This is a genomic window from Methylobacterium amylolyticum (assembly GCF_030700245.1).
In the GTDB taxonomy this organism is placed as follows: Bacteria; Pseudomonadota; Alphaproteobacteria; order Rhizobiales; family Beijerinckiaceae; genus Methylobacterium.
The window spans coordinates 1-55,074 of sequence record NZ_JAUYZI010000018.1 but is presented as its reverse complement, the minus strand read 5'-3'; the positions used below and the strand labels follow the sequence as shown (position 1 = coordinate 55,074).

The window sequence follows — 55,074 nt, the reverse complement described above, 5'->3', positions numbered from 1 at the left end:
CATCCATCGCCGGCACGGCGTCGGGATCGTTGACCCCGAGCCGCGCCCACACCTCCGTCGCGTCCCGGCAATCCCCGAATTCTTCCAGTCGATTCCGGAGGCGCGCGTGCTCCGCCTCCAGCGTGGCGAGGTCGAAGGCCGGGGCGCGGCCGATCAGGGCGCGGGCGGCCTCCCGGAAGGCGGAGACGGAATCGGCGCAGAACGCGTCGGCGCCCCCGGTGAGGCGCCGGTGCTTGCCGCCCATCGTGCGCCACACCAGCGCCCGGTCGCGGGAATCGAACTCCTCCGCGCCCTTGTTGGTCTCGATCACCTCCGGCCCCGAGACCGAGATGCGCCCGCCCTCCGACACGGCGAGCCGCGAGCAGGTCCCGGCGATGAGGCCGCCGCCCCCGTAGGCCCCGGCCCGGCCGCCGATCAGCCCGATCACCGGAACCCCGTCCGCCCGGACCTCCGCGATCGCCCGCATCGTCTCGGCGATGGCGGTCTCGCCGGCATTGGCCTCCTGGAGGCGCACGCCGCCGGTGTCGAACAGGATCAGCACGGCGGCGGGCTTTATCTCGCGCGCCGCGCGCAGCAGGCCGACGAGCTTCGCCCCGTGCACCTCGCCGAAGGCCCCGCCCATGAAGCGGCCTTCCTGCGCGGCCACGAGCACCGGCCGTCCGTCGAGCCGGCCGCGCCCGACGACGACCCCGTCGTCGAAGGCCCGCGGCAGGTCGAACAGCGGCAGGTGCGGGCTCATCCGCCGCTCCTCCGGCCCGAGGAACTCCGCGAAGCTGCCCGTATCGAGGAGGGCATCGACGCGCTGGCGCGCGCTCGCCTCGTACCAGCTCAAGGCATCGCGATCGATCGCCACGCTCACCCCTCCATCAGCCGGGCGCCCTGCAAGAGGCGCAGCGAGACGGTGTCCGGCCGGGCGCCGCCGTCGTTGATCGAGATCCGGATCCCGCCGGGCTCGGCGCGGGCGACGAAGTCGGCCACCACAGCCTCCCAGACCGGGCCGTAGCCGGTGATCGGCGTCTCGATCGCCACCTCGCAGGCGTCGGGCGGCAGCACCCGCTCCAGCAGCACTTCGAGGTTGCCCGAGGCGACCACGCCGGTGATCGCCTGGGGCTTGGCGCCGGGAAGCGGCTTTTTGGTCGTGTGCCGGAACGTCAGAGATTCCATCCGCGGACTCCTCACGGGCGTCGCTCCTCCCCTTGCGGGGAGGAGTTGGAGGTGGGGGTGGTGCAGAAGGCACCGGATCGCTCGATCCTGAACCACCCCCACCCCTGACCCCTCCCCGCAAGGGGGAGGGGAACGATTCCTCACCAGTTCCGGAACCGGGCCGGCGGTTCGTAGAGGCCGCCCGACCAGTGGACGAGATCCTTGATCGAGCGCGCGGCGAGCAGGGAGCGGTCGGCGTCCAGCGGCTCGATGCCGAGATCCTCCGGGCGGCGGATCACGCCCCGGGCGCGCAGGGCCTCGACCTTCGCCCGGTCGCGGCCGCGGCCGACCTCGGTGTAGCCCGCCACCCCGCGGATCGCCTGCTCGCGCTCGTCCGCGTCGCGGCAGAGCAGGAGGTTGGCGATGCCCTCCTCGGTGACGATGTGGGTGACGTCGTCGGCGTAGATCATCACCGGCGCCAGTTCGAGCCCGATCTTCCGCGCCAGTTCCAGCGCGTCGAGGCGCTCGACGAAGGTCGGCACCAGCTTGTCGCCGAAGGTCTCGACGAGCTGCACGACGAGCTTGCGCCCGCGCATCAGCGCCGGGTCGCCGACGACCTGCCCCTCGCGGCCCGCCTTCATCCACGGATCGGAGGGGTGGCGCCGGCCGTGCGGGTCCGAGCCCATGTTCGGCGCGCCGCCGAACCCCGCCACCCGCGACTGCGTCACGGTGGAGGAGTGCCCCATCAGGTCGATCTGGAGGGTCGCGCCGATGAACATGTCGCAGGCGTAGAGCCCGGCCGTCTGGCAGAAGGCCCGGTTCGAGCGCAGGCTGCCGTCCGAGCCGGTGAAGAAGATGTCTGGCCGCGCCCGGATGTAGCGGTCCATGCCGACTTCCGAGCCGAAGCAGTGGATCTGCTCCACCCAGCCCGACTCGATCGCCGGGATCAGGGTCGGGTGCGGGTTGAGCGCCCAGTGCGTGGCGATCTTCCCCTTCAGGCCCAGCCGCTCGCCGTAAGTCGGCAGCAGCAACTCGATCGCCGCCGTGCCGAAGCCGATGCCGTGGTTGAGCCGGCGGATGCCGTACTCGGCGTAGATCCCCTTGATCGCCATCATCGCGATCAGGATCTGCGTCTCGGTCATCGCGCCGGGATCGCGGGTGAACAGCGGCTCGACGTAGAACGGCTTGTCCGCCGCCACAACGAAGTCGATCCGGTCGCCGGGGATGTCGACCCGGGGCACCCGGTCCACGATTTCGTTCACTTGCGCGATCACGACGCCGTTCTTGAAGTGCGTCGCCTCGACGACGGTCGGCGTGTCCTCGGTGTTGGGGCCGGTGTAGAGGTTGCCGTCCCGGTCGGCGCAGACGCCGGCGATCAGCGCCACGTTCGGCGTCAGGTCCATGAAGTAGCGGGCGAACAGCTCCAGGTAGGTGTGCACCGCCCCGAGCTGGATCTGGCCGCCGTAGAGCATCCGGGCGATCCGCGCCCCCTGCGGGCCGGAATACGAGTAGTCCAGCCGCCGGGCGATGCCGGTCTCGAACACGTCGAGGTGCTCGGGCAGGACGATGCCGGACTGGACCATGTGCAGGTCGTGGACCCGGCCGGGGTCGCACGCGGAGAGCGCCCGGGCGAGGCAATCCGCCTGCTTCTGGTTGTCCCCCTCCAGGCAGACCCGGTCGCCCGGCCGCAGCACCGCCTCCAGCAGATCGACCGCGGCCTGCGCCGCCACGACCTTGCCGCGTCCGGCGAGATGGGCGCGGCCCGCGTCGAGGCGCGCGTCGCGGGCCTGCCTGTCCCCGCGCCAATCGGCCATCCGGGCCTCCTCCGTATGCGAGCACGGCCTCATAACCGCTCGATCGCATTCTCAGAACCGCCTGTTCGACCAATCTGTATACGGAACGGCCGACCTGTCAAAGACCTCGCGCCCGCGCGCAGAACCCGCGGTCCAGCCCGCGAGCCGGCCGCACCTCCGCTGCCAAACGCCCGATCCGCGGCCCGGTTCACGGCGGCGCCGGGCCGCGACTTGACGGTGCCGCCGGCCTGCGGCTGAGCATGCGGCGCCCGGTCGGGCACGGGGGACCAGGGTCATGGACAACCAGAGCGCGCCGGAGATCGGGGGGCGCGAGCTCCTCTCGGACCGGATCCGCGACGCCCTGACCGACGCCATCGCCTCCGGCGACCTCGCCGCCGGCACGGCGCTCGACGAGCAGCACCTCGCCGAGCGCTACGGCGCCTCGCGCACGCCGGTGCGGGAGGCGCTGCGCCAGCTCGCGACCGCCGGGCTCGTCGAGATCCGCCCGCGCCGGGGCGTGGTCGTCGCGCGGCTGACGCCGGAGCGGATCGCCGACATGTTCGAGGTCACCGCCGAGATCGAGGCCCTGTGCGCGCGGCTCGCCACCCACCGGATGACCCCGCTGGAGCGCGGCCGGCTGATGGACCTGCACGAAGCCTCCGCCGCCGCGGTGGAGACCGGTGACCTCGACGCCTACGACCGGCTCAACCGCGCCTTCCACGAGGCTCTCTACGCAGGCACCCACAACGCCTTCATGGCCGAGCAGGCGCTGGCGCTCCGCGAGCGGCTGGCCGCCTTCCGCCGGACCCAGCTCCGCCACGGCGACCGCATCCGCCGCTCCCGGGAGGAGCACGGCGAGATCCTGGCCGCGGTCGCGGAGGGGGACGGCGAGGCGGCAGCGAGGCGCATGCGCGCCCACATGCTGCGCGCCGCCGCGGCGCTCGGCCGCTACATCGCCGAGACCGGCGCGGGCTGAATCTCGGGCGCGGGCCGAGCCTCAGGGGCGGCCCGGCTCGCCCAGCGCGTCGGCGAGGCGGCCCATCCGCTCGGCCGCCCGCGCGATCCCGTCGGCCGCGCGCGCCGCCTCGTCCGCCCGGGCACGCTCGGCCGCGTCGGCGGCGCTCCTCAGGGCGGCGACCTCCCCTTCCAGACCGGAGAGCCGCCCGCGCAGCTCGGCCAGCTCGTCGGCCAGCGTCAGCGCCGCCATCACCTGCAGGCGCATGTCGCCGATCTCGCCGAAATCGGCGCGCATCCGGCCGATGCGCCCCCCGAGATCCGCGGCGAGCCCGGTCAGGTGCGCCTCCTCTCCGGGACCGCAGGCCATGCGGTACTGGCGGCCGTCGATGGTGACGTTGATCGTGGGCATCCGTCAAAGCCTCGCTCAGGGCCGCCCGAGCACGCCCTCGACCGCCTCGATCGCCCGGTCAAGGCGCTGCCCGACCGCGCCGTTCGTGGCCTCGACCTCGGCGAGCCGGGCGCTCGCCGCGTCGAGGGCGGCGGCGAGCCGGGCGCGGTCCGCGTCGAGGATCGCGAGTTCCGCGTCGCGGTCGTCCGGCTCGGCCTCGGCCTCCAGCCGGCGGTTGACCGCCGCCTCGACGCGGGCGAGCGCCGCGTCGAGGCGGGCCAGCGCGACGTCGGTCGGGCTCGTGCCGGTCGGATTCGTGTCGGGCGGGGACGTGTCGGTCCTGGGTGTCATGGTCCTGGGTGTCATGGGCTCGTCGCGTGTCCGGGCACAGGTTTCGGCCGATGTCGCCCGGATTTCCAGCCCGAAATGCACGTCCTCCGCGCGGGCCGGCCGCCTCCGCGCCGTCCTGCACAGCCGTGCACAGGATGTCGGCAGGGGACGGCGATTGTCACGGCCGCGCGTTTGACAGGTCGGGGGGCCATGCTAGACAGCCCCGCGCTCCCGGAAGGGGCCGCCCAGCATGCCGCTTGACCGGTCCGCGACGTTCCCGTGGCCCGCGCCCGCGCCGTCCGATCCGACGGGACGCGGCGTCGGAGGCCGGGCCGGCGCGGATCCGGTTCATCGCCGGTTCAAACCCGCCCGCACAGATCCGCCCGCCACGGAGGGTGCGGCCCAGGGCTGCCGAGGCCGCGCCGAGGACCGTCCCAGGGGCTCGGCGCGCGGCGCCCCGCTAACGTAAGGAGTCACGCCGTGACGGTGAAGGTTGCCATCAACGGGTTCGGGCGCATCGGCCGCAACGTGCTGCGCGCCATCCACGAGGCCGGCCGCAAGGACATCGAGGTCGTCGCCATCAACGATCTCGGGCCGGTGGAGACCAACGCCCACCTGCTCCGCTACGACTCGGTCCACGGCCGCTATCCCGGCGAGGTCGCGGTCGACGGCGAGTTCATCGTGGTCGACGGCAAGCGCATCAAGGTCACCGCCGTGCGCAACCCGGCCGAGCTGCCGCACCGCGACCTCGGCGTCGACATCGCCTTCGAGTGCACCGGCATCTTCACGTCGAAGGACAAGGCCAAGGCCCACCTCGACGCCGGCGCCAAGCGCGTCCTCGTCTCCGCCCCCGCCGACGGCGCCGACCTGACGGTGGTCTACGGCGTGAACCACGACAAGCTGTCGGCCGACCACCTCGTCGTGTCGAACGCCTCCTGCACCACGAACTGCCTCGCGCCGGTCGCCAAGGTGCTGCACGAGGCCGTGGGCATCGAGCGCGGCTTCATGACCACGATCCACTCCTACACCAACGACCAGCCGTCGCTGGACCAGATGCACAAGGACCTCTACCGGGCCCGCGCCGCGTCCCTGTCGATGATCCCGACCACGACCGGCGCGGCCAAGGCGGTCGGCCTCGTCCTGCCGGAGCTGAAGGGCAAGCTCGACGGCACCTCGATCCGCGTGCCGACTCCGAACGTCTCGGCGGTCGACCTCGTCTTCACCGCCAAGCGCGAGACCTCCGTCGAGGAGATCAACGCGGCGATCAAGGCGGCCGCCGCCGGCCCGCTCAAGGGCGTGCTCGGCGTGACCGACCGGCCGAACGTGTCGATCGACTTCAACCACGACCCCCATTCCTCGACCTTCCACCTCGACCAGACCAAGGTCATGGACGGCACCTTCGTGCGCATCCTGTCCTGGTACGACAACGAGTGGGGCTTCTCGAACCGCATGGCCGACACCGCCGTGGCGATGGCCAAGTTCTTCTGATCGAGGACTTCCTCCGATCAGGGACCTCTTCTGATCGGTGACGAACGCCCGCCGCCTTCGGGCGGCGGGTCTGCGCGACGAGGGGCGGCACAATTCCTTGCACGGGATCAGTGGAATGATCGACGCTTCGCAGGGCTCGTCGAGCGGACAGGGCTTCATCCCGCCGACGCCCGCCCCCTCCCCGGCCGAGCCGCCCCGTCCCGCCGCGCAGGTCCCGGCCCGGGCGCCCGAGCCGGTCTCGCCCTTCTCGGCCAACCAGGTCTTCGACCAGCTCGCCCGGATCGAGGACAAGGCCTCGCGCATCGAGGACAAGTACGCCCGCTCCGAGGCGCTGCTCTCGCGCGTCGAGGACAAGATGGACGGCGCCGCCACGCGCATGAACGAGGCCGCGCGCCAGTCCGACCTCGCTGCCCTGCGCTCCGAGACGCGGGCGCTGTCCGAGCGCGTCCGCCGGGTGCCCGGCACCGGTGCCCTGGTGCTGACCGCGGTGATCACCGCCGTGCTGACCGTGGTGCTGATGGTGGCCGTGCAGCGCCTGAACCTCGACACCCTGCTGCCGGCGCGTCCGGCCGGCACCACGTCCGCCCAGTAATCGACCTGTCCCGACGCGAGCCCAGATGAGCGCCTTCCGCACCCTCGACGACGCCGGCTCGCTCCGGGGCAAGCGCGTGCTGATGCGCGTCGATCTCAACGTGCCGATGGAGGGCGGCCGCGTCACCGACGCCACCCGCATCGCGCGGGTGGCACCGACGATCCGCGAGGTCGCGGAGCAGGGCGGCAGGGTCGTGCTGCTCGCCCATTTCGGCCGGCCGAAGGGCAAGCGCGAGGCGAAGGACTCCCTGGAGCCGGTGGTGCCCGCCCTGTCCGAGGCGCTGGGGCGCCCGGTCGCCTTCGCCGCCGACTGCGTCGGCGCGGACGCCGAGCGGGCGGTCGCCGCGCTGGCCGACGGCGACGTGCTGCTCCTCGAGAACACCCGCTACCACGCGGGCGAGGAGAAGAACGACCCGGCCTTCGCCGACGCGCTCGCCGCCAACGGCGACGTCTACGTGAACGAGGCCTTCTCCGCCGCCCACCGGGCCCACGCCTCCACCGAGGGGCTGGCCCACCGGCTGCCGGCCTTCGCGGGCCGCGAGATGCAGGCCGAACTCGACGCCCTGACCAAGGGGCTGGAGGCGCCGAGCCGCCCGGTGATCGCCATCGTCGGCGGCGCCAAGGTCTCCTCCAAGATCGACCTCCTCGAGAATCTCGTCGCCAAGGTCGACATCCTTGTGATCGGCGGCGGCATGGCCAACACCTTCCTGCACGCCGAAGGCAAGCCGGTCGGCAAGTCGCTGTGCGAGCGCGACCTCGCCGAGACGGCGACCCGCATCCGCGCCGCCGCCGAGAAGGCCGGCTGCCGCATCCTCCTGCCGGTCGACGCGGTCGTCGCCTCGGAGTTCAAGGCGCAGGCCCCGCACGAGACCGTGTCGGTCGACGCGGTCCCCGAGGGCGGCATGATCCTCGACGCCGGGCCGCAATCGGTCGCCGCGATCGAGGCCGCCATCGACGAGGCGAAGACCCTGGTCTGGAACGGCCCGCTCGGCGCCTTCGAACTCGCGCCCTTCGACGCCGCCACGGTGGCCGCTGCCCGTCACGCGGCCGCGCGCACCCGGGCCGGCGCGCTGGTCTCGGTGGCCGGCGGCGGCGACACGGTCGCCGCCCTCAACCACGCGGGCGCGGCCACCGACTTCACCTACGTCTCGACCGCGGGCGGCGCCTTCCTCGAATGGCTGGAGGGCAAGGCGCTCCCGGGCGTCGAGGCGCTGCGGGCCAAGGGCTGAGCGAAGGGCTGAGATCACGCCTCTCCCGGGGGGCAGGACGCACAGGGTCGGGCCGGGGCAGGCCCTTTCGGACGAGGAATTCACCGTGGCACGCATCACCCTGAGGCAGCTTCTCGACCACGCGGCCGAGCACGAGTACGGCGTGCCCGCGTTCAACCTGAACAACATGGAGCAGGGGCTCGCGATCATGGCGGCGGCCGACGCCACCGACTCGCCGGTCATCCTCCAGGCGAGCCGCGGGGCGCGGGCCTACGCCAACGACGTGGTGCTGGCCAAGCTGATCGACGGCCTCGTCGAGATCTACCCGCACATCCCGGTCTGCATGCACCTCGACCACGGGAACAACGAGGCGACCTGCGCCACCGCGATCCAGTACGGCTTCACCTCGGTGATGATGGACGGCTCGCTGAAGGCCGACGGCAAGACCCCGGCCGACTACACTTACAACGTCGAGATCACCCGCAACGTCACCAAGATGGCCCACTGGGCCGGCGTCTCGGTCGAGGGCGAGCTCGGCGTGCTGGGCTCGCTGGAGAGCGGCCAGGGCGAGGCCGAGGACGGCCACGGTGCCGAGGGCACCCTGTCCCACGACCAGCTCCTGACCGACCCGGACGAGGCGGTGAAGTTCGTGGAGGCCACCAAGGTCGATGCCCTGGCGGTGGCGATGGGCACCAGCCACGGCGCCTACAAGTTCACGCGCAAGCCCGACGGCGACGTGCTCGCCATGAACGTGATCGAGGAGATCCACCGCCGGCTGCCGACGACCCACCTCGTCATGCACGGCTCCTCCTCGGTGCCGCAGGACCTGCAGGACATCATCAACCAGTACGGCGGCCAGATGAAGCCGACCTGGGGCGTGCCGGTGGAGGAGATCCAGCGCGGCATCAAGCACGGCGTGCGCAAGATCAACATCGACACCGACAACCGCATGGCCATGACCGGCCAGATCCGCAAGATCCTGACCGAATCCCCCTCCGAGTTCGACCCGCGCAAGTACCTCAAGCCCGCCATGGAGGCGATGACCAAGCTGTGCAAGCAGCGCTTCGAGGAGTTCAACACGGCCGGCCAGGGGGGCAAGATCCGCCCGATCTCGGTGGCCGAGATGGCCAAGCGCTACGCCAGCGGCTCGCTCGACCCGAAGATCGGCGCCAACTGAGGCGCGGATGAGCGCGCAGCGTCTCGCCCTGCTCGGGCCGCACGGCCTCGACGCCGGCGGTGTCGACGCTTTCGCGGCCGGGCTCGGTGCGGCCTGCGCGGCGGGCGACGTGGCGGCCGTGGTGCTGCGCCTCGCCCAGGCCGACGAGCGGGCGCTGACCGGCCTGGTCAAGCGGGTGGCGCCCGTCGCCCAGGAGCACGGCGCCGCGCTGGTCGTCGCCTGCGCAGGGTTTGCCGGCGACCTCGCCGCCGTGGCGACCCGCGGCGGCGCGGACGGCGTGCACGTCGACAAACCGCGCGATCTGGCGCGCGACCTCAAGGACCTGCGCGGCCGCCTGCGCGAGGGGCGCATCCTCGGCGCGGGCGGGCTGGAGACGAAGCACGCCGCGATGGAGGCGGGCGAGGCCGGGATCGACTACCTGATGTTCGGCGGCCTCTACCCGGACGGCGCCGCCCCCGACGCCGAGACGGTGCGGGCGCGGGCGGCGTGGTGGGCGGAGATCTTCGAGACCCCCTGCATCGCGGTGGCGGCCGCGGAGGCCGAGATCGTACCGCTCGCCGAGACGGGGGCGGAGTTCGTCGGACTGGAGAGCGGGATCTGGATGGCGGGGCCGGACGCGGTGGCGCGGGCGCAAGCGGTGCTCGCGGGGGACGCCGCGTGAGGGCGTTGGCCCTGGCGCTCGCGGTCCTGCTCGCGGCCGGTCCGGCGCGGGCCGCGTCGAGCGCCACCGACCCGAAGGCCACAGCGACCCAGTCCCCAAAAAAACCGATGCGGGACCTCCCGAGCCCGTACACGCCGGGCGCGCCGCTCGGGGCAGTGCCGCCGGCCACGGGGCGGGCGCCGGACTTCGCCTACGGGGCCTACCAGCGCGGGCAGTACATCACAGCCTTCCGCGAGGCGACCAAGCGCATCGAGGCCGACCCGAAGGACGCGGCGGCGATGACGCTGCTCGGCGAGTTGTACAACCAGGGCCTCGGTGTGCGGCAGGACCCCGTGAAGGCCGCCGACTGGTTCCGGCTGGCGGCGGCGCAGAACGACGCCGCGGCGATGTCGTCCCTCGGGCTGATGGCCCTCGACGGCCGCGGCGTGGTCAAGGATACGAAGGCCGGCCGGCGCTGGCTGGAGCAGGCCGCCGCGCAGGGCTCGCCCACCGCCGCCTACAATCTCGGCCTGATCCTGGTCGGCACCGGCGCCGCCGCCGACGAGGCGGAGGCGGCCCGGCAGTTCCGCAAGGCGGCGGACGCGGAGGTCGGGCCCGCGCAGCACGACCTCGGCGTGCTCTACCTCCAGGGGCGCGGCCTGCCGAAGGACCCGACCCAGGCGGCCCAGTGGTTCCGGCGCGGGGCCGACAACGGCGATCTCGCGAGCGAGGTCGAGTTCGCGATCCTGGTGTTCAACGGGATCGGCGTGACGAAGGACGAGCGGCTCGCCGCCCGCTACTTCTCGCACGCGGCCTCGCGCGGCAACGCCATCGCCCAGAACCGGCTGGCCCGGCTCTACGCCACCGGCCGCGGCGTGCCGAAGAACCTCGTCGAGGCCGCCGCCTGGAACCTCGCTGCGGCCGGCCAGGGCCTGTCGGACGCGTGGCTCGACCAGGCGCTGGCCGGGCTCTCCGCCGACGATCGGGCCCGCGCCGAGCGGCTCGCCAACGAGCGGATCGAGCAGCGGTAGGGCGCGGCCGGCGCCCTACTCCGCCTTCGACCAGTCCACCCCCGCCTCCAGCTCCGGCAGGAGCACCACGCTCTCCTGCTCGTTCGGGTCGGTGCGGGCGATCACCGCGATCACCGGCTCGGTCGTGCTGCGGTTGTAGGGCAGGTGGGGCACGCTCGGGGCGATGTAGACGAACTCCCCCGCCCCGGCGATCGCGTGGTGCTCCAGGCGCTCGCCCCAGAAGCAGCCGGAGACGCCGGAGAGCACGTGGATGGCGGTCTCGTGCGCCGCGTGCATGTGGGCGTAGGCGCGCTCGCCCGGGGCGATCTCCAGGAGCTGGAGGTGGATCGCCTTCGAGCCCACCGCCTCGGCCGAGATCGCCGGGCTGTAGGTGTGGCCCTGCTTGCCGCGGAACGGCTTGCCCGCCTGCACCACCATCAGCCCCTCGCGGGGACGGTCGGATCCGGTTGCCATCATGCCTCCTGCGGCCGCTCCTCGACGCGGAAGGCCTGATCTACCGGCACCTGCAGGCCGTTGACCAGGGCGTTGGTCTGGTTCGCCATGCCGACCACCGCCAGGAACTCGCCGTGCTGCTCCGGCGTGAGCCCCTTGGCGCGGGCGGCCGCCGTGTGGGAGTGGATGCAGTAGGGGCAGCCGTTGGCGATCGAGACGGCGATGTAGACCAGCTCCTTGGTCAGCGGGTCGAGCGTCCCCGGACCCATCACCGCCTTCAGGGTGGCCCAGGTCCGCTCCAGCAGCGCCGGGTCGTTGGCGAGCCCCCGCCAGAAGTTGTTCACGAAGTCCGAGCCGCGCGTCGCCCGGATGTCGGCGAACACCGCCCGCACCCGCGGGTCGGCCTCGGCCGCCGCGTCGTCCCACAGGGTCACGGTCGCCATGGCGATCACCTCGGAGCTTGCGCCTCAGAGCTTGCGCCTCAGAGCTTGCAGGCGCCGTCGAGCGCCCGGTTCTCGGCCTCGGTGAACAGGCGCGAGCGGATGTGGAAGCGCTTCTCGCGGCCGTTCTCCAGGGAGAACATGCCGCCGCGGCCGGGCACCACGTCGAGGATGATGTGGGTGTGCTTCCAGACGCCGAACTGCGACCGCGAGATGTAGAAGTCGGCCCCGCCGACCTGGCCGAGATGCACGTCGCCGTCGCCGGTCAGGAAGTCGCCGACCGGGTAGCACATCGGCGAGGAGCCGTCGCAGCAGCCGCCCGACTGGTGGAACATGACCGGGCCGTACTCGGCCCGCAACTCCTCGATCAGCGCGAGCGCCGCGGGCGTCGCGGTGACCCGCAGCGGCGTGCCGTCGGCGCCGGCCTGCTCGGCTGTGGTGGCCTCGACCGTCCCTGCCCCGTCCATGCTGGCCTCCCTGCCCTGTCGAAGGTCCGGGTTTCGAAAGGGCGCGCCGTTGCGGGGGGGGGGGGGGCGCCCGCCCACGGCCGGGGCTCCGCCCCGGCACCCTGCCGGAGGGCGCGCCCTCCGGACACCCGATCGGATATGCGTCCCCGGGGGCGGATGTCCACCATCGCGCCCGCAACGAAAAAACCCCGGCCTCGCGGCCGGGGTCAAGGTGGTCTCGGGAGACCCGGCCAGACGCCTCAGAAGAATCCGAGCTTCTTGGCCGAGTAGCTGACCAGCATGTTCTTCGTCTGCTGGTAGTGATCGAGCATCATCTTGTGGGTCTCGCGGCCGATGCCGGACTGCTTGTAGCCGCCGAAGGCCGCGTGGGCCGGGTAGGCGTGGTAGCAGTTCGTCCAGACGCGGCCGGCCTGGATCGCCCGGCCGAAGCGGTAGGCGCGGGTCCCGTCGCGGGTCCAGACGCCGGCGCCCAGGCCGTACAGGGTGTCGTTGGCGATCGAGAGCGCCTCGGCGTCGTCCTTGAAGGTCGTGACCGACAGGACGGGGCCGAAGATCTCCTCCTGGAAGATGCGCATCTTGTTGTGGCCGCGGAACACGGTCGGCTTCATGTAGAAGCCGTCGGCGAACTCGCCGTCCTTGACGTTGCGCTCGCCGCCGGTGAGGCACTCGGCCCCTTCCTGCTTGCCGATGTCGACGTAGCTGAGGATCTTCTCGAGCTGCTCGGACGAGGCCTGGGCGCCGATCATGGTCGCCGGGTCGAGGGGCGAGCCCTGCGTGATCGCCTCGACGCGCTTGACCGCCCGCTCCATGAAGCGGTCGTAGATCGACTCGTGCACCAGCGCGCGGCTGGGGCAGGTGCAGACCTCGCCCTGGTTGAGGGCGAACATGGTCAGGCCTTCGAGCGCCTTGTCGAGGAAGTCGTCATCCTCGTTGGCCACGTCCGCGAAGAAGATGTTCGGCGACTTGCCCCCGAGCTCCAGCGTCACCGGGATCAGGTTCTGCGAGGCGTACTGCATGATCAGCCGGCCCGTCGTCGTCTCGCCGGTGAAGGCGATCTTGGCGATGCGGGGCGAGGAGGCCAATGGCTTGCCGGCTTCGAGGCCGAAGCCGTTGACGACGTTGACGACGCCCGGCGGCAGCAGGTCGGCGATCAGCTCCAGCACGACGAGGATCGAGGCCGGTGTCTGCTCGGCGGGCTTGAGCACCACGCAGTTGCCCGCCGCCAGCGCCGGGGCGAGCTTCCACACCGCCATCAGGATCGGGAAGTTCCACGGGATGATCTGGCCGACGACGCCGAGCGGCTCGTGGAAGTGGTAGGCGACCGTGTCGTGGTCGATCTCGGAGATCGAGCCCTCCTGCGCGCGCACGCAGCTCGCGAAGTAGCGCCAGTGGTCGATGGCGAGCGGGATGTCGGCGTGGGTGGTCTCGCGGATCGGCTTGCCGTTGTCCCAGGTCTCGGCGAGCGCGATCAGGTCGAGGTTCTCCTCCATCCGGTCGGCGATCTTGAGGAGGATGCGGGCGCGCTCGGCCGGGGCGGTGCGGCCCCAGGACTCCTTGGCGGCGTGCGCCGCGTCGAGCGCCCGGTCGATGTCGGAGGCGTCGGAGCGGGCGACCTCGCAGATCACCTTGCCGGTGATCGGCGAGGTGTTCTCGAAGTAGCGGCCGGCGCTGGGGGCGACCCACTGGCCGCCGATGAAGTTCTCGTAGCGGGCCGAGAAGGGCGACTTGACTCGGGCGTCACCGAGGAATTCCGGCTTGTTCATAGGCGTTTTCCTTCCGTGAGGCCCCGAGCCTCGTGAACCGCGGCTCTTTCAGTTTCAGTCGGGCCCGGTCGTTTGGGCGGCCGCGACCGCTTCGGCTCGAGGTGCAGCCAATGGCAGAAGGGCGGGCGAATCAAGGTGGACTTTTGGCCAGTGCCCTCCGGCGGCGATCCTACGCCCGCCGCGCGGCGATGGCGACGGGGGGCGCGGGGTATCCGCGCGGTGGGGCTCAGCCCGCCAGCGCGAGCGGCAGCACGAGGGCTGCGACCGGCAGGGCGGCCAGGGCGGCCGCCCGCAGCCAGACGGGGCGCCAGGACAGGAGCGCCACGACGGCGAGCGCCGCGGCGGTGAGCGCGCCGAGCCACTGCACCGGCCCGAACGCCCAGCCGCCGCAGGCGATCGCGGCGGCGAAGGACAGCCCGATGCCGCACCAGCCGGCCGCGCGCAGGGCCTTGGCCCGCCCGCGGACCGCGGGGGTTTGCAGGGCGGCGCGGTGGTGACGGTCGAGGCTGAGGGCCAGGGCCGCGAGGCCGGAGAAGGCCAGGGCGAGGCTGACGGCGAGGGCGGCGGCGGTCATGCGCGGGCGGTGCCTTCAGGAATGGAAGCCCCCCGCAGCCGCCCCGGCACCCGCAGCGACAGCCGGGCGCCCAGGGCGAGGAGGAGCGCGAGCAGCGCCATCGCGAGGTCGAAGCCCAGGAACCGCGCCTCGCCGACCAGCACCGCGTCGGCGACCGGCACCACCGCGAAGGCCGCCGCCGCGAGCCCGAGCCCGACCGGCCAGCCCCGCGTCCGCGGCAGCAGCGCGCACAGCAGCGCCGTCAGGGCCCAGGCGGCGAAGAAGGTCCGGGTCTCCCACGCCGCCCGTTCCGCCAGCCCGAGGGGCAGGAGGCGGTTGGCGAGGAAGTAGGCGGCGAGCGCGGTGGGCAGCCCGGCGATGGCGCCGAGGTTGAGGATCCGCACGAGGCGCAGGCCGAAGCCCGCGGGATGCGCGACCTTCGGGGTCCGGGCGACCGCCCAGAGCACGAGGCCGGTGGCCACCGTCGCCGCGCCCATCGCGCCGCAGAGCATGAACAGGGCGCGGAGCGCCGGGGCGGCGAAATGCGCCTCGTGCAGGCCGATCATCACCGCGCCGGTGCGGGTGGCCCCGCCGGCGGCGCCGGTGCGCGCGACCTCCGCCCCGCTGCCGACGTCGTAGGCGATCTGCGGGTGCAGGTGGGCGAGCCCGTGCGGCTCCTCGAAGACGGCTGTGACGGTGCCGGCGGCGTCGCCGGGCATCGTCGCCAACAGGGCCTCGGGCGCCTCGCCGCCGTCCCGCACCGCCCGCGCCAGGATCTCGCCGAGGGACGGCGGTGTGCCGGGCCGCCCGGCCGGCATGCGCGTCGCCGGCATCAGACCGGCCTCGGCGTAGTAGCGCAGCACATCGCCCCCGTAGGCGACCTGCGGGCCCCACGGCATCAGCAGCGGCGCCAGCGTGACGAGGCCCGAATAGGTGATCATCAGGTGGAAGGGCAGCGCCAGGACGCCGACGACGTTGTGCGCGTCGAGCCAGCCGCGCTGGGCCGAGCGGTCGCGGCGGAAGGTGAAGAAGTCCGCGAAGATGCGCCGGTGGGTGACGATCCCGGAGATCAGGGCCACCAGCAGCACCATCGCGCAGATCGCGACGATCCAGCGGCCCCAGAGCGGCGGCAGGCTCAGCTCGTAGTGGAAGCGGTAGAGGAAGTCGCCGCCCCGCGTGTCGCGGACCCGGGCGGTCTCCCCGGTCGCCGGGTCGAGGAGCGCGCGGTGGAACGGCCCCTCCAGACTTTTCCACCAGTGGACCTCGGTCGCCGGCATCTCGGGCTTGGGCATCACGACGTACCAGCCGGCGGCGTCCGGCATCTGCCGCGCCAGGAAGGCGCCGGCGGTCGTGGCCGCCTGCACGGGGTCGACCGCCGTCTCGGTCAGCTCCGGCCGCATCCAGCGGGTGATGTCGTCGCGGTAGTAGCTCGCGGTGCCGGTGACGAACACCGCGAACAGCGCCCAGCCGACCACGAGGCCCGACCACGCGTGCAGCCACGCCATCGCCGGCCGGAACGGGCGCGGCGCCGTCACGCGAACCCGCCCGCGAGCCATACGCCGCCGCCGAGCCCGGCCGCGACCACCCCGAGGCCGAGCGCCGCGCGGGCGAGCGTACGCGCGGCGAACACCCAGACCACGGCGGCGGCCATCAGGGCGAAGCTCCCCAGCGTGCCGGCCGAGACCGCCTCGGATCGCGGGAGCGGCAGGGAAAGGGCGAGCAGCGCGGCGGCGAGGGCGGCGACCGCGTATCCGCCGAAGGCCGCCAGCGCGACGCGCCCGGCCACGCCGAGCCGATCGACGAGACCGATCGCCGGCCGTCCGCTCATCGGGGATCTCCGCGCCTGTGCCGAGCCATGCCGCCGGGTAACAGCGCGCCGTGCGGGGGTGCAACCGCTATGTTCCGGAACGATTCCAGCGTGGACGGGCGCGGCCCGGGCCGGTCAGGAGGCCGGACCGGCGTCTCCGGCGGCCTGGGGCGCGCCCTCCCGGTCGGGCATGGCGTAGCCCCGCCGCCACGTGGCGTGCTCGTCCGAACCCTCGAGATAGGGGTTGGCCTCCGGCGGGTCGCCGCGCTCGCGCGCGTGGCGGCCCTCGTCGCTGATGGCGGTGGGCGAGCGGTCGGGGAAGGACATGGTTGGGCTCCTCCCGCGCGGGACTTCTGCACGAACCCGTCGCGTCCGGTGGGAACGGGCGCGGGGGCGCTTCGATCCTTGCACCGCGTGACGGCGGGCGCCGGCCTCGGTGATCAACCCCAGGGGATCAGTCATCGCGGATCGACGAGGAGGAGCGCGAAGATGTCGGCGATCTCGCCGTCGCCCGCCCGTGCAAGGGCCGTCATGGCGAGCTCGGCGCTGTCGCAGGCGTCGGCCGCGTCGGCGCGTCCGAGTTCCGCCTGTGGGTCGTAGTCGGCCGTGTGCCGGCGCTGCTGAAGGTCGACGAAGGCGCTCGCGAAGGTGCGCATCTCCTGCGAGACCCGGGGCCGCCGCAGCAGCTTCGCGTACCGGGGTGCGAGGTGCGGCTTCTCGATCGCGACGCAGACATCCCGCATCCGGCCGTGCGCGAAGCCGCGGTACAGCAGCGCGTAGGCCGCCGTTTCGCCCTCGTCCCGGCCGATGAACCGCTCGGCCGCCGTCCGCAGAGCGGCGTGGAAGAGGGCGTAATAGGCCGTAGAAATCGCCCGCCGGTGGGCTGCATCGCTCGGCGTCGCCCCGGAGGCGAGCGTCCGGGCGACGCCGAGGAGGTCAGCCGGCTCGAGCATGCCCGCGGTCGTTCCAATCGGCTTGGGAAAGGAAACGCACGAAGGGATAGTGCTCGTCGCCGGCCGCGATCAGACCGTCGCGGATCGTCTGCGCCACGCGGATGCGCGTGAGCGCGTCGGGAGGCCCCCCACGATCCTGCGCAAACACGAAGGCGATGAAATAGGCGAGGCGATCCTCCGCATCCGGGGCGAGATCGACCTCGACCGCCGCAGCAGATCGCCCGGCGACGCTCTGCAAGGCTTCACCGCTGAGCCTGCGAATCTCGGCCGCGTGCAGATGGGACATCGTCCAGAAGTGGCGGGTCTGTCGGACGCAGTCAACGGACCCACCCGGACGGTCTCCGCCTCAGGCCCCCGGCACCCCCGCCCGCGCCACGTCGCCCGCGCTGGCGAGGTCCGGCAGCGACCAGCACAGCCCCATCACCCGCTTGGCCTGGGCCTGCGGCAGCACGCCGTCGGCGAGGTCGAGGAACTTCGCTTCGAGCTGCCGGTCGCTCATCGGCGTCTCGACGCTGCCGATCGCGTGCTCGATGCGGCGGTGGACGGTCCGGCCGTCGTTCAGCGTCACCGTCATGTCCACCTGCGCGGGGTCGATGCCGGGGGTGACCACCGGGAAGACCTTTTGGCGCAGGGCGACGACGCGGGGATCGTTCACCGCCCGGTCGCTGAACTGCTTCTCGCCGCCCGCCCCCTCGACGAAGGCCACCGCGGCGGCGTGGTAGATGCTGAACTTGCCCTCCAGCCCGGTCTTCGGCGCGGTCTTGCCGGTGAGTTCCAGGACGAGCGGATGGACCTTGAGGTCGACGCGCCGGATCTCCTCCGGCTTCACGTGATCCGCGTCGCGGATCTGGATCGCGGCGTCGATCGTCGGGTGCATGACGATGCCGCAGGCGAACGGCTTGTAGGTGTTGAGCGCGCTCTCGTAGCGGGTCCCGAGCCCGTCGGTGATCTGCGACCAGTCCTGCTTGGTCGAGATCGTCTGCGCCCAGCCGCGGCGGACCTCGATCATCCGGTCGGAGGAGGTGAAGCCCTTGGCGGCGAGGATCGCCGCGAACAGGCCGTTGGCGGCCGCGCGGCCGGGGTTGAAGCTCTTGTTCATCGAGCCGAACGACTCGCGCAGGCCCACCGGCTGCGAGGCGGCGAGCCCCAGCGCGTAGGCCGTCTGCTCGTCGTTGAGCCCCATCAGCTTGGCCGCGGCCGCCGCCGCGCCGAACGGGCCGCAGGTGCCGGTGATGTGCCAGCCGGCATCGTAGTGGTTCGGGTAGACGGTGTTGCCGATCCGGCACTCGACCTCGATCCCGGTCACCAGGGCGGCGAGGAAGTCCTTGCCCGAGACCGGCTTCATCTCGGCGTAGGCGAGGATCGCCGACGCCACCGGGCCGGCGGGGTGGATGATCGTCTTGAGGTGGGTGTCGTCGAAGTCGAAGATGTGGCTCGACACGCCGTTGAGGAAGGCGGCGTTCATGATGTCGAACCGCTCCGAGCGCCCGAACAGCCCGGCCTGCGGCGGCCCGGAGAACGGCTGGAGCGCCGAGACCGCGATGTCCACCGTCTCGTGGTGCGAGCCGCCGATCGCCACGCCGACCCAGTTGAGGAAGCTGCGCACGCCCTCGCGCCGCACCGCCTCGGGCAGCGCGTCGTAGGACGATTCCTGGATCCACCGGGCGAGGATTTTCGTGACGGGCGGCGGCGGTGTCGTGCTCTTCGCGGCGGGGGCGGCCGTCTCGGCGGCCCGCGCGACCTGGAGCGCGGGCACTGTGACGGCGAGGCCGGCGGCGCCGATCAGCGAGCGGCGGTTCAGGGTCATGGCGTCCTCCCGGGCGGGCCGCCTCTCCGGCCCGCTCCGGTCGATCCCATACCGCGCGGCGGGTTGGGCCGTGAAGACCGGCTGCAGGGCCGGTCTGCTGCAACCTCACACGGTCACCGGCAGCGCCTCCTGCTCGCCCACGCCAAACACCCGCCGGTAGCGCGCGACCTCCTCGGCCGGTCCCTGCGCCTTGGTGGGGTTGTCGGAGAGCTTGACGGTGGGATGGCCGTTCGCCTCCGTCACCTTGCAGACGATCGATACCGGGTCGAGCCGCCCGTCCGGCGTCAGGCCGCGAAAATCGTTGGTCAGCAGCGTGCCCCAGCCGTAGCCGATGCGCATCCGCCCGTGGAAGCGGGCGTGGATGCGCTCGATCTCTGCGATGTCGAGGCCGTCGGAAAAGATCGCGAGCTTGTCGCGCGGGTCGTGCCCCTGCGCCTGCCAGAAGCGGACCGCCTCCTCGCCGCCCTCGATCGGGTCCTTCGAATCGATGCGGATGCCGGTCCAGTCGGCGACCCAGTCGGGGGCGTCGGCCAGGAAGCCGGTGGTGCCGTAGGTGTCGGGCAGGATCACGCGCAGGTTGCCGGCGTAGTCCTCCTGCCAGTCGGAGAGCACGGCGTAGGGGGCAGCCCGCAGCGCCGCGTCGTCGGGGGCCAGCGCCGCGTAGACCATCGGCAGCTCGTGGGCGTTGGTGCCCACCGGCTCGACCTCGCGGCGGGCGGCGATCAGGCAGTTCGAGGTGCCGAGGAAGGCGCGCTCGCCCAGGCCCTCGGCCATCGCCCCCACGCACCAGTCCTGCCACAGGAAGCCGTGGCGGCGGCGGGTGCCAAAATCGGCGATCGACAGGTCCGGCAGCCGCCGCAGCCGCTCGATCTTCTCCCACACCCGGGTCATCGCCCGGGCGTAGAGCACCTGGAGGGCGAGCTTGCCGAGGCCGCGCAGCACGGCGCGCGCCCGCAACTCGTTGAGGATGGCGAGCGCCGGCACCTCCCACATCGTGGTCTCGACCCAGGGGCCGTGGAAGGTCAGCTCGTACTGGCCGTCGCGCACCGAGAGGTCGTACTCGGGCAGCCGGAAGGCCTCGAACCACGCCAGGAATTCCGGGCTCAGGATCCGCCCCTGTCCGCGGAAGACGTTGCCGCGCAACCATGTCGCCTCGCCCTTGCTCAGGCGGAGCGTCCGGGCGTGGTCGAGCTGCTCGCGCAGCAGTCCCACGTCGACCTCGTCGGCGATGCGCACCCGGGCCGTGCGGTTGGTGATGCCGAAGGTCGCCGCGACCGTCGGGTGCCGGCGCAGGATCGTCTGCGCCATCAGCAGCTTGTAGAAATCGGTGTCGAGCAGCGATCGGACGATCGGGTCGATGCGGAAGCTGTGGTCGTAGACCCGCGTCGCGAGGTCGAGCATGGATTCGGGCTCGGCGTCCTGAAGGCTACCGGCAGGGGCGCACGTTTCGGGGCGGCCCGTCAACGGATCCGCGGCGCGGCGGCGGCGGTCCGATCGGGGCGATGGGGGCGGGCCAGGACCGCCGGACCGCGGCGGCTGCCGATCGGGCGGAGCCGCGGATCGGCCCGCGATGCCGCCGACGGGATCCCGATCGGGTGCCGATCGGAATCGGCCAAAACATATCTCGGATAGGGCCCGCAAGGAAGCGGACAGTCTTGCTCGGTCGCAGCGACTTCCGCCAATCGACGTTTATGGACCCAAATTAATGATCCTGTAATTTCACCGGGCGGCGTGGGGGTGGTAAGTGTTTGGGCCATAGCAAGTGAGGACGCTGTGTTGGATGACCCGCGCGACGATACGGAAGCCTCGGCGCGCGCGCTCCTCAGCCTGAGGCGCATCGCCGAGGCCCTCGGCCAGCCGCCCGCCGCCTTCTTCAACGCGGCGGAAGGGACCGATGCCCTCTCGGATCTCGCGGCGACGACCGAACTCCTGCGCCTGTGGAGCACCCTCACCAGCGATGTCGACCGCGCAGCGGTCCTGGGCTTCGTGCGCGACCTCGCCGAGCAGCGGAGGGGTTGAGGCCCGGCGTCCCGCAGGTGCGCGCCCGGTCGGCGAAAAAATGGGGACGACCGCCAAACGCGGCGCGTCGCCCCCAGCCTTCGCGGTCCGGCGTCTCGCCTCAGGCGAGATCGACCTTCTTGGTCTCGGTCTTGGGGCTCTCACCGGTGAGCGCCGCCTTCACGTAGCCGTAGAGGTGGACCATCGTGGCATTCGGGCTGTCCCAGTACTCGCCCTTCTCCGGATGGACGCGGATCAGGGCGACCTCGGGATCGTCCTTGCCCTTGGGGAACCACGTCTTCAGGCTCTCCTGCCACTTGGCATCGATCTTGGCGCGATCACGCACGATCTCCGCCTTGCCGGCGACCGAGACGTAGTTCTGGCTCGACGGGTCCGAGTAGGCCAGGTTGATCTGGTTGTCCCGGCTGATCTCCTCGGTCTTGGGGGAGTGCAGCTTGGTGAAGAACCACAGGTCGCCGTTCTCGTCCGCGTCGTTGTTCCACATCGGGCGGCTGTTGAGCGTCCCGTCGGCGTCGACGGTGGTCATCATCGCGATCTTCACGTCCTTGATCAGCTCGAACAGCTTCTTCGCGCCCTCGTGGTCGCGGTGGTTGCCCTGATGCATCGGCGGCACTCTCCTGTCTCGTGAACGGTCTGCGGCGGCCGGGGCCGCGCGAATCGTCTCGACAACGGACGAGCCTTCCAATGGTTCAGGGGCCGGAGCACCGGGTCCGCCGACGCTCCCGGCGCGGGCTGGCGTTTCCCGCGAGCGCGTTTACATGAGAGGTGGCAACGCCCGGCGGCGGCAGCCGAGATCGACCCCGCCCGCGTCCCCACCTGAGGAGCCCGAAACCCTTGGCGATCACCCGCGACGACGTCCTGCGCGCCCTTGAGGCGGTCACGATCGACGCCGGCGGCACCACCCTGCCCGGCTCCGGGCGGCTCTCGCAGGTCGTGGTCGATCCCAACAGCCGGGTGATGTTCTCGATCCTGGTGGACGCGTCCGAGGCCGAGCGGTTCGAGCCGGTGCGGCGGCAGGCGGAGGGGCGCGTGCTCCAGATCCCCGGCGTCTCCGGCGTGTTCGCGAGCCTCACCTCCGAGCGCGGCCCCGCCCACCCGGCGCAGAGCACGGCGGCGCCGCGGCCGGTGAGCCCGCCGCCCGTCGCCCCGCCGCGGCCGGGCGCGCCGCCGAACCAGGGGCCTCAGATCGCGGGCGTGCGCCACATCGTGGCGGTGGCCTCCGGCAAGGGCGGGGTGGGCAAGTCGACCACAGCCTGCAACCTCGCCCTGGCCCTGCAAGCGCAGGGGCTGAAGGTCGGCCTGCTCGACGCCGACATCTACGGTCCCTCGGTGCCGAAGCTGTTCGGGCTCACCGGCAAGCCCACCGTCGTCGACAACCGGGCGATGGAGCCGATGGTCGGCTACGGGCTCAAGGTCATGTCGATCGGCTTCCTGATCGAGCCCGAGGCGGCGATGATCTGGCGCGGGCCGATGGTGCAGTCGGCGATCACCCAGATGCTGCGCGACGTGATCTGGGGCGAACTCGATGTGCTGCTCGTCGACATGCCGCCCGGCACCGGCGACGCGCAGCTCACGATGGCCCAAGCGACGCCGCTCTCGGGCGCCGTCATCGTCTCGACGCCCCAGGACCTCGCGCTGATCGACGCGCGCCGCGGCGTGACCATGTTCAAGAAGGTCGCCGTGCCGATCCTCGGCATCGTCGAGAACATGGCGACCTTCGTCTGCCCGAACTGCGGCCACGCCTCGCACATCTTCGGCCACGGCGGCGCGCGGAACGAGGCGCAGCGCCTCGGCGTGCCGTTCCTCGGCGAGGTGCCGCTCAACATGACGATCCGCGAGACCTCGGATGCCGGCCGGCCGGTGGTGGCCACCGACCCCGAGGGGCCGCAGGCGCGGGTCTACCGGGAGATAGCGAGCGCTCTCTGGGCGAACCTGTCCGGCGCCCCCGCCGGCCGCGCGGCGCCGAAGATCGTCATCGAGTAGGTCCCTTTGGGAGCAGATCCTTGGGGCCCATCCTCGGCCTGATCCTCGCCGGCGGCCTCGGCCGGCGGATGGGCGGGATGGACAAGCCGCTGCTGCCGCTCGCCGGCCGCCCCCTGCTCGCCCGCGTCGCCGAGCGGCTGGCGCCGCAATGCCCGGCGGGTCTGGCGCTCAGCGCCAACGGCGACCCGGCCCGGTTCGCGCCGGCCTTCACCGGGCCGGTCCTGCCCGACCCCCTCCCCGACCGTCCGGGTCCGCTCGCCGGGGTGCTCGCCGGGCTCGAACACTGCGCGGCAGAGCGCCCGGCGGTGACGCACGTGCTGTGCGTGCCGGGGGACGCCCCGTTCCTGCCGGCGGATCTCGCCGCGCGTCTCGCCGCGGCGCTCGCCGCAGCCCCGATCGCGCGCGCCGCCTCCGGGGGACGGGCGCACCACACGGTGGCCCTCTGGCCGGTGGCCCTGCGCGCGGAACTGCGGGCGGCGCTTGCGGGGGGCGAGCGCCGGGTCGGCGCGGTGCTGGCGCGGCACGGAGCGGCGACGGTCGCGTGGCCGGTCGCGGCATGCGACCCGTTCCTCAACGTCAACGCGCCGGAGGATCTGGCCGCCGCGGAGCGGGCCCTGACAAGCGGGGCGGGTTGACCGATTACCGGTCCCGCGCGTCCCGCCGCAGCGTCGGCAGACCGATGCCCGCGGCGTCGAAGCCGCCGTCGACCGCGAGCACCTGCCCGGTCACGTAGGAGGCACGCTCCGAGCAGAGGAACACGATCGTCTCGGCCAACTCCTCCTCCAGGCCGTAGCGCCCGAGCGGGATGGCGTCGCGGTAGTCCTTGCGGATCTCCGGGCTGTGGACCGCCTTGGCCATCGCCGTATCGACGGGCCCGGGCGCGACGGCGTTCACGCGAATGCCGAGTTCCCCCAGCTCGACCGCCTGCTGCTTGGTCAGGTGGGCGAGGCCGGCCTTGCTGGTGCCGTAGGCGACCCGCAGCGTCGAGGCGCGCAGGCCCGAGATCGAGGTGATGTTCACCACCGCCCCGCCCCCGCCCGCGGCCATCACTGGCGCGGCGGCCTGGGTGCACAGGAACGGGCCCGACAGGTTCACGGCGAGCACCCGCGACCACTCCGCGAAGCGCGTCTCAAGAAGTGGCTTGAACACAGCGATGCCGGCGTTGTTCACCAGCGCGTCGAGCCGCCCGAACCGCTCGGCAACCCGGCCTATTGCGGCGGCGACGGCCTCCGGATCGGACACGTCGGCGGTGAGCGCCAGCGTCGCCTCCGGGCGGTCGAGCGCCGCGGCGGCGGCCTCCACCGCCGGGCCGTCGATGTCGAGGAGCGCCACGCGCCAGCCGTCGGCGAGGAAGCGGCGCGCCGCGGCGAGCCCGATGCCGCGCGCCGCCCCGGTCACGAGGGCTGTCCGGTCCGGGGTCGTCGACATCGGGGAGTCCTGTGTGAGGGAGGCGCGAAGCGGCGCCGTCCCGGGCCGTGTCACAGACTCGGCCGCGCGGGGCAAGGCGTGCGGGGCAAGGGCAGGCGATGCGGCCCGCCCTCCCCGTGTGTCCCCGCGCCTACGCGGCGCCGGCGGTCGCCTTGACGATCTTGTCCGGCGAGCGCGGCGGCTCGCCCTTGTTGATCGTGTCGATCACGTCCATGCCCTCGATCACCTTCCCCCACACGGTGTACTGCTTGTCGAGGAAGCGCGCGTCGTCGAAGCAGATGAAGAACTGCGAGTTCGCCGAGTGCGGGAAGTTGGTGCGGGCCATCGAGCAGGTGCCCCGCACGTGCGGCTCGGCGTTGAACTCGGCCTTCAGGTCCGGCAGGTCGGAGCCGCCGGAGCCGGTGCCGGTCGGGTCGCCGGTCTGGGCCATGAAGCCGTCGATCACCCGGTGGAACGGCACGCCGTCGTAGAAGCCCTGGCCGGCCAGCGTCTTGATGCGCTCGACGTGGTTGGGCGCGAGGTCGGGGCGCAGGGCGATGACCACGCGGCCCTTGGTGGTCTCCAGCACGATGGTCTCGGTGTCTGCCATGGTCGTGGTCCTCCGTCGGTTTCGAGACTGGGGTGGGTTTGGGGCGCCCGCCGCATCCTGCAAGCGGGCGCCGGTGAAGAGGTCTGTCGCCGCCGCCCTTTCGGCGGCCTCTCAGGCCGGGGGGCGGTAGACGAGGCGCAGGGCCACCGGGCGTCCGGCGATGGCCCGGCCCAGCGCCGGTGTGATCCGCGCCGGCGTGCAGCGGTCCAGCCCGTCGAGGGTGGCGCGGACGAGGAGCGCCCGCGCCGGCCCGGCCACGCCGGCCGCGTAGGTGATCCGCGGCCGCCCGACGAGACCGCCGTCCCGCCGCAGCGCCAGCCGCGCCGTGACCTCGATGCCGGCCTGGCCGGTGATCGCGGCCGGCGCGCGCCAGCAGGCGGCGAGCGCCGGGTAGAGGGCGGCCAGCGTGCCGGCCGGTTCAGCGGGCGCTGCGTCGAGCGGCACCGTCACCGTCGCCCGCAGGGTCTGTGGCAGGCTCAGCGGGTAGCCCGGCCCGGCCTCGTCGGCGTAGCCCGCATCGAGGCGGCCGCCATCGTAGGCGCGGGCCGCGGCCGGGACCAGGGCCAGGACGGCGAAAGCGACCGCGCGCCGGGCGAGCATGCGGCCGGCGCTACCGGGCCTTCTCGGCGAGCGTCATGCTGACGATCTTGTCCGGGTCCTGGACGGCGCCGCCCGGGGCGCCGGGGGCGGCCTTCTTGATCTTGTCGAGCACGTCGAGGCCGTCGGTGACGTTGCCGACGACCGTGTACTGGCCGTTGAGGAACGGCGCGTCGCCGAGGCAAATGAAGAACTGCGAGTTGGCCGAGTTCGGGTCCGAGGAGCGGGCCATGCCGACCGTGCCGCGCTTGAACTGGGCGGTCTTCGAGAACTCGGCCGGGATGTTCGGCAGGCTGGAGCCGCCGGTGCCGTTGCCCTTCGGATCGCCGGTCTGGGCCATGAAGCCGTCCATCACCCGGTGGAACTTCAGGCCGTCGTAGAAGCCCTGGCCCACGAGCGTCTTGATCTGCTTGACGTGCTTGGGCGCCAGATCCGGCCGCAGCTCGATGGTGATGCGCCCGTCCTTGGTCTGGAGGTAGACGGTGTTGGCGTCCGCGGCCCGCGCCGCCGTGGCCGTGCCGAGGGTCAGGGCGAGCGCGAGGAGGGCAAGCCGGCGGTTCATCGGGGTTCCTTTCGGTCTTCAGGAGGTCGTGTCGGCGAAGCGGGCCCGGAGCCGCGCGGCCACCGTGGGCGGCACGAAGGGGGCGACGTCGCCGCCCATTCCGGCGATCTGGCGCACCAGCGTCGCGGTGATCGGGCGCACGCCCGTCGAGGCGGGCAGGAACACCGTCTGCACCTCCGGCGCCATCGCCCCGTTCATGCCGGCGAGCTGCATCTCGTAGTCGAGGTCGGTGCCGTCGCGCAGGCCACGGATGAACAGGGCCGCGCCGCAGCGGCGGGCCGCCGAGACCGCGAGGTCGTCGAAGGTGGCGATGTCGAGCGTCGCGCCCTCGGCCGCGGCCAGCGGCCCGCAGGTCTCGGTCAGCATCGCTGCGCGCTCGTCTGCGGAGAACAGCGGCGCCTTGCCGGGATGCACGCCGATGGCGATCACGAGGCGGTCCACCAGCCGGCAGGCTTGGCGCACGACGTCGAGATGGCCGTTCGTGACCGGATCGAACGAGCCGGCATAGAGGGCGGTGCGGGTCATCGCCCCGGGGCGTAGAGGATTTTCGGGGGGAACGGAACCCGAGGGTGGGGGACCGTCGCCGGCCGGGGCGACTTTGTGACCGGCCCGGCGCCCGCCGCCCGCGCTACTCGTCCTCGCCGAACCGGTTGGCGAGCAGGGCCTCGATCGCGTCGAGGCAGCTCTCCGCGTCCGGGCCGACCGCGGTGACGGCGATGCGGGTGCCCTTGGCGGCGCCCAGCGTCAGCAGGCCCATGATCGAGCGGCCGCCGACCGTCTCCCCGGCCCGGGTGACGGCCACCGTGGCGTCGAAGCGCTCCACCGTCTGCACGAACTTGGCCGAGGCGCGGGCGTGCAGGCCGCGGCGGTTGATGATCGGCAGCATCCGCAGGAGCCCGCCCTCGGGCACCGGCGGGTTCTCGTCGGTCTCGTAGAGGTCGTCCATCGCCCTTCCATCCCCCGTGCCCATCTGCGCAAGCACGGCCGTGTCGGCAGCTTAACAGTCAAGCCGGCCCATCGATCCACGTTCGGATCCGAGGACTGCGGCCGAGTCCCAAAAAATCACCACTCGACCTCGGCGCCGACGCCGACGCTGGTGCGGCCGTCGCTGCCGGTCTCGCCCTTGAGCTTGATCCGGCGGGTCACGTCGAAATCCACGCCCACCGCCGTGTCGGCGGGCTTGGCGCCGGCCTTCACGCCGACGCTGATCCGGTCGGAGATGTAGCGCGAGGCACCGAGCGCCGGTCCGCCGCTCGCGCCGGTGGAGACGTCGAGGCTGTCGAGGCCGAGGCTCTTGCGCGCCTCGCCGAACACGTCCGGACCGGCGGCGCCCCCGGAGAGCTGCGCCACGGCCTGGGCGAGCTGGAGCGCCTGGAACGGCGACAGGCCGCCGGCCGCCTTCTTGAACAGCAGGCGCGACAGGATCTCGTCCTGGGGCAGCGCGGGGTCGGAGGTCAGGCTGAACTGGGGCATGTCCGCCGGGCCGGTGACGGCGACCCGGGCGGTCACGTCCCCGGCCTTGGTCTGCGCCGCGAAGTCGAGATCGGGGGTCGTCAGGCTGCCGAGGAAGGTGAGTTTGCCGCGGTCGAAGTCGATGCGCTGTCCGACGAGGTCGAGACGGCCCCGGCGCATGGTGAAGGCGCCGACCGCGTTCGGGTCGCGGGACGTCCCGGTGATCCTAAGGGAACCGCCCAGCTCCGCATCGAGGCCGCGGCCGCGCACGAAGATCCGGCTCGGCGCGTCGACGGCCACATCCAGCGTCGCGTCGAACGGCACCGCCGGCTTTTTCGGGGATCGCCGCGCCGCATTCTTCTTCTCGGACTGCCGTGCCAGCCGCGCGCGCAACTCCGGCGGGGCGTTGACGTGGCGGACCCCCGGCAGCGGCCGCACCGTGGCGGACAGCCGGTCCGGCACCGCCACGTCGATCGAGGCGACGTCGACCCGGCCGCTCACCCGCGGGGTGCGGGCGAGCGGGCCGGCGAGCGACAGGTCGAGGCTGGCGATGGCGGTGAGCAGCGGGCTCGACACCAGCTCCGCCCGCTCGGCGGTGACCCGGAACTGCCCGGGGAAGCCGCCGGCCGGGTCGAGGCCGACGCGGCCGGCCACCGCGAGGCGGCCGCCGTTGCGGGTCGCGGCGGTGAGGCGCTCGACCACGAGGCTGTCGCCGCGCCCGGTGACCCGGCCCTCGACGTTGGTCAGGCGGATGCCGTTGAGCGGGTCGGTGAAGCTGCCGCCGGTGAGCACGGCCGAGCCCTCGGCCCGGGGCGCGGCCAGCGTACCCGTGACGCCGCCGTCGATCGCCACCCGGCCGGCGACACTCTGGCCGCCGACGGAGAGCACCGTGTTGGCGAGCGCGGCGTCGAGGGTGCCGTGGGCGCGCAGGGCCAGGCCCCCCCCCGGCTCAACCGGCAGGCTGCCGGAGAGGGTGAGCGCCACGCCGCGCCCGGCGGTCACCCGCCCGTCGAGGCTCGCCTGTCCGTCCGACAGCACCCCCTTGGCCTGGGCGTCCACCGGCGGCAGCCCGGCACTGCGGGTCTGCGGGGCGACGAGGCGCGAGACGGTCAGCGCGTAGCGCCCCTCCGGCCGGTCGGGGGAGCCGCGCAGCTCGGCCTCGCCGTCGAGGGTGCCGGACAGGGCGAGGTCGGGCGCCGCGATGCGGGCGAGCGCCAGCGGCAGGGCCCGCAGGGTCACGCGCAGGTCGAGGTCGCGGCCGGCGCGGCCCTGGACGGCGACGCGGCCCGAGCCGGCCGCGATCGTGAGGCCGTCGATCGCCGCGCCGCCGTCGCGCAGGGTGATCGTCGCCGGTCCTGTGAGGGCGAAGCGGTCGCCGCCGCGGGCCGCCGCGAAGCGCTGCAACGCGATCCGGGTGTCGGCGGCGGGCACGACGCGGGCGGCGGCGTCGAGGGCGAAGCCGCGGGCGCGGGCGGTCAGGGTCACGTCGCTGCCCGAGGGCGCACCGGTGGCCGCGAGGCGCAGGGACTCGACGCTCTGGCCCGCCGCGACCAGCCGGTCGGCGTCGAGGTGGCCGTCGAGGACGGGATGGGCGCGCAGATCCCGGCCCCGCAGGTCGGCGTCGAGGCGGTTGAGGGCGTAGGCGCCGTAGCGGATCCCGGAGCCGGTGGCGCGGATCGCCGCGTCCTGGCGGCCGCCGTCCCGGGCGAGGGTGACGGACGCGTCGAGGCGCCCGGCCATCGGCTCGGGGGCGAGCGGGGCGAGGTCGGCGAGGTCAGCGGCCCGCACGGTCAGGCTGCCGGCCGAGAGCCACGTGTCGGCCGCCACCGTCGCGCGGCCGTCCACCGCCACCGAGCCGAGGCCCAGGGAGAGCCCGTCGAGGACCCAGTCCGGGCCGGTGCGGGCGAGGTGGGCGCCGCCCGCGAGCGGCTTGCCGGCTACTTCGCCGGAGAGTTTCAGCGTGCCGTCGGGTGCGCCGGTGAGGTCGGCGACCCGGGCCTCGACGGCGAGGTTGCGGATCGGCCGCCCGTCGGTAGTGGCCGCGGGGGCGGTGAGCGTCGCGGCGAGGTCCGGGCGTTCCAGCGAGCCGGTGAGCCGGCCGTCGAGGGCGGCCCGGCCGGTGAAGCGCCCGTCGAGGTCCGACAGGCTCTTGAGGTCGACCCGGGCCCGCACGTCGGCTGCCGCGGCGGTGGCCTCGCCCTGGAGCGTGGCGGTGAGCCCGGCACCCTCCAGGCGCAGATGGTCGAAGCCGTAGCCGTCGTAGGATTGCGAGACGCGGCCCTGGAGCGTCGGGGAGCGGCCGAGCAGGCGGTCGGCGGGGGCGAGGCCGGTGGCGAGCCGCGCGGCGGTCACGGTGAGGTCGGCGGCCACCGCCTTGCGCGCCGGATCGCCGGTGAGGCGCGCCCGCGCGTCGAGGCTGCCGGCGAGCCCCCGCCCGGCGAGGCCGGAGAAGGCGGCGAGGTCGGGGAGCGCCGCGTCCAGGGTGCCGGTCAGGGTGTTCTGGCCGACACGGCCCGCGTAGGACGCCCGGGCGGTGTCGGATTCGAGCTTCAGGCTCGTCACGTCGATCACCCCGTCCGGCCCGGAGGCGGCGCGGAGCGTCAGGCTCGCCTGGCCGCCGAGGGCCCGGCGGAGTGCCGGGTCGGCGAGGCGCAGGCCCTCGGCGCGGCCGTCGGCGGTGATGGCGAAGCGCCCCGCGGACGCGTCCCCCGCCGGCTCGACCGCGAGCCGCGCCTCGACCCGCTCCAGCGCCGAGCCGCGGCTCTTCAGGCCGGCGGCGTCGAGGCTGCCGCGCACCGTCGGCGTCGTCAGCGGACCCTTGAGGCTGCCGTCGAACACCAGCCGGGCGATCTCGGCATCGCCCGCCTTCGTCAGCTCCCCGTCGGTCGGCATCGCCCGGGCCTGGAGGGTCAGGTCGGCGACGCGGGCCGCCGAGAGGGTGCCGCCGGCCGCGAGCCGCGCGGTGCGCGAGGTCAGCTCCAGCCGGTCGATCCGCACCGCGCCGCTGTCGGCGAAGCCGAGGCTGCCGTCGAGCTTCGTGGTGCCCGCGAACACCGCCGCGGCGGGGCCCGGCACCAGTCCCTCGACCCGGGCGGCGAGGTCGAGGGCCAGACGCCGCTCGGCGCCGATCCGCGAGATCCGCGCGCCGCCCTTGGCGCCGATCTCGGGGCCGGCGGTGAAGTCGAGCCGGGCGTTCCAGGCGTCGAGGGTGCCGGTGCCATCGAGGTCGAAGGCGATCGGCGGCGCGCCGGGGATGTTGGCGGCCTTCGAGAGCAGGCCGCCGGCCTCCTCCATGAGCTGCGCCTTCAGCTCCAGGCGGTCGCCCTGCGGCACGTAGAGCAGGGTCAGGGCGAACCGGCCGGCGGCGTCGAGCCGCCGGGCCTCGGCGCGCAGGTCGAGCCCCTCGCTCGCCGCGCCGAGCTTGGCCCGGCCTTCCGCGGTCAATCGCGCCGGCTGGCCCACCACCTCCGGGCCGAGGACGAGCTCGGCGAGCTTGAACCCCTTGATCTCGACCTTGACCGGCAGGTCCGGCAGCAGCTTGCCGTCGGGCTTGGCCTCCGGGGGCGTCGGCCCGGGCAGCGGCCGGCGCAGCATCTCCAGCCGCCCGACCTCCAGGCTGTCGACCTCCAGCCGCCCCGACAGCAGCGCCAGCCGCCGCCAGACGATGCGGGCCCGGTCGAGCCGCAGCCAGACGCCGGCCCGGTCGCTCACCGCCACGTCGCGGATCGTCGCGTCCGAGGACAGGGCGCCGTCGACGGCGCCGATCGAGACCCGCGAGGCCGGGGTGGAGAGGGCGCGCGAGAGGAGGCCCGCGAGCACGCCCTTTTCGGACTCGTCGGCGCGGGCGGGCGCGAGGGCGAGGAGGAGACAGACGAAGATAGACAGGACGACGGCCAACGCATCCCTCCCCAATCTACGTGGGAGGGTGGCCCTCGCGTCAGCGAGGGTCGGGAGAGGGGAGCCCGGCTTCAGGAGGGACCCTGCGGCTGATGCCGGGTGCACCGTTCGGCACCGGCGCTCCCCTCTCCCGACCCGCTTCGCGGGCCACCCTCCCCCGCAGAGGGGGGAGGGACAAGCGGCGCGATCTGCATCTCCAAAAAACATTCAGAACGCCTGTCCCAGGCCGAGATACAGCACCGCCGGGCGGACGTGGCCGCCCTTGTACGGGTCCAGCGGGAAGGCGACGTCCGCGCGGATCGGGCCGATGCTGGTGTAGTAGCGCAGGCCGATGCCGACCGACTTGCGGATCGTCTCGTCGAAATCCGGCAGGGCGGAGGCGTAGGCGGTGCCCGCGTCGAAGAACGGCACCACGCCGATCGTGTCGGTGACCTTGATCCGCGCCTCGATCGAGGCTTCCAGCAGGCTGCGGCCGCCGATCGGCAGGTTGAACGGGCCGACCGGACCCAGTGTCCGGAAGGGGTAGCCGCGCACCGAGCCGCCGCCGCCCGCGAAGAAGCGGAAATTGTCGGGGATCTCGGCGAGTGGCGCCCCCGAGACCGAGCCGAAGCCGACCCGGCCCGCCAGCACGATCCGGGATTCGTCGTCGATGGAGTAGTAGCCCGACCCCTGCGCCTTCGCGACGAGGATGCCGGGATCCGAGATCGCTCCCGGATAGGCCGCGAGCGAGGCGATGGCGCGGAAGCCGCGGGTCGGGTCGAGCAGGCTGTCGGTGGAATCGTAGGTGACCGAGACCGGCACGCCGATCAGGCGGTACTTCACCGTCCCGAGCGCGTCCTTCGAGCGCCCGATCTGCGCGTCGAGCCCGATCTGCGCGGAGAACGTGTCCGAGAAGCGGTGGCGGATCGCGGCCGAGGCGCCGCCGCCGTCGACGAGGTAGCTCTGCTGCACCTCCCGGGTGCCGAACACGTTGGCCAGGAAGTCGTTGCGGCTGCCCCACAGGGCCGGCTGCACGTAGGTCGCCGAGAGGCGCCCGCCCAGGCCGTTGGTGCCGATGCCGGCGAGCTTGCGCTGCGTCGCGAACGGGTCGTAGCCGAGGCCGAGATAGTAGAGGTCGGCGTCGATCCGGAAGGTCTCGCCGCCGCCGAACAGGTTGCGGTTGGCGTAGTAGGCGCGCACCCCCGGCCCGTCGACCGTGGAGTAGCGGGCGGAGATCCCGGCGAGGTTGCGCTCGCGCTCGGTGAGATCGACGAACAGCGGCAGGTTGCCGTCCGCATCCAGCGCCGTCCCCTCGCGCACCCGCACCGAGCCGATCCCCTCGATCCGCGCCACCGAGCGGCGGATCGCGGCCACCGCCTGCGGGGAGTACGGGTCGCCGGGCTCGGCGTAGATGAAGGAGCGGATGGTCGCCGGGTCGATGCCCGGCGCGCCGCTCACCGTGATCGGCCCGAGCCCCGCGGCGGGGCCGGGATCGATCGTGAAGGTCACGTCCATGACGTGGGCGGCGTCGTCCACCACGGGATCGCGCGCCACCGCCTTGGCGAAGGGATGGCCCTGCGCCCGGAACCGGTCGACGATGGCCGCCTCGCGGGCGAGCACCGTGGCCGAGCGGCCCGGCACGTCGGGCTCGACCCGGGTGAAGCGCGGGGGCAGCACCGCCTCCGGGAACGGCCGGCCGGCGGGGTCGCGCACCGTGATCCTGCGCAGGTGGTAGAGCGGCCCGAGATCGACCGCGACCTTCACCGGCACCAGGCCGCGGTTGCGCCAGTTCTCCGCGGCGCGGGCGGCCGCCTCGATCCCCGCGCCCGGGACCACGGGCACGCCGTCGACCCGGATCGCCGCCGTGCCCTGGTAGTAGCCGTAGCCCGCCAGCACGTCGGCGAACCGGGTGAGGTCGGCCTCGGCGCGGCGCACCAGCCCCTCCCCGTCCGGCGGCGGGTCGCCCCGCAGGCGGTAGAGGGACGACACGTCCTGAAGGGCGCGCAGCACGTCGGAATCGTCCGTGCCGGCGATGCGCAGCGCGTAGGGCACGGTCGCCGGGCTCGGCGCCGGCGGTTCCGGCTCCGAGCCGAACAGCCCGAACAGGTCGAAGGCCCGGGCCGGCTCGGGTCCGGCGAGCCCGGCGAGCACCGCGCAGGCGAGCAGGACCCCGGGGGCGCGGCGGCGCCCCGCGGCGGCCGGCGGGTTCTGGCGAGGACGCGCGCGCAACCGCGGCCGTCAGTCCCGGCCGCGCGCGGCCGGGCCGATCATCCGGTTTTCCATCGACGCCGCGCCCCCGATACCCCTGCCCCGGGTCTAGCCCATTCCTGTTAAGAAGGTCACCCGTGCGGCGCGGGCGCCACCGGAGACCCGTCCCGGTTTGCAGCCCCTCTGTGGCGGCAAAACGTCTGTGCCGCACGTCCAGGCCCCTGGCACGGGACGCGGTCGCCCGCACCGTCACCGGGGGCGGCACGCCTTCCTTGCGCGCCGGTGAGCGGGCTGCCAACAAGGGCGCGACGGTGTCGTCGCGGGGCGCCCGGGGAGAGGGCGCCGCCACGAAGCGCCCGGACGCCAAGGAGAGTGCGCGTGAGAACAGCAACCGTCGGGCCTGCCCTCGCCCTCGTCGCCGGCCTCGCCGCCGCTCCGGCCCTCGCCGCGGATGCCTGCCCCAACCGCGGCCAGCTCGACACCGCCTACTGCGACGCGAACAACGACCTCGTCGCCGACGTGCCGGCCAAGACCCGCGACCCGAGCGTGATCGTGTTCGCCTACACGCCGGTGGAGGACCCCGCCGTCTACGAGAACGCCTTCAAGCCGTTCACCACCTACCTCTCGACCTGCACGGGCAAGCGGGTGGTGTACTACCCGGTCCAGTCGAATTCCGCCGAGATCGAGGCGATGCGCTCCGGCCGCCTGCACGTGGCCGGCTTCTCCACCGGGCCGCTCGGCTTCGCGGTCAACATGGCGGGCGCCGTGCCCTTCGCCGCCAAGGGGACCGAGGCGGGCGCCCAGGGCTACAACCTCGTCGTCCTCGTGAAGAAGGACAGCCCCTACAAGACGCTGGCCGACCTGAAGGGCAAGCGGGTGGCCCACACCGCGCCGTCCTCGAATTCCGGCAACCTCGCCCCCAAGGCGCTGTTCCCCGACCAGGGCCTGAAGCCCGGCGAGGACTACAAGATCCTGTTCTCCGGCGGGCACGACAAGTCGGCGCTCGGCGTCGGCACCGGCGACTACGACGCTGCCCCGGTCGCCTCCGACGTCTACGACCGGATGGTCGCCCGCGGCACGATCAAGGCCGACGACTACCGGATCATCTACCGGAGCGAGCGCTTCCCGACCTCCGGCTTCGCCTACGCCCACGACCTCAAGCCGGAGCTGGCCGACAAGCTCAAGCAGTGCTTCTACGACTTCCGCTTTCCCCCTGACATGGTGAAGGATTTCGAGGGCGACGACCGCTTCGCGCCGATCACCTACCAGAAGGATTGGGCGATCGTGCGCAAGGTCGCCGAGGAATCCGGCACCCCCTACAATAAGGCCGCCTACGAGCGGGAGGCCGCCCGGGAGGCCGAGGCCGCCCGCAAGAAGTCCGAGGCCGGTAGCAAGCCGTGAATCTGGCCGTGACCGCTCCCGCGGGCGCACAGGCGGCCACCGACGATCCCCGCGCCCTGGTGCTGCGCGGCCTCGTCAAGGCCTACCGCCCCGGCCAGCCGGTGCTGCGCGGCATCGACCTGACGATCCCCGGCACCGGGCTCACCGCGATCATCGGACCGTCCGGCACCGGCAAGAGCACGCTGATCCGCTGCATCAACCGGCTGGTGCAGCCGACCGCGGGGCAGATCCTGTTCCGAGGCGAGGATCTCGCGACCCTGTCGGGGACCGGCCTGCGCCGGGCCCGGCGGCGGATCGGCATGGTGTTCCAGGAGTACAACCTCGTGGAGCGCCTGTCGGTGATGGAGAACCTGCTCTGCGGCCGTCTCGGCTACGTGCCGGTCTGGCGGGCGTGGCTGCGCAAGTTCCCGCAAGGAGACATCGACCGCGCCTTCGACCTGCTGGAGGCGGTCGGCCTCGCGGGCTTCGCCGAGCGCCGCGCGGACGCGCTGTCCGGCGGCCAGCGCCAGCGGGTCGGCATCGCCCGGGCGCTGATGCAGGAACCCGAGATCGTCCTCGCCGACGAGCCGACCTCCTCCCTCGACCCGAAGAGTTCGGTGGAGATCATGGAGATCCTGTCGCGGCTGGCCGCCGAGCGCGGCGTGCCGGTGGTGGTCAACATCCACAACGTCGCCCTGGCCCGGCGCTTCGCCACCCGGGTCGTCGGCATGTCCGGCGGCCACGTGGTCTACGACGGCCCGCCCGAGGGCCTGACCGAGCGCGACCTCAACGGCATCTACGGCGGCGAGAACTGGCAGGAATGAGCGCCGTGCGGGGCAGGATTTTTTCGGGTTCTCCGACGACCGCCACGCGCCCCCTCCCTCCCCCCTTTGCGGGGGAGGGTGACCCCTGCGTGAGCAGGGGTCGGGAGAGGGGAGCGCCGCGTCCGGAAAGGTCGCGCCGCACGACCGATCCTGAGACGTCGCGCCGCCCCTCTCCCCCCCCGCTGCGCAGGGTACCCTCCCCCGCAGAGGGGGGAGGGAGGGCACCTGCGGCGTGCCGGGCCGTCCGATGAGGCCCGCGACCGCAACCCCCAAAAAAATCGCGTTCCGCCCGAACTGGTGGGCGCGGGCCGGCTGGCTGCTGCTCGCCGTCTACGTCGTCTACGCGGCGGGCCGCCTCGGCTTCGTGCCCGAGCGGTTCGCCAGCGGCCTGGAACACGGCAGCCGCTTCCTCGCCCGGATGTTCCCGCCGAACTTTTCCCGGTGGGAGCTGATCCAGTCCGGGATCCTCGAAAGCCTGCAGATCGCGGTGATCGCCACCGCGCTCGGCATCGCGCTGGCGCTGCCGATCGGGTTCCTGGCCGCCCGCAACCTGATGCCGGCCTTCGTGACGTGGCCGACCCGCGCGCTCATCGCGCTCTGCCGCTCCTTCCACCCGATCATCGTCGCCATCCTGTTCGTGAAGGCGATCGGCTTCGGGGCGCTGGCCGGGGTGATGGCGCTGATCGTCGCCTCGATCGGCTTCATCGCCAAGCTGTTCGCCGAGGCGATCGAGGAGATCTCCCTGAAGCAGGTCGAGGCGGTGCGGGCCACGGGAGCCGGCTTCTTCGCCGTGCTGATCATGGGCGTGGTCCCGCAGGTGCTGCCGCGCTTCATCGGCTTCTCGACCTACCAGCTCGACTCGAACCTGCGGAACTCGACGATGGTCGGCATCGTCGGCGGCGGCGGCATCGGCGCCACCCTGTTCACCGCCTACCAGCGCTTCGACTTCGACGTGGTGCTGGCGATCCTGATCGTGATCGTGGCGCTGATCATGGTCGCCGAGATCTTTTCGGGCTGGGCGCGGAAGGTGTTCCAGTGAGCGCGCCCGCCGTCCACCCGGGACCGCGGGTCTGGCACCGCTTCCCCCTCCCCCTGCGGCTCGCCCGCTTCGCCTTCTACCTGTTCGCGGTGGCCGCCCTGGTGGTGAGCCTGCGCACCATCGAGATCATCCCCGAGTTCCTCTACGACGCCCCCGAACAGATGGGCGACCTGTTCGGGCGGATGTGGCCGCCGGACGCCGCCTATCTCGAACCGACGCTGACCGCGCTGGTCGAGACCCTGCACATCGCGACCCTCGGCACCCTGCTGGCGCTCGTCATGGCGGTGCCGCTCGCGCTTATCGGCGCGCGCAACGTCACGCCGAGCCTCGCGCTCAACCTCGTGGCCAAGTTCGCGTTCGTGGCCTCGCGCTCGGTGAACTCGCTGGTCTGGGCGCTGCTGTTCGTGGCGGTGTTCGGGCCCGGGCCGCTCGCGGGCACGCTCGCCATCGCCTTCCGCTCCATCGGCTTCACCGGCAAGCTTCTCGCCGAGAGCCTGGAGGAGGCGCAGCGCGGGCCGATCGAGGCCTTGACCGCGGCGGGCGCCGGCCGGCCGGCGATCCTCAACTACGGCTACTGGCCGCAGGTGAAGCCCGCCTTCTGGTCGATCGCCCTGTTCCGCTGGGACATCAACATCCGCGAATCGGCGGTGCTCGGCCTCGTCGGCGCGGGCGGCATCGGCGTGGCGCTCGATACCGCCCTGAACCTGCTTTACTGGGATCAGGTCGCCGTGGTGCTGGCGGTGATCTTCACCGTGGTCGTGCTGGCCGAGGTGATCGTGACCTTCGTGCGCGGGCGCATCCTGTGAGCCCCGCCCCGGCCTGCCCGACGCCGCGGTGATCTGCGGAAGGCCGCCAGGGCGTCACGCGCGACGTCGCGGAGTTGGGTGAAGCCCTTGCGACGCTGCTGCTCCAGCCCCCACGGCCATAGGGTCCGGCCCGATCGCGCCGCGATCGGGCCGGACCCGCGTCGGCGCGAGCGCGTCCTAGAACTTCGTGTCGTTCCGGCCCGGGTTCGGGCCCCGGCCGTAGGCGGAGGCCATGCACAGGTGCCAGATCTGCGAGCCGAGATCGTAGAGGCTCAGCTTGTTCGGATTGGGTGCGCTGAAGACCTGGGCCTCCGCCTGCTGCCGGCAATAGGCGTCCTGCGGGCTCTGGATCGGGGGCTGCTGGATGTTCGGAACGGTCTGCGGGCTCTGCGCGGCGGCGACCCCCGTCAGGAGGCCTGTGATCACGAGGGTCGGCAGCAACGGGCGCATCGTCGGTTCTCCGGAAGGAAGCGGCGGATCCTCGCACACGATCCTTGCGAACACGGTAACGGCCGTGAGGCGCGGGGATGAGCGCCACGCGCGCCTTGGAGCTTCGCGCGCACGCGCGACCTCGAACGCCGGCTGGCCCGCCGGGGTGACGCCCACCCCCGGGCGGCCGGACCGTCACAGCCGCAGGAACCGCGCGCTCGCCGCGACGCCGACGAGGAGGGCCGCCACCACGAGGAAGGCGGTGGACAGGCTGGTGGCGTGGGCCACGAAGCCGATCGCCGCGGGGCCGGCGAGCACCCCCGCGTAGCCCAGCGTCGTGACCGCCGGCACCGCGACGCTCTCGGGCATCGCCGTCTGGCGGCCGGCCGCCGTGAACAGCACCGGCACGATGTTGGCGCAGCCCGCCCCGACCAGCGCGTAGCCGGCGAGCGCGCCCTCCCAGGCCGGCACCAGCACCGCCAGGGCGAGCCCCGCCGCCGCCGCGAGCCCGCCCAGCGCGACGATCCGCACCCGGCCGAGCCGCGCGACGATCCGGTCGCCCGCGAGCCGACCCGCGGTCATCGTCACCGCGAAGGCGGCGTAGCCGAGCGCCGCCCGTGCCGGGTCGAGCCCGCGCTCCTGGATCAGGAACACCGCGCTCCAATCCAGCGCCGAGCCCTCGGTGAGGAACACGGTGAAGCACAGGAGGCCGATGAACAGCACCGATCCGCGCGGCAGCGCGAAGGCGGGGCCGGCGGCGGTGGCGGCCCGCGCGAGGATGCCCGGCCACGCGGCGGCGAAGAGCGCCGCGATGGCGGCCACCGCGGCGAGCGTCGCGGCCGCGTCCGGAAGGCCGGCGGCGAGGAAGCCGCTGAAGGCCAGCGCCCCGACGATGCAGCCGAGGCTGTAGAGGCCGTGGAAGCCCGACATCATCGGCCGCCCCGATGCCCGCTCCACCGCCACCGCCTGGAGGTTCATGATGCAGTCCAGCGCCCCGATCCCGGCGCCGAACAGCAGCAGGGCGCCCGCCAGCGCGGCGCGATCGGCGGCGGTGGCCAGCACCGGCAGCGACAGGCACAGCGCCAGGACGGTCCCGGCCGCGACCGGCCGGAAACCGAGGCGGGCGGCGGCGGCCCCCGCGCTCGGCATCGCGGCGATCGAGCCGAGCCCGAGGCACAGCAGCAGCAGCCCGAGCCCGGCGTCGTCGAGCCCGGCCCGCGCCTTCACCGACGGCACCAGCGGCGCCCAGGTGGCGGTGCCGATCCCGACGATCAGGAACAGCAGGCGGGTCGCCAGGATCTCGGTGCGGGCGGCGGGGCGGAGCGTGTCGGTCGCGCTGAGGGCGGGCATCGGCACCTGTCGGAGCGGGGGAGCGCCCCAGGTGCGGCACGGGGCGGCGCGAGGCAACGCCGGCCGGCGCCGGTCAGCCCTGCTCCGCGGTTGCCCATGTACGCGTTCCGTTCTAGCAAGGCGCCGCATGACGGGGCCGCGTCCGGGCCGCCGCACCTTGCCATCGCTCCCGCGGGAGCGACATGAGCCGGTGCTGCGGCCGGCTCCGTGTCCGCCCGCGTCGACGCCTCGAAAGACCGCCGCCCTCATGGCCAGAGCCCGAGCCGGAGCCGAAGCCGGCGCCAGCAAAGCCGCCCCGAAATCCGTCTCGGAGACGCCGCGCGCCAAGCCGGCGCGTCAGAAGCCCGATGCCAAGCCCAATGCCAAGCCCGGGGCCGCGGGCGGGACCAAGGGTGCGGCCAAGTCGGCGGTGAAGGCGGAAGCCGTCGCGGACGCGAAGCTCGAAGCCCTGTTCGACCGTTCGGGACCGCCGGGCCGCGACGCGCGGGTCATCTCGGTGCGCGGCGCGCGCGAGCACAATCTCAAGAACGTCGACCTGACGATCCCCCGCGACCGGCTCGTGGTGTTCACCGGCCTGTCGGGCTCGGGCAAGTCGTCGCTCGCCTTCGACACGATCTACGCCGAGGGCCAGCGCCGCTACGTCGAGTCGCTCTCGGCCTACGCCCGCCAGTTCCTGGAGATGATGGCCAAGCCCGACGTCGACCAGATCGACGGCCTGTCGCCGGCCATCTCCATCGAGCAGAAGACCACCTCGAAGAACCCGCGCTCGACGGTCGGCACCGTCACCGAGATCTACGACTACATGCGCCTGCTGTGGGCACGGGTGGGCATCCCGTACTCGCCCGCCACCGGCCTGCCGATCGAGAGCCAGACCGTCCAGCAGATGGTCGACCGGGTGCTGGAGCTGCCCGAGAAGACCCGCCTCTACCTGCTGGCCCCCGTGGTGCGCGGTCGCAAGGGCGAGTATCGAAAAGAAATCGCGGACTTCCAGAAGAAGGGCTTCCAGCGGCTGCGGGTCGACGGCGAGTACTACCCGATCGACGACGTGCCCAAGCTCGACAAGAAGCTCAAGCACGACATCGACGTGGTGGTCGACCGGATCGTCGTGCGGGCCGACATCGCCGCCCGGCTGGCCGACTCGTTCGAGACGGCGCTGGAGCTGGCCGACGGCATCGCCGAGGTCGTGTTCGCCGACGCTCCCGAGGGCGAAGTGCCCCGGACGATCACCTTCTCGTCGCGCTTCGCCTGCCCCGTCTCGGGCTTCACCATCGCCGAGATCGAGCCGCGGCTGTTCTCGTTCAACAATCCGTTCGGCGCCTGCCCGACCTGCGGCGGCATCGGCCACGAGATGCGGATCGACCCCGACCTCGTCATCTCCGACGCGGGGCTGACCCTGAAGCGCGGCGCGGTCGGCCCCTGGGCGAAGTCGACCTCGCCCTATTACGGGCAGACCCTCGACGCGCTGGCCGAGCATTACGGCTTCAAGACCACGGTGCCCTGGGAGAAGCTGCCGGAGGCGGCCCGCGCGGTGGTGCTCTACGGGTCGGGCCGCCAGGCGATCCGCTTCCAGTACGACGACGGCCTGCGCAAGTACGCGGTCAACAAGCCGTTCGAGGGCGTGATCCCGAACCTGGAGCGGCGCTACAAGGAGAGCGACTCCGACGCGGTGCGCGAGGAGATCGGCCGCTTCATGAGCGAGACGCCCTGCGCGGCCTGCGGCGGCAAGCGGCTCAAGCCCGAGGCGCTGGCGGTCAAGGTGGCGATGGCCGACATCGGCGACGCCACCGCCCTGTCGGTGGCGCACGCCCACCGCTGGTTCACGGAGTTGCCCGAGAAACTCACGTCGAAGCAGAACGAGATCGCGGTCCGCATTCTCAAGGAAATCCGCGACCGGCTGAGCTTCCTCGTGGATGTCGGGCTGGAATACCTGACGCTCGCCCGCGGCTCGGGCTCGCTGTCGGGGGGCGAGAGCCAGCGCATCCGGCTGGCCTCGCAGATCGGCTCGGGGCTCACGGGCGTGCTCTACGTGCTGGACGAGCCGTCGATCGGCCTGCACCAGCGCGACAACGAGCGGCTGCTCGGCACCCTCAAGCGGCTGCGCGACCTCGGCAACTCGGTGATCGTCGTCGAGCACGACGAGGACGCGATCCTCCAGGCCGACTACGTGGTCGATGTCGGCCCCGGCGCCGGCATCCACGGCGGGCAGATCATCGCGCAGGGCACGCCCGAGGCGGTGCTGGCCCACCCGGATTCGCTGACCGCCAAGTACCTCACAGGGGCGCTGGCGGTGCGCATGCCCGCCGCCCGGCGCAAGGGTCGGAAGGGCAAGCTCGCCCTCCACGGGGCGCGGGGCAACAACCTGAAGGACGTCGATGTCGAGATCCCGCTCGGCACGTTCACCTGCATCACGGGCGTCTCGGGCGGGGGCAAATCCACCCTCGTCATCGACACCCTGTACAAGGCGGTGGCGAAGAAGCTGAACGGGGCGCTGGAGCACCCGGCCCCCTACGACCGGATCGAGGGGCTGGAGCACCTCGACAAGGTGATCGACATCGACCAGTCGCCGATCGGGCGCACGCCGCGCTCGAACCCGGCGACCTATATCGGCGCCTTCACGCCGATCCGCGACTGGTTCGCCGGGCTGCCCGAGGCCAAGGCGCGGGGCTACCAGCCGGGCCGCTTCTCCTTCAACGTGAAGGGCGGGCGCTGCGAGGCCTGCTCGGGCGACGGCGTCATCAAGATCGAGATGCACTTCCTGCCCGACGTCTACGTCACCTGCGACGTGTGCAAGGGCAAGCGCTACGACCGCGAGACGCTGGAGGTGAAGTACCGCGAGCGGTCGATCGCCGACGTGCTCGACATGACGGTGGAGGAGGCGGCCGAGCTGTTCAAGGCGGTGCCGGCGATCCGCGAGAAGATGGAGACCCTGAAGCGCGTCGGCCTGCACTACGTCCATGTCGGCCAGCAGGCGACCACCCTGTCGGGGGGCGAGGCGCAGCGGGTGAAGCTATCGAAGGAGCTGTCGAAGCGGGCCACCGGCCGCACCCTCTACATCCTCGACGAGCCGACCACGGGGCTGCACTTCCACGACGTCGCCAAGCTCATGGAGGTGCTCCACGAGCTGGTCGACCAGGGCAACACGGTGGTGGTGATCGAGCACAACCTCGAAGTGATCAAGACCGCCGACTGGGTGATCGACATGGGCCCCGAGGGCGGCGACGGCGGCGGCCGCGTCGTGGCCGAGGGCACGCCGGAGACGATCGCCGCCGCGAAGGCGAGCCACACCGGCCGGTTCCTGCGCGAGGTGCTGGCCCGCCGCCCCGCCGCTTCGGCCGGCCGCCGCAGCGCCGCCGAGTAGGTAATCTCTGCCGGGTTGCGGAGCGCGGCGCGTGCCCCGCAGCCCGATGATTCGGGTCCCGCCCCCGCGATTCCCACCCGCGACGGCCCCGCGCCGGGGGCCGGAGGGTGCCTGCCGGGCCCGCGGTCGCCCTGCCGGATTGCCCGCCGGGGTTGCCGGATTTGCCCGATCCGGCGCCGTCAACAGCTTGACCGTTCAACGATATTTTGCCGGTTCGATCCAATCGTGAGCGGTGTTGCAACGCGGCAAAAATGCGGCTTTTGCGCAACGGTTGGGCCGCGTGTGCAACCTGGCGAAGCATTCCACTGTCTTTCGGGCCGCCTCTGTAGAATAGTCCCAGACGTTGAGACGGGGCGGCTTCCGTGGGGGCGCTCGGTGCAACCCCAGCGGTGTCCGTGAACGGCGGACGGAGCGGCAGGGTCGTGCCGATTGCGGGACGGAAGTCAGAGACCTTGGGAAGGAACGAGAAAATGATGAAGAACTGGCTCGCCGCCGGCGCGGTCGCGCTCACGGTCGGCATGACTTCGACGATCGCCAACGCGCAAAGCACCACGGTCCCCGGCGAACAGGTCGGCCTCGCGGTCGGCGCGCCGCTGCCCGAGGGCATCTACGCGATCAACACCTTCACCTACCGCCGCCCCGATGCGCCGTCCTCGGCGCTGAGCGGCTCGGCCGACACCGCCGTCAACATCCCGGTGCTGGTGTGGGCGACCCCGCTCGTTCCGTTCGGCGGCCGCATCGAGCTGGTCGTGGCGCCCCCGACCGTGTTCGCCTTCACCCGTAACCCGGCCGGCGTGCGCAACAAGGACATCTCGATCAACGTCGGCACCTTCGTCGGCGGCATCTGGGCGTTCGACCTGGGCGGCAACTTCGGCGTCAGCTTGCTCGGCGGCGTGTACCTGAACGACCTCAACGGCGACCGCGGCTCGCTCTACTCGGGCGCTTTCGCGCCGAACCCGCTCGTCCCGGGCGGCCTCAGCCCGGTCGGCACGCCGATCCTGCCGCAGCTCTCGTCGAACACCTACCGCTTCGGCGTCGCGGGCAGCTACACCGGCAACGGCTGGAACCTGACCGCCAACATCACCGCCAACTTCTACGACTCCCCCGGCCGCTTCGGTGGTCCGGTCGGCGCCGCCATCGGCCCGATCCGCCTGTCGGACGCCCTGAACTTCGACCTCACCGCGACGAAGAAGTTCGGCAACTTCGAGATCGGCGCCGTCGGCTACGGCACCTACAACTTCGACATCAGCCAGTTCAGCGCGGCGTTCAACAACCGCGGCCGGTTCGCCCTGGGCGGCCTCGTCGGCTACGACTTCAAGGTGTTCACCGTCCAGGCCTACGTCGCCCGCGACGTCGTCACCGGTGCGACCTACACGAGCGCGCTCGGTCAGACCCGCACCAACTACTCCACGGATGGCTGGATCCGTCTGATCGTGCCGCTGTACACCGCTGCGCCGGCCCCGTCGCCGGTCCCGGCCCCGCTGGTCCGCAAGTACTGAGGCTCACGTCCGGACGCGGTCCCCTCGGGGCCGCGCCCGCCGAAGTCCGCGAACCGCCCGGTCCCCGCAGGGACCGGGCGGTTCGTCGTTTGGAGGGCGCCTCGGCACCCGCGGCCGTCCCCAGTCGGTGCCGTCCCCAGCCGGCGCTGTCCCCGCGGTGCGTCGCCTCGACCGCGCATCTCCTGTAGACCGGTTCCGCGCGCGGCAGCGCGCCGCGTCTGTCGCGCGGCGCTCCGCGGGCCTATGTTGTCGGGATCCGGTCCGGCGCCCGCGGGCGCGGCGTCGGCGGAGGCGGCAGCGGAACGCCTGAAGGAAGGCCATGACGACCCAGGGCGAGTGGAAGATCCCCGCGCAGGCTCAGCCCAAGGCCGGCGACTACGCCTACGACCTCGACCGGGCCCTGTCGGCGGTGCTCTCCCTGTCCGCCCGGGTGCCCGAGGACGCCTTCACGGCGGAGACGCTGGGCACCGAGCGGGCGGGCAACGGCGTGCTGATCCGCGAGGACGGGCTGGTGCTCACCATCGGCTACCTCGTCACCGAGGCCGAGACCGTCTGGCTCACCACCAACGAGGGGCGCTCGGTGCCCGGCCACGTGCTCGGCTTCGATGCGGTGACCGGCTTCGGCCTCGTCCTGGCGCTCGGCGACCTCGGCGTGCCGCCGCTCCCGCTCGGCCGCTCGACGGTGCTGAAGACCGGCGACCGGGCGGTGGTGGCGGGCGCGGGCGGGCGCCAGCGCTGCGTCGCCGTCGAACTCGTCGCCCGCCAGGAATTCGCGGGCTACTGGGAGTACGTCCTCGACGAGGCCCTGTTCACCGCCCCCGCTCACCCGCACTGGGGCGGCACCGCGCTGATCGGGCCGAAGGGGGATCTCCTCGGTATCGGCTCGCTGCAACTCCAGCAGGGCGGAGGCGGGGGCGCCTCGGCGCGGCCGATCAACATGGTCGTGCCGATCGACCTGCTGCCGCCGATCCTCGACGACCTCGCCACCCGCGGGCGCGCCGACCGCCCCGCCCGGCCCTGGCTCGGCCTCTACGCCACCGAGAGCGAGGACGGGATCGTCGTGATGGGGCTGGCCGAGGGCGGTCCGGCCGACAGCGGCGGCCTCCAGGCCGGCGACGTGATCGAGGCGGTGGCCGGCGAGCCGGTCTCGGAGCTCGCCGCCCTGTTCCGCGCCGTCTGGGCGCTCGGCGAGGCGGGGGTGCGGGTGCCGCTCACCGTGCGCCGCGACGGCCGCGCCCTGAAGCTCGCCCTGGTCTCGAGCGACCGCGAGCGCTTCCTGCGCACGCCGTCGCTGCACTGAGGCGCCCCGGCCCCGTCACGGCTCGCCCGCGCGCCTGCACGCCCGCCGGATCATCCGGCGTTCATGCGGCGGCGGGCATCCCCTGCCCCGTCCGGCCGCCCCGGCGGCGGACCACGCAGGAGATCACCTCATGACGATTGTGAGCGCGCCCGGCGCGAAGGCCCTCGTCAAGCCCCTGATCAAGCCTCTCGTCCTCGCGGCCGCCATGACCGGCGGGCTCGGGCTGGCGGGCACGGCGCAGGCGGCCGGCGGTTGCGGCCCCGGCTTCCACCCGAACCCCTGGGGCATCTGCCGTCCGAACTGGGGGCCCCGCCCCTACTGGGGGCCGCGGCCGCACTGGGGCCCCCGCCCCGACTGGCGCCGCCCGGCCTATTACGGCGGCTACGGCCCGCCGCGGCCCTTCTACGGCCCGCGCCCGTTCTACTGAGGGCCCGGCGCCGGACACCGAGGATCCCGAACGAAGGGCGTCCCGCCGCTGGCGGGGCGCCCTTCGCGCGTCCAGACCATGCGCAGATCGAATGTCCACCGAAAATGCTTGCCAAAATCTTAGCCGACCATGCGTAATTCGCATGCCTGATGCTTGGCCTTGGCGCTCCTGCTGCGGCGCAGCGAGCATATATGTGCACTGCACCAACAAGAGGCAGCGGCGCCCAACGAAGTGGCGTCGCCTGCCCGAACAGAGGTCAGAGTCCACACCATGTCCGCTGCCCGTAGCGTCCTCAGCCGTGTCCGCGCCTACCTCCGGTACCGCGATACCGTCGCCCAGCTCTCGCGCCTGTCCGACCGCGATCTCGCCGATCTCGGCATCAGCCGCAGCGACATCCGCGGCATCGCCCGCGTCTGACGCGCCTCGCGAGGTCTGCTTGAGGGCCGCCGCCCGTTGATCCGGGCGGCGGCCCTCCGCTATTTTCGGGCATGACACAGACCATCCACATCGTCGGCGGCGGCCTCGCCGGCTCCGAGGCCGCGTGGCAGGCGGCCCGCGCCGGCCACCGCGCCGTGATCCACGAGATGCGCCCCGTGCGCGGCACCGAGGCCCACCAGACCGACGGGCTCGCGGAACTCGTCTGCTCGAACTCCTTCCGCTCCGACGATGCCGCCGGCAACGCGGTCGGCCTGCTGCACCAGGAGATGCGGGCGCTCGGCTCGCTGATCATGGCCGCCGCCGACGCCAACCAGGTGCCGGCGGGCGGGGCGCTGGCGGTGGACCGCGAGGGCTTCTCCGCCGCGGTGACGCGGGCGCTCGAGCAGCACCCGAACGTGAGGATCGTCCGCGAGGAGGTCGACGGCCTGCCGCCCGAAGACTGGGGGCCCTGCATCGTCGCCACCGGTCCCCTCACCGCCCCGGCGCTGGCCGAGGGCATCCGCGGGCTGACCGGCGCCGAGTCGCTGGCCTTCTTCGACGCCATCGCGCCGATCGTCCACCGCGAGTCGATCGACATGGACGTGGCGTGGTTCCAGTCGCGCTACGACAAGCCCGGCCCCGGCGGCACGGGGGCCGACTACCTCAACTGCCCGATGGACCGGGCGCAGTACGACGCGTTCGTCGCGGCGCTGGTGGCGGGGGACAAGATCGGGTTCAAGGGCTGGGAGGGCACGCCCTACTTCGACGGCTGCCTGCCGATCGAGGTGATGGCCGAGCGCGGGCCCGAGACCCTGCGCCACGGCCCGATGAAGCCGGTCGGCCTCACCAACCCCCGCGACCCCGGCACCAAGCCCTGCGCGATCGTGCAACTGCGCCAGGACAACGCGCTCGGCACCCTCTACAACATGGTCGGCTTCCAGACGAAGCTGACCTATTCCGAGCAGGTCCGGATCTTCCGCACCATCCCCGGGCTGGAGCGGGCCGAGTTCGCCCGCCTGGGCGGCCTGCACCGCAACACATACCTCGACAGCCCGCGCCTGCTGGACGCCACCCTGCGCCTCAAGGCCCGGCCGGCGCTCCGCTTCGCCGGCCAGATCACCGGCTGCGAGGGCTACGTGGAGAGCGCCGCGGTCGGGCTGATGGCCGGCCGGTTCGCGGTGGCCGAGGCCGCGGGCGCGTCGCTGACGCCTCTGCCGCAGACCACCGCGCTCGGGGCGCTGATCGCCCACATCACCGGCGGCCATCTCGCCGCCGACGGCGAGGCCAACGCGCCGCGCTCGTTCCAGCCGATGAACGTCAATTTCGGCCTGTTCCCGCCGCTGGAGCGGGCGCCGCGCAACGAGACCGGCCGCCGCCTGCGCGGGCCGGAGAAGGCGGCGCTGAAGAAGCGGGCGCTCACCGACCGGGCGCGGGCCGACCTCGCCGCCTGGATGACGGGGACGCAGGGGCTGCCGACGGCCGCGGAGTAGGCGGCCTGCCCGAGGCCGCTGCCGCCCGGCGCCGCCCGTCGCCCGGAAGCCCCGCCCGGATCAGCCCCGCGGAGCCCCTGTCCGTGCCCCCGGTCGGCGACCCGATCGCGGGTGCGCGGCACCGGGCCGCCGTGACCGGCGGCGGATCGCGCGTCACAATCGGAAATTGAAAGTTGGGGCGGCCCCGTCTAGGGCGGGCATGCATGGGCGAGGACGGGACGCGGATGACAGCGGTGGACCAGTCGGTCGCCGGTCGGTTCGGTGACGAACGCTTCCGGCTGCTGATCCAGGCGGTCACGGACTACGCGATCTACATGCTCGACCCCACCGGCATCGTCGTCTCCTGGAATCCGGGCGCGGAGCGCTTCAAGGGCTACGGCGAGGCCGAGATCCTCGGCCAGCACTTCTCGCGCTTCTACACGGAGGAGGACCGGGCGACCGACCTGCCGCGGCGGGCCCTGGCGACGGCGGCGACCGAGGGCCGGTTCGAGCAGGAGGGCTGGCGCCTGCGCAAGGACGGCACCCGCATGTGGGCGCACGTCGTCATCGACCCGATCCGGGCGCCCTCCGGCGACCTCATCGGCTACGCCAAGATCACCCGGGACATCAGCGTCCGCCACGCCGCGCAGGAGGCCCTGCGCCTGAGCGAGCAGCGCTTCCGCCTCCTCGTGCAGGGCGTGACCGACTACGCCATCTACATGCTGAGCCCGGAGGGCATCGTCACCAACTGGAACGGGGGCGCGGGGCGGATCAAGGGCTACACGGAGGCCGAGATCGTCGGCCAGCACTTCTCCCGCTTCTACACGGAGGCCGACCGGGAGGCGGGGGTGCCGACGCGGGCGCTTGCGCGGGCCGCCGCGGAGGGGACCTACGAGGCCGAGGGCTGGCGGGTGCGCAAGGACGGCACCCGCTTCTTCGCCAGCGTGGTCATCGACGCGATCCGCGACGAGACCGGCGCGCTCGTCGGCTTCGCCAAGGTCACCCGGGACATCACCGAGCGGCGGAATGCGCAGCAATCCCTGGAGAAGACGCGCGCATCCCTGTTCCAGGCGCAGAAGATGGAGGCGCTGGGCGGCCTGAGCTCGGGTATCGCGCACGATTTCAACAACCTGCTCACCGTCGTCCTCGGCAATCTCGACCTGCTGCGCCGGGCGCCCGAGGAGCGGCGCGCCCGGCTGATCGACAACGCCGTCCAGGCGGTCGAGCAGGGCCGGCGGCTGACGCAGCAACTCCTCGCCTTCGGCCGCCGCCACCTCGTCCAGCCCGAGGTGATCGACGTGAGCCGCCTGATCCGCGGCATGGAGGACATGCTCAAGCAGTCGCTGCGCGGCGATATCGACCTCGTCCTCGATCTCGGCGCGGATCTCCCCGCCGTCGAGGTCGACCCGTCCCAGTTGCAGATCGCGCTGATCAACCTCGCCGTGAACGCGCGCGACGCGATGCCGGCGGGCGGCGCGTTCCGGGTCCGGACCCGATCCGCCGCGTTCGGGGAGGCCCGCGCCCCCGGCATCGAGATCGCGGTGAGCGACACCGGCCAGGGCATGGCGCCGGAGGTGCAGCGGCGGGCCTTCGAGCCGTTCTTCAGCACCAAGGAGGTGGGCAGGGGCACGGGGCTGGGGCTGCCGCAGGTCTACGGCTTCGCGCAGCAGGCGAACGGCTCGGTGCAGATCGCGAGCGAGGTCGGCCAGGGCACCACCTTCACGATCGCGCTGCCGGCGACCGAGGCCGCCGCCCCGCCCAAAGCGGCCGCGGACCTGGGGGCCGGCGCGGTGGCGCGCCCCCTGAGCATCCTGCTGGTCGAGGACAACGAGCACGTCGCGGAGGTCGCCCGCGCCATCCTGGCCGAGCGCGGCCACGCGGTGGTGAGCGCCGGCAGCGCCCCCGAGGCGCTGGAGGTGCTCGAAGCGGACGCGCGCTTCGACCTGCTGCTGTCGGATCTGGTGATGCCCGGCGGCATGAACGGGCTCGATCTGGCCCAGCGCGCGCGGAGCCGCTGGCCCGGCCTGCCGACGCTGCTCGCGACCGGCTACAGCGAGCACGCCGCGCGCGCCGTGGCGGAGGGGTTCCCGCTGATCTCGAAGCCCTACGAGCCCGCGGGCCTCGTCCTCGCGGTCGAGCGGACGGCGCTGCGCGGGGAGCCGGTCGCGCCCCACGCCGCCTGATACCGCTTCCGGGTGAACCGTTCGGTAACCTGGGCCCACGCCGTCATCGCGAGCCGTAGGCGAAGCGACCCAGGGCAGCGCGCGGTTTGAGACGGTGGCGCCCCTGGATTGCTTCGCTCCGCTCGCAAAGACGGAGAGCGTCGATCCCGAACCCTTCAGCCGGAAGCCGTATGAGGCTGCATCCGCTTGAGAACGGTCCTGCCGGGAACGGTCCTGCCGAGATCTTCCTGCAACGTCTCGCCCCGCCGGCCGTTGACGCTTCGAGGGCCGGAGCGCTGCCATGCAGATCCGCAAGCAAGCCACCTACGATGGGGTCTGGACCGTCTTCGTCGGCGAACATCTCTGCTTCAGCGACCTGAGCGAGCCGGAGGCCGACGCGCTGGTAGCCGCCTTCGCGCGCGTCTCGGGGGCCGGGGCGCGCGACTGACCGCGTTTCCGGTCGATGGGTGCGCGACCGTCTGCGTCCGTCTTCGCGAGCGGCGCGAAGCAGCCCGGCGGCGCCCTTCGCGAACGCGCGCTGCCCTGGATCGCTTCGCTGCCGCTGGCGAGGACGTTGCGGGCTCGGCGACCGGGTGGTCCGGCCGAGTCCGGTAGAAGTTTCACCCCTCCTCCCGGCGCGCCCGGCGCAGGGTTTCCCAGCGGTCGAGGCGCTCGGCGAGGCGGGTCTCGTAGCCGCGCTCGGTCGGGGCGTAGAGCTGCTGGCGGCCCAGCGCCTCCGGCCAGTAATCCTGGCCCGAGAAGGCGTCCGGCTCGTCGTGGTCGTAGCGGTAGCCCTGCCCGTAGCCGATGCGCTTCATCAGCTTGGTCGGTGCGTTGAGGATGGTCCGCGGCGGCGGCAGCGAGCCGGCCTCCTTGGCGAGCCGCGTCGCCGCCTTGTAGGCCGTGTAGACCGCGTTCGATTTCGGGGCGCAGGCGAGGTAGATCGCGGCCTGCGCCAGCGCCAATTCGCCCTCCGGGCTGCCGAGGAAGTCGAACGCGTCCTTGGCGGCGTTGGCGACCGCCAGCGCCTGCGGGTCGGCCAGCCCGATATCCTCCACCGCCATGCGCACGAGGCGGCGGGCGATGAACAGCCGGTCCTCCCCCGCGTCGAGCATCCGGCAGAGGTAGTACAGCGCCGCGTCCGGGTCCGAGCCGCGGACGGTCTTGTGGAGGGCGGAGATCAGGTTGTAGTGCCCCTCCTCCGCCTTGTCGTAGACCGGCGCGCGCCGCTGCACGATCTCCTGCAGCTTCTCCGCGTCGAGGGTCTCGCCCGGGGCGGCCGAGCGCCAGACCTCTTCCGCCAGCGTCAGCGACGCCCGCCCGTCGCCGTCGGCCATGCGGACCAGCACGGCGCGGGCCTCCTCGGTCAGCGGCAGCACCTGCCCGGTCTTCGCCTCGGCGCGGGCGAGCAGCCGGCCGATCGCCCCGGGATCGAGGGCGCGGAACAGCAGCACCCGCGCCCGCGACAGCAGCGCCGCGTTCAGCTCGAAGGACGGGTTCTCGGTGGTGGCGCCGACGAGGGTGACGGTGCCGTCCTCCATCACCGGCAGGAAGGCGTCGAGCTGCGCCCGGTTGAACCGGTGGATCTCGTCGACGAACAGCAGGGTGCCCTGCCCCGTCGCGCGCCGCCTGCGCGCCGCCTCGAACACCTTGCGGAGTTCGGCGACGCCGGAAAAGATCGCCGAGATCTGCTCGAAATGCAGGTCGGTGCCGGCCGCGAGGAGGCGCGCGACGGTGGTCTTGCCGGTGCCGGGCGGGCCCCAGAAGACCAGCGAGCCGAGGCTCCTGCCGCGCAGCAGGCGGGTGAGCGCCCCGCCCTCCCCGGTCAGGTGCTCCTGGCCGACCACCTCGTCGAGGGTCTCGGGACGGAGCCGGTCGGCCAGCGGGCGCGGGCCCGAGGGCTCGGACGACGGCTCGGCACCCCCGCCGGAGTGCGGGGCCGATCCGGGGCCGGCGGACGCGAACAGGTCGGACATCCGCGCATCAACACCGGCCGCGGCGGCCGGCGCAAGCCGCGATCCGGACCGATCATCAGAAGGCCGTGGGCTTGCGGCGGACCACGTTCGGGACGTGTGGGGTGGAGGCCCGCCGGGCGGCAGCTTTCCGGGGTCAGCCGCTGAAATACGAGGTCAGCACCTCGCCGCCCCGGTTGATCGCGATCTCCCACGCGTTGAAGCTGCTGCGGGTGATCCGGTCGAGATCCTTGGTGGTGGCCACCGGCATGCCGTTGACCGACACCACCACGTCGCCCTTCTGGAGGCCGGCGCGGGCGGCGAAGCTGTTGTCGTCCACCGCCTGCACCGCCACGCCCTCGACGGGGAAGTCGACCTGCAGATCTTCGGCCACCGCCGGCGAGGTGTTGACGACGGTGGCGCCCAGGAACGGCGAGCGGGTGCGGACCTTCAGCACGTCGCGCGGGCGCGTCTCCGGTGCGGGCCCGAGCTTCACCGTCACGGTCTGGCGCCCGGTCCCGCGCAGGATCCCGAACCGGGTCTGGCCCTGGATCCCCTTGAGGGCGAACCGGTAGCCGAACGCCTCGGGATCGTCGACGGTCTGGCCGTCGACGGTGAGGATCAGGTCGCCGCGCTTCAGCCCCGCCTCCTCGGCCGGGCTCTTCGCCTGGAGGCTCGCCACCAGCACGCCGGTCGGGTGGTCCAGGCCCATGCTGTCGGCGATGTCCGGGGAGACGCTCTGGATCCGGGCGCCGAGCCAGGGCCGGCGCACCACCGTCAGGCCGTCGCGGGCCGCATCGACCACCGCCTTGACCATGCTCACGGGGATCGCGAAGCCGATGCCGTGGCTGCCGCCGGACTGCGAGTAGATCGCGGTGTTGATGCCGACGAGCTGCCCGCGCAGGTCGACCAGCGCGCCACCGGAATTGCCCGGATTGATCGCCGCGTCGGTCTGGATGAAGTACTGGTAGTCGGCCGAGCCGACCTGGGTGCGCGCCAGCGCCGAGACGATGCCCTGCGTCACCGTCTGGCCGACGCCGAACGGGTTGCCGATCGCCATCACGAAGTCGCCGACCTCCAGCGCGTCGGCGTCGCCGAACGGCATCGGTGTGAGGCCGGCGGGCGGCGTCTTGATCTTCACCACCGCGAGGTCGGTGCGGGGGTCGCGCAGCAGGATGGCGGCCTCGAACTCGCGACGGTCGCTGAGCGCGATGCGCACCTCGTTCATGTTGTCGATGACGTGGGCGTTGGTGATGACGAGGCCCGACCCGTCGACCAGCACGCCCGAGCCCAGCGAGCGCTGCGCCCGGTCGCCGCGCGGGCCGCGCCCGCCCTCCGGCTCGCCGAAGAAGCGGCGCATGAACTCGTCCATCGCGCTCGCGCGCGCGTTCGAGCGCTTCTCCACGTGCGAGGCGTAGACGTTGACCACCGAGGGCGCCGCCCGCTTCACCACGGGGGCGAAGGAGAGCTGCACGTCGGTCTTGCTCAGCGGCACCGCCTTGGCCGTCCCGTCCTTCGCCGGGGGCGCCTCGGTCCGGGCCATCTGCGCCGCGGCGGGGGCGGCGACGAGCGCGGCGGCGAGCGCGGGCAGGGCGAGGCGGGTCAGCATACGGGGCTCCGGCGGTGGGGGCCTGCCCTCCGTCCGTAGCAGAATTGGCGGCGGAAGCGGGCGTTCCGCGCGCAGGTATCGAGGCTGATTGCGGCAGACCCGCGACACCGTCGCAGAAGCCGCGGGCCGGAGGGGCCGGGCGCGACCCCGGTCAGGCGTCTTCCTTGCGCTTGGCGCGCCGCCGCTTGGCCGGCTCGGGCTCTGACGGTTCCACCGCGGCCTCGCCCGCCTCGTCGGCCACGCGCCGCCGCTGCTGCCCCAGACCCAGGGAGCGGGCGAGCGCCGAGCGCTGCTCCGAGTAGCTCTGAGCCGTCATCGGATAATCGAGGTCGAGCCCCCACTTCGCCCGGTAGGCCTCCGGGGTGAGGCCGCGCAGGGTCAGGTGCCGCCGCAGGGTCTTGTAGGGTTTGCCGTCCTCGAACGAGACCAGGAAATCCGGCGTCACCGAGCGCTTGATCTCCTGCGCGGTCGGCTTGGTCGGCGCCTCGACCGGCTGCGCCGCCTGGGCCGCCGCGCGGATCGCATCGTGCACGTCCTGGAGCAGCTTTGGCAGATCACCGCTCTGGACATGGTTGTTGCTGACATAGGCCGAGACGATCTCGGCCGCGAGCGTGATGATGCGGGCCTTGTCCGCTTCGAATCGCGTCATGTGCTGAACACCGCCCTCTCGTGCCGACGAAACTCGCCAGAACGCCATCCTAGCGTTGCGGTCCGACATCCTGATACAATCTAATTTCCTTGAAACGTCAAGGTAAAAAAGTTGACTCCTGCCTATCTCCCAGACTTCACGAGTTCTCGGCACGCCGCTGAAACCAACCTCACGGAATTGACCGGCTCCGATGTCGTTTGTGCACAATCTTGAGTCGGATCTACATTGCGCGCCGGGCAGAACGTGGTTCCGCTTGAGCAGGATTGCGTGCGGACCGCGGCTTGTATGGCCGTGTCGGCGGTGCGCGCGGCCGAGCCGGCGGTGATGCAATCTTAGGGTGAGGCGTCAACAGCGCAGAACGGGACGGACGATTTCCGGACCGGGCTCGTTCTGGTGATTTCTGCGCGCACGAAAACCCCGTCCGGCGTGGCCGGACGGGGTTTGGGTCGGTGTGTGTTTGGTTGCGGGGGCTGGATTTGAACCAGCGACCTTCAGGTTATGAGCCTGACGAGCTACCGGGCTGCTCCACCCCGCGGCAGGTGTGTGGCGCCGGGGCTGCCCGTTCGGGCGGCGTGGTCCGGCGTGTTCGTGAGAGGGGATGTGTTGTTGCGTTGTGCGGGTCTGGCGGCGACCGACTCTCCCGTGCCTTGAGGCACAGTACCATGGGCGCTGGCGTGTTTAACGGCCGAGTTCGAGATGGGATCGGGTTCTGGGCACGCCGC

At 72.7% G+C, this 55,074-nt stretch carries 53 protein-coding genes, 1 tRNA gene and 1 rRNA gene (1 of these 55 only partly in view); 22 read left to right on the top strand and 33 right to left on the bottom strand.

Annotated elements, in window-relative coordinates:
• From Q8W71_RS14410 to mdcA, 3 genes are all read right to left on the bottom strand, one after another.
• On the bottom strand, window positions 1-859 hold the 5' portion of the coding sequence (locus Q8W71_RS14410) for a biotin-independent malonate decarboxylase subunit beta (protein WP_305526072.1). The gene continues 59 nt to the left of window position 1, outside the view; the window shows 859 of its 918 coding nt (coding positions 1-859); the start codon lies at window positions 857-859; its stop codon lies beyond the left edge, outside the window.
• The gene (gene mdcC / locus Q8W71_RS14405) at window positions 856-1,164 is read right to left on the bottom strand and encodes a malonate decarboxylase acyl carrier protein (protein WP_305526071.1); all 309 of its coding nucleotides are present in this window, start codon (window positions 1,162-1,164) and stop codon (window positions 856-858) included. Before mdcC ends, Q8W71_RS14410 begins: the two co-directional genes overlap by 4 nt.
• 140 nt (window positions 1,165-1,304) lie before the next feature.
• A complete protein-coding gene (gene mdcA, locus Q8W71_RS14400) occupies window positions 1,305-2,957 on the bottom strand; it encodes a malonate decarboxylase subunit alpha (protein ID WP_305526070.1) in 1,653 nt (550 codons plus the stop codon).
• Window positions 2,958-3,231: 274 nt separating this feature from the next.
• Between mdcA and Q8W71_RS14395 the strand changes: the two genes are divergently transcribed.
• Window positions 3,232-3,912, top strand: a complete 681-nt coding sequence (locus Q8W71_RS14395) for a GntR family transcriptional regulator (protein WP_305526069.1) — start codon at window positions 3,232-3,234, stop codon at window positions 3,910-3,912.
• Between the two features lie 21 nt (window positions 3,913-3,933).
• Here the strand turns inward: Q8W71_RS14395 and Q8W71_RS14390 are convergent, their stop codons facing one another.
• The gene (locus Q8W71_RS14390) at window positions 3,934-4,302 is read right to left on the bottom strand and encodes a cell division protein ZapA (RefSeq protein WP_305526068.1); all 369 of its coding nucleotides are present in this window, start codon (window positions 4,300-4,302) and stop codon (window positions 3,934-3,936) included.
• Between the two features lie 15 nt (window positions 4,303-4,317).
• Window positions 4,318-4,632 (bottom strand): DUF4164 family protein, encoded by a 315-nt coding sequence (locus tag Q8W71_RS14385; protein WP_305526067.1) that lies wholly within the window; start codon window positions 4,630-4,632, stop codon window positions 4,318-4,320.
• A gap of 459 nt (window positions 4,633-5,091) precedes the next feature.
• On the opposite strand from Q8W71_RS14385, the gene gap reads away from it, so the two are divergent.
• The 6 genes from gap to Q8W71_RS14355 all read left to right on the top strand — a co-directional run bounded on the left by gap (window position 5,092) and on the right by Q8W71_RS14355 (window position 10,746).
• A complete protein-coding gene (gene gap, locus Q8W71_RS14380) occupies window positions 5,092-6,099 on the top strand; it encodes a type I glyceraldehyde-3-phosphate dehydrogenase (protein ID WP_305526066.1) in 1,008 nt (335 codons plus the stop codon).
• Window positions 6,100-6,214: 115 nt separating this feature from the next.
• Complete coding sequence (locus Q8W71_RS14375) at window positions 6,215-6,691, top strand: hypothetical protein (protein ID WP_305526065.1); 477 nt, start codon at window positions 6,215-6,217, stop codon at window positions 6,689-6,691.
• A gap of 25 nt (window positions 6,692-6,716) precedes the next feature.
• Window positions 6,717-7,919, top strand: a complete 1,203-nt coding sequence (locus Q8W71_RS14370) for a phosphoglycerate kinase (protein ID WP_305526064.1) — start codon at window positions 6,717-6,719, stop codon at window positions 7,917-7,919.
• Window positions 7,920-8,004: 85 nt separating this feature from the next.
• A complete protein-coding gene (gene fba / locus Q8W71_RS14365; protein ID WP_305526063.1) occupies window positions 8,005-9,075 on the top strand; it encodes a class II fructose-bisphosphate aldolase in 1,071 nt (356 codons plus the stop codon).
• 7 nt (window positions 9,076-9,082) lie between these two features.
• Window positions 9,083-9,736, top strand: a complete 654-nt coding sequence (locus tag Q8W71_RS14360; RefSeq protein WP_305526062.1) for a thiamine phosphate synthase — start codon at window positions 9,083-9,085, stop codon at window positions 9,734-9,736.
• Window positions 9,733-10,746 (top strand): tetratricopeptide repeat protein, encoded by a 1,014-nt coding sequence (locus Q8W71_RS14355; protein WP_305526061.1) that lies wholly within the window; start codon window positions 9,733-9,735, stop codon window positions 10,744-10,746. The genes Q8W71_RS14360 and Q8W71_RS14355 overlap by 4 nt, the downstream gene beginning before the upstream one ends.
• Before the next feature lie 15 nt (window positions 10,747-10,761).
• Here Q8W71_RS14355 and Q8W71_RS14350 read toward each other — a convergent pair whose 3' ends face one another.
• The 12 genes from Q8W71_RS14350 to Q8W71_RS14295 all read right to left on the bottom strand — a co-directional run bounded on the left by Q8W71_RS14350 (window position 10,762) and on the right by Q8W71_RS14295 (window position 20,369).
• Window positions 10,762-11,163 (bottom strand): cupin domain-containing protein, encoded by a 402-nt coding sequence (locus tag Q8W71_RS14350; protein ID WP_370875415.1) that lies wholly within the window; start codon window positions 11,161-11,163, stop codon window positions 10,762-10,764.
• A gap of 35 nt (window positions 11,164-11,198) precedes the next feature.
• Complete coding sequence (locus Q8W71_RS14345; protein WP_305526059.1) at window positions 11,199-11,621, bottom strand: carboxymuconolactone decarboxylase family protein; 423 nt, start codon at window positions 11,619-11,621, stop codon at window positions 11,199-11,201.
• A gap of 38 nt (window positions 11,622-11,659) precedes the next feature.
• Entirely contained in the window at window positions 11,660-12,085 is a 426-nt protein-coding gene (locus tag Q8W71_RS14340; RefSeq protein ID WP_305526058.1) for a DUF779 domain-containing protein, read from the bottom strand.
• Between the two features lie 239 nt (window positions 12,086-12,324).
• Window positions 12,325-13,848 carry an aldehyde dehydrogenase gene (gene adh / locus Q8W71_RS14335; protein ID WP_305526057.1) on the bottom strand — a complete coding sequence of 508 codons (1,524 nt, stop codon included), beginning with the start codon at window positions 13,846-13,848 and terminating at the stop codon, window positions 12,325-12,327.
• Between the two features lie 226 nt (window positions 13,849-14,074).
• Window positions 14,075-14,422: a DUF3325 domain-containing protein gene (locus Q8W71_RS14330; RefSeq protein WP_305526056.1), complete on the bottom strand. Its 348-nt coding sequence runs from the start codon at window positions 14,420-14,422 to the stop codon at window positions 14,075-14,077.
• Window positions 14,419-15,936, bottom strand: coding sequence for a PepSY-associated TM helix domain-containing protein (locus Q8W71_RS14325; protein ID WP_305526055.1), 1,518 nt, complete (start codon window positions 15,934-15,936; stop codon window positions 14,419-14,421). Before Q8W71_RS14325 ends, Q8W71_RS14330 begins: the two co-directional genes overlap by 4 nt.
• Window positions 15,933-16,229 (bottom strand): iron transporter, encoded by a 297-nt coding sequence (locus Q8W71_RS14320; protein ID WP_305526054.1) that lies wholly within the window; start codon window positions 16,227-16,229, stop codon window positions 15,933-15,935. Before Q8W71_RS14320 ends, Q8W71_RS14325 begins: the two co-directional genes overlap by 4 nt.
• A 114-nt stretch (window positions 16,230-16,343) precedes the next feature.
• Window positions 16,344-16,535: a ribosome modulation factor gene (locus Q8W71_RS14315; protein ID WP_305526053.1), complete on the bottom strand. Its 192-nt coding sequence runs from the start codon at window positions 16,533-16,535 to the stop codon at window positions 16,344-16,346.
• 131 nt (window positions 16,536-16,666) lie between these two features.
• Window positions 16,667-17,161: a hypothetical protein gene (locus Q8W71_RS14310; protein WP_305526052.1), complete on the bottom strand. Its 495-nt coding sequence runs from the start codon at window positions 17,159-17,161 to the stop codon at window positions 16,667-16,669.
• Window positions 17,145-17,447, bottom strand: a complete 303-nt coding sequence (locus Q8W71_RS14305) for a hypothetical protein (protein WP_305526051.1) — start codon at window positions 17,445-17,447, stop codon at window positions 17,145-17,147. Before Q8W71_RS14305 ends, Q8W71_RS14310 begins: the two co-directional genes overlap by 17 nt.
• Window positions 17,448-17,507: 60 nt before the next feature.
• The gene (locus tag Q8W71_RS14300) at window positions 17,508-18,968 is read right to left on the bottom strand and encodes an MmgE/PrpD family protein (protein ID WP_305526050.1); all 1,461 of its coding nucleotides are present in this window, start codon (window positions 18,966-18,968) and stop codon (window positions 17,508-17,510) included.
• A gap of 105 nt (window positions 18,969-19,073) precedes the next feature.
• Window positions 19,074-20,369, bottom strand: coding sequence for a nicotinate phosphoribosyltransferase (locus Q8W71_RS14295; RefSeq protein WP_305526049.1), 1,296 nt, complete (start codon window positions 20,367-20,369; stop codon window positions 19,074-19,076).
• A gap of 375 nt (window positions 20,370-20,744) precedes the next feature.
• On the opposite strand from Q8W71_RS14295, the gene Q8W71_RS14290 reads away from it, so the two are divergent.
• Window positions 20,745-20,987 carry a hypothetical protein gene (locus Q8W71_RS14290; protein WP_305526048.1) on the top strand — a complete coding sequence of 81 codons (243 nt, stop codon included), beginning with the start codon at window positions 20,745-20,747 and terminating at the stop codon, window positions 20,985-20,987.
• Window positions 20,988-21,087: 100 nt separating this feature from the next.
• Here Q8W71_RS14290 and Q8W71_RS14285 read toward each other — a convergent pair whose 3' ends face one another.
• Entirely contained in the window at window positions 21,088-21,591 is a 504-nt protein-coding gene (locus tag Q8W71_RS14285; protein WP_305526047.1) for a pyridoxamine 5'-phosphate oxidase family protein, read from the bottom strand.
• Window positions 21,592-21,821: 230 nt separating this feature from the next.
• Here Q8W71_RS14285 and apbC point away from each other — a divergent pair, with 230 nt between their 5' ends.
• The gene (gene apbC / locus Q8W71_RS14280) at window positions 21,822-22,970 is read left to right on the top strand and encodes an iron-sulfur cluster carrier protein ApbC (protein WP_305526046.1); all 1,149 of its coding nucleotides are present in this window, start codon (window positions 21,822-21,824) and stop codon (window positions 22,968-22,970) included.
• Between the two features lie 20 nt (window positions 22,971-22,990).
• On the top strand, window positions 22,991-23,605 hold the full coding sequence (gene mobA / locus Q8W71_RS14275; RefSeq protein WP_305526045.1) for a molybdenum cofactor guanylyltransferase MobA: 615 nt from the start codon (window positions 22,991-22,993) through the stop codon (window positions 23,603-23,605).
• A 4-nt stretch (window positions 23,606-23,609) separates the two neighbouring features.
• Here the strand turns inward: mobA and Q8W71_RS14270 are convergent, their stop codons facing one another.
• The 8 genes from Q8W71_RS14270 to Q8W71_RS14235 form a co-directional block, all read right to left on the bottom strand.
• Window positions 23,610-24,398 carry an SDR family NAD(P)-dependent oxidoreductase gene (locus tag Q8W71_RS14270; protein WP_305526044.1) on the bottom strand — a complete coding sequence of 263 codons (789 nt, stop codon included), beginning with the start codon at window positions 24,396-24,398 and terminating at the stop codon, window positions 23,610-23,612.
• A 130-nt stretch (window positions 24,399-24,528) separates the two neighbouring features.
• Window positions 24,529-24,987 carry a peptidylprolyl isomerase gene (locus Q8W71_RS14265; protein ID WP_305526043.1) on the bottom strand — a complete coding sequence of 153 codons (459 nt, stop codon included), beginning with the start codon at window positions 24,985-24,987 and terminating at the stop codon, window positions 24,529-24,531.
• 111 nt (window positions 24,988-25,098) lie between these two features.
• Window positions 25,099-25,587: a hypothetical protein gene (locus Q8W71_RS14260; protein WP_305526042.1), complete on the bottom strand. Its 489-nt coding sequence runs from the start codon at window positions 25,585-25,587 to the stop codon at window positions 25,099-25,101.
• 10 nt (window positions 25,588-25,597) lie between these two features.
• The gene (locus tag Q8W71_RS14255) at window positions 25,598-26,146 is read right to left on the bottom strand and encodes a peptidylprolyl isomerase (protein ID WP_305526041.1); all 549 of its coding nucleotides are present in this window, start codon (window positions 26,144-26,146) and stop codon (window positions 25,598-25,600) included.
• An 18-nt stretch (window positions 26,147-26,164) separates the two neighbouring features.
• Complete coding sequence (gene coaD, locus Q8W71_RS14250; RefSeq protein ID WP_305526040.1) at window positions 26,165-26,671, bottom strand: pantetheine-phosphate adenylyltransferase; 507 nt, start codon at window positions 26,669-26,671, stop codon at window positions 26,165-26,167.
• Between the two features lie 103 nt (window positions 26,672-26,774).
• On the bottom strand, window positions 26,775-27,092 hold the full coding sequence (locus Q8W71_RS14245) for an HPr family phosphocarrier protein (RefSeq protein WP_305526039.1): 318 nt from the start codon (window positions 27,090-27,092) through the stop codon (window positions 26,775-26,777).
• A gap of 116 nt (window positions 27,093-27,208) precedes the next feature.
• Window positions 27,209-31,495 (bottom strand): translocation/assembly module TamB domain-containing protein, encoded by a 4,287-nt coding sequence (locus Q8W71_RS14240; RefSeq protein WP_305526038.1) that lies wholly within the window; start codon window positions 31,493-31,495, stop codon window positions 27,209-27,211.
• A gap of 207 nt (window positions 31,496-31,702) precedes the next feature.
• Window positions 31,703-33,640 carry an autotransporter assembly complex protein TamA gene (locus Q8W71_RS14235; RefSeq protein WP_305526129.1) on the bottom strand — a complete coding sequence of 646 codons (1,938 nt, stop codon included), beginning with the start codon at window positions 33,638-33,640 and terminating at the stop codon, window positions 31,703-31,705.
• Window positions 33,641-34,060: 420 nt separating this feature from the next.
• On the opposite strand from Q8W71_RS14235, the gene phnD reads away from it, so the two are divergent.
• The 4 genes from phnD (at window position 34,061) to phnE (Q8W71_RS14215) (ending at window position 37,731) form a co-directional block, all read left to right on the top strand.
• Complete coding sequence (gene phnD / locus Q8W71_RS14230) at window positions 34,061-35,083, top strand: phosphate/phosphite/phosphonate ABC transporter substrate-binding protein (RefSeq protein WP_305526037.1); 1,023 nt, start codon at window positions 34,061-34,063, stop codon at window positions 35,081-35,083.
• 8 nt (window positions 35,084-35,091) lie between these two features.
• Window positions 35,092-35,886, top strand: coding sequence for a phosphonate ABC transporter ATP-binding protein (gene phnC, locus Q8W71_RS14225; protein WP_305526036.1), 795 nt, complete (start codon window positions 35,092-35,094; stop codon window positions 35,884-35,886).
• Window positions 35,887-36,133: 247 nt separating this feature from the next.
• Window positions 36,134-36,925, top strand: a complete 792-nt coding sequence (phnE, locus tag Q8W71_RS14220; protein ID WP_305526035.1) for a phosphonate ABC transporter, permease protein PhnE — start codon at window positions 36,134-36,136, stop codon at window positions 36,923-36,925.
• Entirely contained in the window at window positions 36,922-37,731 is an 810-nt protein-coding gene (phnE, locus tag Q8W71_RS14215; protein WP_305526034.1) for a phosphonate ABC transporter, permease protein PhnE, read from the top strand. The genes phnE (Q8W71_RS14220) and phnE (Q8W71_RS14215) overlap by 4 nt, the downstream gene beginning before the upstream one ends.
• Before the next feature lie 177 nt (window positions 37,732-37,908).
• Here phnE (Q8W71_RS14215) and Q8W71_RS14210 read toward each other — a convergent pair whose 3' ends face one another.
• Both Q8W71_RS14210 and Q8W71_RS14205 read right to left on the bottom strand, forming a co-directional pair.
• Window positions 37,909-38,181, bottom strand: coding sequence for a hypothetical protein (locus tag Q8W71_RS14210; RefSeq protein WP_305526033.1), 273 nt, complete (start codon window positions 38,179-38,181; stop codon window positions 37,909-37,911).
• A gap of 174 nt (window positions 38,182-38,355) precedes the next feature.
• On the bottom strand, window positions 38,356-39,510 hold the full coding sequence (locus Q8W71_RS14205) for an MFS transporter (protein ID WP_305526032.1): 1,155 nt from the start codon (window positions 39,508-39,510) through the stop codon (window positions 38,356-38,358).
• A gap of 247 nt (window positions 39,511-39,757) precedes the next feature.
• Here Q8W71_RS14205 and uvrA point away from each other — a divergent pair, with 247 nt between their 5' ends.
• The 8 genes from uvrA (at window position 39,758) to Q8W71_RS14165 (ending at window position 50,590) form a co-directional block, all read left to right on the top strand.
• A complete protein-coding gene (gene uvrA, locus Q8W71_RS14200; protein ID WP_305526031.1) occupies window positions 39,758-42,868 on the top strand; it encodes an excinuclease ABC subunit UvrA in 3,111 nt (1,036 codons plus the stop codon).
• Window positions 42,869-43,338: 470 nt separating this feature from the next.
• Entirely contained in the window at window positions 43,339-44,367 is a 1,029-nt protein-coding gene (locus tag Q8W71_RS14195) for a transporter family protein (protein WP_305526030.1), read from the top strand.
• Window positions 44,368-44,686: 319 nt separating this feature from the next.
• The gene (locus Q8W71_RS14190; RefSeq protein ID WP_305526029.1) at window positions 44,687-45,667 is read left to right on the top strand and encodes a S1C family serine protease; all 981 of its coding nucleotides are present in this window, start codon (window positions 44,687-44,689) and stop codon (window positions 45,665-45,667) included.
• Between the two features lie 130 nt (window positions 45,668-45,797).
• The gene (locus Q8W71_RS14185; RefSeq protein ID WP_305526028.1) at window positions 45,798-46,094 is read left to right on the top strand and encodes a GCG_CRPN prefix-to-repeats domain-containing protein; all 297 of its coding nucleotides are present in this window, start codon (window positions 45,798-45,800) and stop codon (window positions 46,092-46,094) included.
• A gap of 270 nt (window positions 46,095-46,364) precedes the next feature.
• Window positions 46,365-46,511 carry a DUF1127 domain-containing protein gene (locus tag Q8W71_RS14180; RefSeq protein ID WP_305526027.1) on the top strand — a complete coding sequence of 49 codons (147 nt, stop codon included), beginning with the start codon at window positions 46,365-46,367 and terminating at the stop codon, window positions 46,509-46,511.
• A 71-nt stretch (window positions 46,512-46,582) separates the two neighbouring features.
• Window positions 46,583-48,001, top strand: coding sequence for a methylenetetrahydrofolate--tRNA-(uracil(54)-C(5))-methyltransferase (FADH(2)-oxidizing) TrmFO (gene trmFO, locus Q8W71_RS14175; protein WP_305526026.1), 1,419 nt, complete (start codon window positions 46,583-46,585; stop codon window positions 47,999-48,001).
• 224 nt (window positions 48,002-48,225) lie between these two features.
• Window positions 48,226-50,163: a hybrid sensor histidine kinase/response regulator gene (locus Q8W71_RS14170; protein ID WP_305526025.1), complete on the top strand. Its 1,938-nt coding sequence runs from the start codon at window positions 48,226-48,228 to the stop codon at window positions 50,161-50,163.
• A gap of 280 nt (window positions 50,164-50,443) precedes the next feature.
• Window positions 50,444-50,590: a hypothetical protein gene (locus Q8W71_RS14165; protein WP_305526024.1), complete on the top strand. Its 147-nt coding sequence runs from the start codon at window positions 50,444-50,446 to the stop codon at window positions 50,588-50,590.
• A gap of 172 nt (window positions 50,591-50,762) precedes the next feature.
• Here Q8W71_RS14165 and Q8W71_RS14160 read toward each other — a convergent pair whose 3' ends face one another.
• From Q8W71_RS14160 to rrf, 5 genes are all read right to left on the bottom strand, one after another.
• Window positions 50,763-52,118, bottom strand: a complete 1,356-nt coding sequence (locus Q8W71_RS14160; RefSeq protein ID WP_305526023.1) for a replication-associated recombination protein A — start codon at window positions 52,116-52,118, stop codon at window positions 50,763-50,765.
• A gap of 133 nt (window positions 52,119-52,251) precedes the next feature.
• Window positions 52,252-53,703, bottom strand: a complete 1,452-nt coding sequence (locus Q8W71_RS14155) for a Do family serine endopeptidase (RefSeq protein WP_305526022.1) — start codon at window positions 53,701-53,703, stop codon at window positions 52,252-52,254.
• A 151-nt stretch (window positions 53,704-53,854) separates the two neighbouring features.
• Complete coding sequence (locus tag Q8W71_RS14150; RefSeq protein WP_305526021.1) at window positions 53,855-54,352, bottom strand: Ros/MucR family transcriptional regulator; 498 nt, start codon at window positions 54,350-54,352, stop codon at window positions 53,855-53,857.
• A 458-nt stretch (window positions 54,353-54,810) separates the two neighbouring features.
• Window positions 54,811-54,887: transfer RNA gene (locus tag Q8W71_RS14145), tRNA-Met, on the bottom strand.
• A gap of 84 nt (window positions 54,888-54,971) precedes the next feature.
• Window positions 54,972-55,074, bottom strand: a 5S ribosomal RNA gene (rrf, locus tag Q8W71_RS14140); the annotation flags it as partial.

Excerpts from the sequence above, each read along its gene's own strand:
- mdcC (WP_305526071.1), bottom strand. The coding sequence starts at position 1,164 with ATGGAATCTCTGACGTTCCGGCACACGACCAAAAAGCCGCTTCCCGGC.
- mdcA (WP_305526070.1), bottom strand. The coding sequence starts at position 2,957 with ATGGCCGATTGGCGCGGGGACAGGCAGGCCCGCGACGCGCGCCTCGAC.
- Q8W71_RS14395 (WP_305526069.1), top strand. The coding sequence starts at position 3,232 with ATGGACAACCAGAGCGCGCCGGAGATCGGGGGGCGCGAGCTCCTCTCG.
- Q8W71_RS14390 (WP_305526068.1), bottom strand. The coding sequence starts at position 4,302 with ATGCCCACGATCAACGTCACCATCGACGGCCGCCAGTACCGCATGGCC.
- Q8W71_RS14385 (WP_305526067.1), bottom strand. The coding sequence starts at position 4,632 with ATGACACCCAGGACCGACACGTCCCCGCCCGACACGAATCCGACCGGC.
- Q8W71_RS14375 (WP_305526065.1), top strand. The coding sequence starts at position 6,215 with ATGATCGACGCTTCGCAGGGCTCGTCGAGCGGACAGGGCTTCATCCCG.
- Q8W71_RS14370 (WP_305526064.1), top strand. The coding sequence starts at position 6,717 with ATGAGCGCCTTCCGCACCCTCGACGACGCCGGCTCGCTCCGGGGCAAG.
- Q8W71_RS14360 (WP_305526062.1), top strand. The coding sequence starts at position 9,083 with ATGAGCGCGCAGCGTCTCGCCCTGCTCGGGCCGCACGGCCTCGACGCC.
- Q8W71_RS14350 (WP_370875415.1), bottom strand. The coding sequence starts at position 11,163 with ATGGTGGTGCAGGCGGGCAAGCCGTTCCGCGGCAAGCAGGGCCACACC.
- Q8W71_RS14345 (WP_305526059.1), bottom strand. The coding sequence starts at position 11,621 with ATGGCGACCGTGACCCTGTGGGACGACGCGGCGGCCGAGGCCGACCCG.
- Q8W71_RS14340 (WP_305526058.1), bottom strand. The coding sequence starts at position 12,085 with ATGGACGGGGCAGGGACGGTCGAGGCCACCACAGCCGAGCAGGCCGGC.
- adh (WP_305526057.1), bottom strand. The coding sequence starts at position 13,848 with ATGAACAAGCCGGAATTCCTCGGTGACGCCCGAGTCAAGTCGCCCTTC.
- Q8W71_RS14330 (WP_305526056.1), bottom strand. The coding sequence starts at position 14,422 with ATGACCGCCGCCGCCCTCGCCGTCAGCCTCGCCCTGGCCTTCTCCGGC.
- Q8W71_RS14320 (WP_305526054.1), bottom strand. The coding sequence starts at position 16,229 with ATGAGCGGACGGCCGGCGATCGGTCTCGTCGATCGGCTCGGCGTGGCC.
- Q8W71_RS14315 (WP_305526053.1), bottom strand. The coding sequence starts at position 16,535 with ATGTCCTTCCCCGACCGCTCGCCCACCGCCATCAGCGACGAGGGCCGC.
- Q8W71_RS14310 (WP_305526052.1), bottom strand. The coding sequence starts at position 17,161 with ATGCTCGAGCCGGCTGACCTCCTCGGCGTCGCCCGGACGCTCGCCTCC.
- Q8W71_RS14305 (WP_305526051.1), bottom strand. The coding sequence starts at position 17,447 with ATGTCCCATCTGCACGCGGCCGAGATTCGCAGGCTCAGCGGTGAAGCC.
- Q8W71_RS14300 (WP_305526050.1), bottom strand. The coding sequence starts at position 18,968 with ATGACCCTGAACCGCCGCTCGCTGATCGGCGCCGCCGGCCTCGCCGTC.
- Q8W71_RS14295 (WP_305526049.1), bottom strand. The coding sequence starts at position 20,369 with ATGCTCGACCTCGCGACGCGGGTCTACGACCACAGCTTCCGCATCGAC.
- Q8W71_RS14285 (WP_305526047.1), bottom strand. The coding sequence starts at position 21,591 with ATGCATCAGGGCAACCACCGCGACCACGAGGGCGCGAAGAAGCTGTTC.
- Q8W71_RS14270 (WP_305526044.1), bottom strand. The coding sequence starts at position 24,398 with ATGTCGACGACCCCGGACCGGACAGCCCTCGTGACCGGGGCGGCGCGC.
- Q8W71_RS14265 (WP_305526043.1), bottom strand. The coding sequence starts at position 24,987 with ATGGCAGACACCGAGACCATCGTGCTGGAGACCACCAAGGGCCGCGTG.
- Q8W71_RS14260 (WP_305526042.1), bottom strand. The coding sequence starts at position 25,587 with ATGCTCGCCCGGCGCGCGGTCGCTTTCGCCGTCCTGGCCCTGGTCCCG.
- Q8W71_RS14255 (WP_305526041.1), bottom strand. The coding sequence starts at position 26,146 with ATGAACCGCCGGCTTGCCCTCCTCGCGCTCGCCCTGACCCTCGGCACG.
- coaD (WP_305526040.1), bottom strand. The coding sequence starts at position 26,671 with ATGACCCGCACCGCCCTCTATGCCGGCTCGTTCGATCCGGTCACGAAC.
- Q8W71_RS14245 (WP_305526039.1), bottom strand. The coding sequence starts at position 27,092 with ATGGACGACCTCTACGAGACCGACGAGAACCCGCCGGTGCCCGAGGGC.
- phnE (WP_305526035.1), top strand. The coding sequence starts at position 36,134 with ATGAGGCCCGCGACCGCAACCCCCAAAAAAATCGCGTTCCGCCCGAAC.
- Q8W71_RS14210 (WP_305526033.1), bottom strand. The coding sequence starts at position 38,181 with ATGCGCCCGTTGCTGCCGACCCTCGTGATCACAGGCCTCCTGACGGGG.
- Q8W71_RS14205 (WP_305526032.1), bottom strand. The coding sequence starts at position 39,510 with ATGCCCGCCCTCAGCGCGACCGACACGCTCCGCCCCGCCGCCCGCACC.
- uvrA (WP_305526031.1), top strand. The coding sequence starts at position 39,758 with ATGGCCAGAGCCCGAGCCGGAGCCGAAGCCGGCGCCAGCAAAGCCGCC.
- Q8W71_RS14195 (WP_305526030.1), top strand. The coding sequence starts at position 43,339 with ATGATGAAGAACTGGCTCGCCGCCGGCGCGGTCGCGCTCACGGTCGGC.
- Q8W71_RS14190 (WP_305526029.1), top strand. The coding sequence starts at position 44,687 with ATGACGACCCAGGGCGAGTGGAAGATCCCCGCGCAGGCTCAGCCCAAG.
- Q8W71_RS14185 (WP_305526028.1), top strand. The coding sequence starts at position 45,798 with ATGACGATTGTGAGCGCGCCCGGCGCGAAGGCCCTCGTCAAGCCCCTG.
- Q8W71_RS14180 (WP_305526027.1), top strand. The coding sequence starts at position 46,365 with ATGTCCGCTGCCCGTAGCGTCCTCAGCCGTGTCCGCGCCTACCTCCGG.
- trmFO (WP_305526026.1), top strand. The coding sequence starts at position 46,583 with ATGACACAGACCATCCACATCGTCGGCGGCGGCCTCGCCGGCTCCGAG.
- Q8W71_RS14170 (WP_305526025.1), top strand. The coding sequence starts at position 48,226 with ATGACAGCGGTGGACCAGTCGGTCGCCGGTCGGTTCGGTGACGAACGC.
- Q8W71_RS14165 (WP_305526024.1), top strand. The coding sequence starts at position 50,444 with ATGCAGATCCGCAAGCAAGCCACCTACGATGGGGTCTGGACCGTCTTC.
- Q8W71_RS14160 (WP_305526023.1), bottom strand. The coding sequence starts at position 52,118 with ATGTCCGACCTGTTCGCGTCCGCCGGCCCCGGATCGGCCCCGCACTCC.
- Q8W71_RS14155 (WP_305526022.1), bottom strand. The coding sequence starts at position 53,703 with ATGCTGACCCGCCTCGCCCTGCCCGCGCTCGCCGCCGCGCTCGTCGCC.
- Q8W71_RS14150 (WP_305526021.1), bottom strand. The coding sequence starts at position 54,352 with ATGACGCGATTCGAAGCGGACAAGGCCCGCATCATCACGCTCGCGGCC.